This window comes from Promicromonospora sp. NPDC059942 (assembly GCF_042731755.1).
In the GTDB taxonomy this organism is placed as follows: domain Bacteria; phylum Actinomycetota; class Actinomycetes; order Actinomycetales; family Cellulomonadaceae; genus Promicromonospora.
The window spans coordinates 1-43,093 of sequence record NZ_JBHWLR010000013.1; the positions used below are offsets into that span (position 1 = coordinate 1).

At 73.5% G+C, this 43,093-nt stretch carries 36 protein-coding genes and 1 pseudogene; 26 read left to right on the forward strand and 11 right to left on the reverse strand.

Features of this window, described 5'->3' with window-relative positions; translation table 11 throughout:
* Nucleotides 1-1,033: pseudogene (locus ACFV9Q_RS19930) on the forward strand (hypothetical protein); the annotation flags it as partial.
* 6 nt (nucleotides 1,034-1,039) lie between these two features.
* On the opposite strand, the gene ACFV9Q_RS19935 reads toward ACFV9Q_RS19930, so the two are convergent.
* The 6 genes from ACFV9Q_RS19935 to ACFV9Q_RS19960 all read right to left on the reverse strand — a co-directional run bounded on the left by ACFV9Q_RS19935 (nucleotide 1,040) and on the right by ACFV9Q_RS19960 (nucleotide 8,163).
* A complete protein-coding gene (locus ACFV9Q_RS19935) occupies nucleotides 1,040-2,059 on the reverse strand; it encodes a LacI family DNA-binding transcriptional regulator (protein ID WP_377235843.1) in 1,020 nt (339 codons plus the stop codon).
* Between the two features lie 90 nt (nucleotides 2,060-2,149).
* Complete coding sequence (locus ACFV9Q_RS19940; RefSeq protein ID WP_377235844.1) at nucleotides 2,150-3,832, reverse strand: discoidin domain-containing protein; 1,683 nt, start codon at nucleotides 3,830-3,832, stop codon at nucleotides 2,150-2,152.
* A 135-nt stretch (nucleotides 3,833-3,967) separates the two neighbouring features.
* Entirely contained in the window at nucleotides 3,968-4,927 is a 960-nt protein-coding gene (locus ACFV9Q_RS19945; protein WP_377235845.1) for a zinc-binding dehydrogenase, read from the reverse strand.
* Between the two features lie 57 nt (nucleotides 4,928-4,984).
* Nucleotides 4,985-5,422, reverse strand: a complete 438-nt coding sequence (locus ACFV9Q_RS19950; protein WP_377232538.1) for a VOC family protein — start codon at nucleotides 5,420-5,422, stop codon at nucleotides 4,985-4,987.
* A 40-nt stretch (nucleotides 5,423-5,462) separates the two neighbouring features.
* On the reverse strand, nucleotides 5,463-6,749 hold the full coding sequence (locus tag ACFV9Q_RS19955; protein ID WP_377235846.1) for a homoserine O-acetyltransferase: 1,287 nt from the start codon (nucleotides 6,747-6,749) through the stop codon (nucleotides 5,463-5,465).
* Between the two features lie 76 nt (nucleotides 6,750-6,825).
* On the reverse strand, nucleotides 6,826-8,163 hold the full coding sequence (locus tag ACFV9Q_RS19960; RefSeq protein ID WP_377235847.1) for a bifunctional o-acetylhomoserine/o-acetylserine sulfhydrylase: 1,338 nt from the start codon (nucleotides 8,161-8,163) through the stop codon (nucleotides 6,826-6,828).
* Nucleotides 8,164-8,591: 428 nt separating this feature from the next.
* On the opposite strand from ACFV9Q_RS19960, the gene ACFV9Q_RS19965 reads away from it, so the two are divergent.
* Complete coding sequence (locus tag ACFV9Q_RS19965; RefSeq protein ID WP_377235848.1) at nucleotides 8,592-9,959, forward strand: NlpC/P60 family protein; 1,368 nt, start codon at nucleotides 8,592-8,594, stop codon at nucleotides 9,957-9,959.
* A gap of 64 nt (nucleotides 9,960-10,023) precedes the next feature.
* Here ACFV9Q_RS19965 and ACFV9Q_RS19970 read toward each other — a convergent pair whose 3' ends face one another.
* Nucleotides 10,024-10,524 (reverse strand): inorganic diphosphatase, encoded by a 501-nt coding sequence (locus ACFV9Q_RS19970; RefSeq protein ID WP_119141774.1) that lies wholly within the window; start codon nucleotides 10,522-10,524, stop codon nucleotides 10,024-10,026.
* A 257-nt stretch (nucleotides 10,525-10,781) separates the two neighbouring features.
* On the opposite strand from ACFV9Q_RS19970, the gene dacB reads away from it, so the two are divergent.
* From dacB to ACFV9Q_RS20045, 15 genes are all read left to right on the forward strand, one after another.
* Entirely contained in the window at nucleotides 10,782-12,233 is a 1,452-nt protein-coding gene (gene dacB / locus ACFV9Q_RS19975) for a D-alanyl-D-alanine carboxypeptidase/D-alanyl-D-alanine-endopeptidase (RefSeq protein ID WP_377235849.1), read from the forward strand.
* 33 nt (nucleotides 12,234-12,266) lie between these two features.
* A complete protein-coding gene (locus ACFV9Q_RS19980; RefSeq protein ID WP_377235850.1) occupies nucleotides 12,267-13,352 on the forward strand; it encodes a zinc-dependent metalloprotease in 1,086 nt (361 codons plus the stop codon).
* Between the two features lie 2 nt (nucleotides 13,353-13,354).
* Nucleotides 13,355-14,536, forward strand: a complete 1,182-nt coding sequence (gene tilS / locus ACFV9Q_RS19985) for a tRNA lysidine(34) synthetase TilS (protein ID WP_377235851.1) — start codon at nucleotides 13,355-13,357, stop codon at nucleotides 14,534-14,536.
* A 3-nt stretch (nucleotides 14,537-14,539) separates the two neighbouring features.
* A complete protein-coding gene (gene hpt, locus ACFV9Q_RS19990) occupies nucleotides 14,540-15,094 on the forward strand; it encodes a hypoxanthine phosphoribosyltransferase (RefSeq protein WP_377228300.1) in 555 nt (184 codons plus the stop codon).
* A 159-nt stretch (nucleotides 15,095-15,253) separates the two neighbouring features.
* Nucleotides 15,254-17,293, forward strand: a complete 2,040-nt coding sequence (ftsH, locus tag ACFV9Q_RS19995; RefSeq protein WP_377228301.1) for an ATP-dependent zinc metalloprotease FtsH — start codon at nucleotides 15,254-15,256, stop codon at nucleotides 17,291-17,293.
* Nucleotides 17,294-17,306: 13 nt separating this feature from the next.
* The gene (gene folE / locus ACFV9Q_RS20000; protein ID WP_377228302.1) at nucleotides 17,307-17,930 is read left to right on the forward strand and encodes a GTP cyclohydrolase I FolE; all 624 of its coding nucleotides are present in this window, start codon (nucleotides 17,307-17,309) and stop codon (nucleotides 17,928-17,930) included.
* Nucleotides 17,931-18,016: 86 nt separating this feature from the next.
* Nucleotides 18,017-18,976, forward strand: coding sequence for a dihydropteroate synthase (folP, locus tag ACFV9Q_RS20005; RefSeq protein ID WP_377228321.1), 960 nt, complete (start codon nucleotides 18,017-18,019; stop codon nucleotides 18,974-18,976).
* Entirely contained in the window at nucleotides 18,973-21,621 is a 2,649-nt protein-coding gene (gene folK / locus ACFV9Q_RS20010) for a 2-amino-4-hydroxy-6-hydroxymethyldihydropteridine diphosphokinase (protein ID WP_377235852.1), read from the forward strand. The genes folP and folK overlap by 4 nt, the downstream gene beginning before the upstream one ends.
* Before the next feature lies 1 nt (nucleotide 21,622).
* Nucleotides 21,623-22,108, forward strand: a complete 486-nt coding sequence (locus ACFV9Q_RS20015; protein ID WP_377235853.1) for a DUF3180 domain-containing protein — start codon at nucleotides 21,623-21,625, stop codon at nucleotides 22,106-22,108.
* Nucleotides 22,109-22,143: 35 nt separating this feature from the next.
* Nucleotides 22,144-22,635 carry a PH domain-containing protein gene (locus ACFV9Q_RS20020; RefSeq protein WP_377228305.1) on the forward strand — a complete coding sequence of 164 codons (492 nt, stop codon included), beginning with the start codon at nucleotides 22,144-22,146 and terminating at the stop codon, nucleotides 22,633-22,635.
* A 2-nt stretch (nucleotides 22,636-22,637) separates the two neighbouring features.
* Nucleotides 22,638-24,206 (forward strand): PH domain-containing protein, encoded by a 1,569-nt coding sequence (locus ACFV9Q_RS20025; protein ID WP_377235854.1) that lies wholly within the window; start codon nucleotides 22,638-22,640, stop codon nucleotides 24,204-24,206.
* A 3-nt stretch (nucleotides 24,207-24,209) separates the two neighbouring features.
* The gene (locus tag ACFV9Q_RS20030) at nucleotides 24,210-25,184 is read left to right on the forward strand and encodes a Rossmann-like and DUF2520 domain-containing protein (RefSeq protein ID WP_377235855.1); all 975 of its coding nucleotides are present in this window, start codon (nucleotides 24,210-24,212) and stop codon (nucleotides 25,182-25,184) included.
* On the forward strand, nucleotides 25,181-26,119 hold the full coding sequence (gene panC / locus ACFV9Q_RS20035; protein ID WP_377235856.1) for a pantoate--beta-alanine ligase: 939 nt from the start codon (nucleotides 25,181-25,183) through the stop codon (nucleotides 26,117-26,119). Before ACFV9Q_RS20030 ends, panC begins: the two co-directional genes overlap by 4 nt.
* 4 nt (nucleotides 26,120-26,123) lie before the next feature.
* Complete coding sequence (gene panD, locus ACFV9Q_RS20040; protein WP_020017944.1) at nucleotides 26,124-26,630, forward strand: aspartate 1-decarboxylase; 507 nt, start codon at nucleotides 26,124-26,126, stop codon at nucleotides 26,628-26,630.
* Nucleotides 26,627-28,324 (forward strand): L-aspartate oxidase, encoded by a 1,698-nt coding sequence (locus tag ACFV9Q_RS20045; RefSeq protein ID WP_377235857.1) that lies wholly within the window; start codon nucleotides 26,627-26,629, stop codon nucleotides 28,322-28,324. The genes panD and ACFV9Q_RS20045 overlap by 4 nt, the downstream gene beginning before the upstream one ends.
* Nucleotides 28,325-28,370: 46 nt before the next feature.
* On the opposite strand, the gene ACFV9Q_RS20050 is transcribed toward ACFV9Q_RS20045, so the two are convergent.
* Genes ACFV9Q_RS20050 through ACFV9Q_RS20065 form a run of 4 tightly spaced genes read right to left on the reverse strand, consistent with a single transcriptional unit; the run spans nucleotide 28,371 to nucleotide 33,911 of the window.
* Complete coding sequence (locus ACFV9Q_RS20050; RefSeq protein WP_377235858.1) at nucleotides 28,371-30,164, reverse strand: biotin carboxylase N-terminal domain-containing protein; 1,794 nt, start codon at nucleotides 30,162-30,164, stop codon at nucleotides 28,371-28,373.
* A complete protein-coding gene (locus ACFV9Q_RS20055; RefSeq protein WP_377235859.1) occupies nucleotides 30,161-31,807 on the reverse strand; it encodes a carboxyltransferase domain-containing protein in 1,647 nt (548 codons plus the stop codon). The genes ACFV9Q_RS20050 and ACFV9Q_RS20055 overlap by 4 nt, the downstream gene beginning before the upstream one ends.
* Nucleotides 31,807-32,592, reverse strand: a complete 786-nt coding sequence (locus tag ACFV9Q_RS20060; RefSeq protein WP_377235860.1) for a LamB/YcsF family protein — start codon at nucleotides 32,590-32,592, stop codon at nucleotides 31,807-31,809. The genes ACFV9Q_RS20055 and ACFV9Q_RS20060 overlap by 1 nt, the downstream gene beginning before the upstream one ends.
* A gap of 41 nt (nucleotides 32,593-32,633) precedes the next feature.
* The gene (locus tag ACFV9Q_RS20065) at nucleotides 32,634-33,911 is read right to left on the reverse strand and encodes an NRAMP family divalent metal transporter (protein WP_377235861.1); all 1,278 of its coding nucleotides are present in this window, start codon (nucleotides 33,909-33,911) and stop codon (nucleotides 32,634-32,636) included.
* Nucleotides 33,912-34,131: 220 nt separating this feature from the next.
* Between ACFV9Q_RS20065 and ACFV9Q_RS20070 the strand changes: the two genes are divergently transcribed.
* The 9 genes from ACFV9Q_RS20070 to ACFV9Q_RS20110 all read left to right on the forward strand — a co-directional run bounded on the left by ACFV9Q_RS20070 (nucleotide 34,132) and on the right by ACFV9Q_RS20110 (nucleotide 42,973).
* Nucleotides 34,132-35,652 carry a hypothetical protein gene (locus ACFV9Q_RS20070; RefSeq protein ID WP_377235862.1) on the forward strand — a complete coding sequence of 507 codons (1,521 nt, stop codon included), beginning with the start codon at nucleotides 34,132-34,134 and terminating at the stop codon, nucleotides 35,650-35,652.
* Nucleotides 35,653-35,688: 36 nt separating this feature from the next.
* Entirely contained in the window at nucleotides 35,689-36,357 is a 669-nt protein-coding gene (locus ACFV9Q_RS20075; RefSeq protein ID WP_377235863.1) for a GntR family transcriptional regulator, read from the forward strand.
* Entirely contained in the window at nucleotides 36,354-37,283 is a 930-nt protein-coding gene (nadC, locus tag ACFV9Q_RS20080; RefSeq protein ID WP_377235864.1) for a carboxylating nicotinate-nucleotide diphosphorylase, read from the forward strand. The genes ACFV9Q_RS20075 and nadC overlap by 4 nt, the downstream gene beginning before the upstream one ends.
* 78 nt (nucleotides 37,284-37,361) lie before the next feature.
* Nucleotides 37,362-38,915, forward strand: coding sequence for a lysine--tRNA ligase (lysS, locus tag ACFV9Q_RS20085; protein ID WP_377235865.1), 1,554 nt, complete (start codon nucleotides 37,362-37,364; stop codon nucleotides 38,913-38,915).
* 39 nt (nucleotides 38,916-38,954) lie between these two features.
* On the forward strand, nucleotides 38,955-39,137 hold the full coding sequence (locus tag ACFV9Q_RS20090) for a hypothetical protein (protein WP_377228318.1): 183 nt from the start codon (nucleotides 38,955-38,957) through the stop codon (nucleotides 39,135-39,137).
* 175 nt (nucleotides 39,138-39,312) lie between these two features.
* The gene (locus ACFV9Q_RS20095) at nucleotides 39,313-39,642 is read left to right on the forward strand and encodes an Lsr2 family protein (RefSeq protein WP_285105368.1); all 330 of its coding nucleotides are present in this window, start codon (nucleotides 39,313-39,315) and stop codon (nucleotides 39,640-39,642) included.
* A gap of 112 nt (nucleotides 39,643-39,754) precedes the next feature.
* Nucleotides 39,755-40,825, forward strand: coding sequence for a lactonase family protein (locus ACFV9Q_RS20100; protein WP_377235866.1), 1,071 nt, complete (start codon nucleotides 39,755-39,757; stop codon nucleotides 40,823-40,825).
* A complete protein-coding gene (gene mshA / locus ACFV9Q_RS20105; protein WP_377235867.1) occupies nucleotides 40,825-42,177 on the forward strand; it encodes a D-inositol-3-phosphate glycosyltransferase in 1,353 nt (450 codons plus the stop codon). The genes ACFV9Q_RS20100 and mshA overlap by 1 nt, the downstream gene beginning before the upstream one ends.
* A 55-nt stretch (nucleotides 42,178-42,232) precedes the next feature.
* Nucleotides 42,233-42,973, forward strand: a complete 741-nt coding sequence (locus tag ACFV9Q_RS20110; RefSeq protein ID WP_020017958.1) for a phosphoglyceromutase — start codon at nucleotides 42,233-42,235, stop codon at nucleotides 42,971-42,973.
* Nucleotides 42,974-43,093 lie beyond the last annotated feature (120 nt).

Consider the following 43,093-nt stretch of genomic DNA (forward strand, 5'->3'; position numbering starts at 1 on the left):
CGCCCCGCCCGTACCGAGCGCCCCGGTCTCCCGGGTGCGCCCCGGTGCGGAGTCCCGTCCGACGCCGAGCACCCCGCCGCGGCTCGCCGCGAACCGGTCCTCACTGGGCGGGACGAGCACGCCGGCCCGCGCCGAGGCCCCCGCCGAGCCGGCACCCGCCCCGGCCCCGGCGCCCGCCCCGTCGGTGCGTCGTCGCTCGCGCACCGACCGGTTCGCGGCCTCCAGCCAGCCGGACGAGCCGGCACCGGGCTACCCGGCGTCCGGCCCGACGCCGTCCGCCGACGCGCCCTACGCGCCGCCGCCGCCCCCCGCGCCGCAGCCGGCCGAGGAGAACCTGTGGCAGCCCGCGCCGTACGACGAGGCGCCCGCCTACGCCGCCGCGCCCGAGCCGGAGACGCCCGACTTCGAGATCACCCGGCCCCGCTACGAGCGCGAGCCCGCCTACCAGTCCGAGTCGTCGTTCGCGCCCGCGGGCGCCGCACCCGCGTACGACTACTCCGCCGAGGCCTCCGGCTACGGTGACCAGGGCGGCTACGGTTACGGCGAGCAGCCCGGCTACCAGTCGCCCTACGCCGACGGCCCGGCGCCGGTCGTGGTGGAGCAGAGCCCGTGGGAGTCCGGCGGCTACCTGGCCGGACCCGACGACGGCTACGGGCAGACGTCGTTCGCCACCGACCCGTACCCGTCGAGCGCCCCCGAGGCGCCGGCCCGCCCGGTGCCGCCGGGCGAGAGCATCCGGGCCAGCACCCCGATGCTGTTCGAGGAGGAGGACGACCCCGACCTGGAGGCGCTGGCCCGCAGCATCGGCATGCCCACCCGGATCGTGTGGTCGCGCCCGCGGCGCAACCAGCACTTCGAGGCGATGCTCCTGCCGGACGGCGCCATCGAGCTGGCCAACGGCGCCCGGTACCGGCACCCGGACTCGGCCGCCACCGCGGCCTCGGGCTCGTACACCGCGGACGGCTGGAGCGTGTGGCGCATCGGCGACACCGGCCCCACCCTCGTGGAGGAGTTCTCCCGCCGGTTCGCCTGAGCCTGCTCAGCCCGAGGCGCGCACCACGAGCTCGGGCACGAAGGTCGCCGACCCGCCCGTGGTCCCGCCGTCGAGCTCGGCGAGGAGCAGCCGCGCCATCGCGTCGGCCATGTCCTCGACGGGCTGACGCACCGTGGTGAGCGGGGGATGGGCCTGCGCGGCGACGCTCGAGTCGTCGAACCCCACCACGGCGACGTCCCGGGGCACGTCCCGGCCGGCGGAGCGCAGGGCGGTGGAGACGCCGTCCGCCATCAGGTCGTTCGCGGCGAAGACCCCGTCGACGTCCGGCCGGGCGGCCAGCAGCGCCCGGGCCGCGGCCTCGCCGCCTGGGCGCGTGAAGTCGGCCGGGACCACCTCGGGCTCGCGCAGGCCCGCGGCGCGCACCCCGTCCAGGAACCCCTGCAGCCGCTCGTGCCCGAACGGCGCGTCGGCGGGCCCGGCGACCACCGCGAGCCGGGTGCGCCCGGACCGGGCGAGGTGCTCGGCGGCCAGCCGCCCGCCGGCGGCCTGGTCCAGGTCGACCCAGGCGACGTCCGGCACGGTGGTGCGGGTCGAGAGCACCAGCGGCACGGCGAGGCCGGCGAGCCGCGCGGGCAGCGGGTCGGCCGAGCTGGACGTGATGAGCAGGACGCCGTCGACGTGCCCCTGCCGCACGTACCGCACCACCTGGTCGTGGGCGGGCGGGTCGGCCGGGATGATCGCGAGGTGGATGTCGCGCGGCCGCAGCACCGCCTGCGCCCCCGCCGTCACGCGGCCCACGTACGGGTCGGTGAAGAGGCGTTCGAGGAACGGCAGCGGCGAACGCTGCTCGGGCGGCTCGGAGACGACGAGCGCGACCGAGCCCGTGCGGCGGGTCACGAGCGACCGGGCCGCGAGGTTCGGCACGTAGCCGGTCTCGTCGATCGCCCGGCGCACGACCTCGACGATCCCGGGATCGACGGTGGACACCCCGTTGATCACCCGCGACACGGTCGCCCGGGACACCCCGGCGACGGAGGCGACGACCTCCAGGGTAGGACGCTGCACCCGCCCTTTATACCCCTCGTCGAGTGCTGGGTATCTGCGGCCCGCAGGCTGCGAACTCGACAGATACCCAGCACTCAACGGGTGAGTGGGTTACTGGTAGACGCGGACGTAGTCGACGAGCATGCGGGACGGGAACGGGGTGCTCGCGTCCGGCGGACCCGGCCAGTCACCGCCCACCGCGAGGTTGAGGATCAGGTAGAACTCGTGGTCGTAGACCCACGGCCCGCGGGTGGACTCCACGGTGTCCTTGTCGGCGTAGAACACGTCGCGGCCGTCGAGCGAGAACTGGATGCCCTCGCTGTCCCACTCGGCGGCCCAGGTGTGGAAGCCGTCCGAGATCTTCGAGCCGTCGGGCAGGGTGTACGCCCCGCCGTAGCCGCCACCGCCGTTGTACGCCGGGGCGTGCAGGGTGGAGTGGGCCTGGGTCGGGTTCTGGCCGATGAACTCCATGATGTCGATCTCCCCGTTGTACGGCCACGGGCGGCCGTCCAGGAAGTCGGAGCCCATCATCCAGAACGCGGGCCACAGGCCGCGGCCCTCCGGCACCTTCACGCGCGCCTCGAACCGGCCGTACTGCGCGTGGAACTTGTTCGACGTGTTCATGCGGTGCGACGTGTACTGCCGCCCGTCCCGGTCCTCCCGTCGGGCCTCCAGCACGAAGTTGCCCTGGCCGTCCTGGAACCCGTTGCCGCTGGGGGTGTAGACCTGCTGCTCGTTGTTGGCGGGCAGGCCCGCGTCGATGGTCCACCTCGAGCCGTCCGCGGGGGTGCCGGCCGCGCCGTTGAACTCGTCGCTCCACACCAGGTCGAGGTCGTCGAAGTCGGGGTCGGCGGGCTCGGCCGGGGGCGCGGTGGGCGCCCCGCCTGTGCCGTAGACCTGGAACTCCCAGAGCGAGTAGCCGTAGGGGCCGCTCCGGTCGCGCAGGTGCACGCGCACGTGCCGGCCGTCGGCGTCGAGCGGGATGGTCTGCTTGAAGCCGGTGCCGTTCGTGGTGGTGTGCACGGTGCGCCACGTCGAGCCGTTGTCCGAGACCTCGATGTCGAACGCCGTCGCGAACGCCGGGTCCCACTGCAGCACGACGCTGCTGATGTGCGCGGCCGCCCCCAGGTCGACGGCGATCCAGCCCTCGTCGACCCAGCCCGTGTCGGGGCTGACGGCCCAGCGGCTGGCCGGGTCGAGGTCGAAGGCCTTGTCGGGGCCGCAGAGCCAGCAGGTGCCGTCGTTCTGCGAGCTGGAGGCGCTGCCCTGCTTGCCGTAGGAGAGCAGCGAGGTGTCGGTGGGCGTCCCGCCCCCGGTGCCGAACACCTGCAGCTCCCACAGCGAGACGCCCCACTGGGTGGCGCGCTGGGTGACCCACAGGCGCAGGTAGCGCCCGGTGCCGTCGACGTCGAGGTTCTGGTCCCCGCCGGCGCCGGTGGTGGTCGAGTAGATCGTGGACCACGCCGCACCGTCGGCGGACGTCTCGATCCGGAAGCCGGACGCGTACGCCGTCTCCCAGTCGAGGACGACCCGGTCGATCGCCTGGACGGAGCCCAGGTCGACGCGGATCCACTGGTTGTCGGCGGCGGCGCTGGACCAGCGGGTGCCGGGGTCGCCGTCGACGGCGGCGGCGCCGGTGCTCCAGTCGAACTCGGTGCTGGAGGTGGTGACCGCCCGGCCCTGGGAGAGCGGTTCGGCGGCGGCTGATGCGGTGGTGACCTGGGTGATCGCACCCAGGACGAGCAGGGCCGCGGCGGTGGTCGCCGCCGCGAGCGTGCGGACGTGTCTGCGCATGTGACGTGCTCCTTCGAACGTCGGTCTGGCACGTTGAGCCATCTGAGAGAGCGCTCTCTGAGATGGTCGCGGACATTCCGGACCCTGGTCAAGGCTTTCGACGAAGTTTGCTGACCGACCTGTAAGTGAAGGGGCCTAGGGCCGGACGACGACCTTGCCGAACTGTCCGCCCTCGTCCAGCCGCGCCAGGCCCTCGGCGGCCTTCGCGAGCGGCACCTCGGCGTCGATCACCGGGCGCACGCCCGTCCGCGCGCAGAACCGGGCGAGCGCGCCCAGGTCCTCCCGCGAGCCCATGGTGACGCCCTGGACCCGGATCTCCTGGAAGAAGATGCGGGTCAGCTCGGCCGGGGGAGCGTCGCCCGACGTCGCGCCGCAGACCAGCACCGAGCCGCCCGGCCGCACCGAGCGGATCGAGTGCGCCCACGTGGCCTGACCCACCGACTCGAGCACCGCGTCGACCCGAGCCGGCAGCCGGGCCCCGGTCTCGACGGCGCCCGCCGCGCCCAGCGCGACGGCCCGCTCCCGCTTCTCGGCGGAGCGCGACGTCACCCAGACCTCCAGGCCGGCCGCCGCGCCCAGCACGACCGCCGCCGTCGCGAGCCCGCCGCCCGCGCCCTGCACCAGGACGCGGTCGCCCGGCGTCAGGCCGCCCTGCGTGAACAGCATGGTGTACGCGGTGAGCCACGCCGTCGGCAGGCACGCGGCCTCCTCGAACGACAGCTCGGCGGGCTTCGGCACCAGGTTCGCGGTGGGCACCGCGACCCGCTCGGCGAGGGTCCCGGGGTAGCGCTCCGAGAGGAGCGAGCGGGGTTCCTTCGGCCCGACGCCGTGGCCGTCGGCCCCGATCACGCCGTGCACGATCACCTCGGACCCGTCCGGGGCCACCCCTGCGGCGTCGGTGCCCAGGATCATCGGGAGCTGCTGCTCCCGCAGGCCCACGCCGCGCAGAGACCACAGGTCGTGATGGTTCAGGGACGCCGCCCGGATGTCCACGGTGGTCCAGTGCTCGGGGGTCTCCGGCTCGGGTCGCTCGCCCACCTCCAGGCCGTCGAGCGGGCTGTCGGGCGAGAAGCGGGTCACGTAGGCGGCAAGCATCCGTTCAACCTACCTGGCCCGCCGCGGCGGGCCAGGTAGGCGGGGACGAACGGAAGATCACCCGGCGGACTGCTCCGTCCCGATGTCGAACATCCAGGAGATCCCGAACTTGTCGGTGAGCGCCCCGTAGTAGTCGCCCCAGGGCGCGAGCTCGAGCGGCTGGCCCGGGGTCGCGCCGTCGGACAGCTTCTCGTAGGCGCCCTTGATGTAGTCGTGGTCGTCCGGGCCGCCGGTCAGGGAGACGGTGACACCGCTGGTGGGCGCCACATACTCCATGAACGACGGCGTGTCGGCCGCCATGATCGTGAGGTTGCCCGGGGCGTCGAGCTGCCCGTGCATGACGAGGGCCTTGTCCTCGTCGGGGGTCGGCATACCCTCCATGGGGTTCTCGCCGAAGGTGCTGACGGTGAGCTCGCCGCCGAGCACGGACCGGTAGAAGTCCAGGGCATCCTTGGCCTCGGACTTGAAGCTGAGGTACGGATTGAGCTTTGCCATACGGCCACGCTAAGCCTGTGTCCGACGGCGCGCGCGACGGTTACCCGAGGAACTCGCTCACCATGGGGCCGATCTGGTCCGCCTCGACCAGGAACCCGTCGTGCCCCACGTCGCTCGTCACGATCCGCAGCGACTCCGCCTGCGGGATCCAGCGGGCCAGCCGCGCGGACTGGGCGGGCGGGAACAGCCGGTCGCTGTCCACCGCCACCACCAGGGTGCGCGCGGTGATCTGGCTCAGCGCATTCTCGACGCCGCCGCGGTCGCGGCCCAGGTCGTGCGACAGCATCGACTCGGTGAGCACCAGGTAGGAGTTGGCGTCGAACCGGCGCGCGAGCTTGTCGCCGTGGTGCTCCAGGTAGGACTGCACGGCGAACCGCCCGCCCGCGAACGGGTCCTCGCCGCCCTGCGGCAGGCGCCCGAAGCGCTGGTCGAGCTCGTAGCCCGTGCGGTACGTCGTGTGCGCGATCTGGCGGGCGATGCCCAGGCCGGTGTGCGGGCCGTCGTCGTCGGCCGCGTCGTAGTAGTCGCCGTCGCGGAAGCGCGGGTCCACGCGGATCGCGGCGAGCTGCGGGTGCGCCCACGCGATCTGGTCCCCGCCGGTCTGCGCGGTGGTCGCGATCGCGGCGAGGTTGCGCACGGGGACACCGGACTCGGGCCCCAGCAGCGCCCACTCCAGCACGCGGAGCCCGCCCATCGAGGCGCCGATCACGAGGTCCCACGACCGGATCCCGAGCTCCCGGGTCAGCGCGATCTCCACGGCCACCTGGTCGCGGGTCGTGATGTAGGGGAAGCGGCCGCCCCAGGGGCGCCCGTCGTCCGCCGTCGACGACGGCCCGGTCGTGCCCTGACAGCCCCCGAGCGCGTTGGGCGCCACCACGAAGTACCGGTCCGTGTCGATGGGCCGGCCGGGGCCGACCATCTGGCTCCACCACCCGGGGGTCACGTGCCCGGTCCCGGCCTCGCCGGTGACGTGCGAGTCGCCCGTGAGGGCGTGCAGCACGAGCACGGCGTTCGAGCCGTCGGCGTTCAGCGTGCCCCAGGTCTCGTAGGCCACGCGGACGGCGGGCAGGCGGCCGCCGGCCTCCAGCTCGAACGCGCCGACGTCGGCGAACTGCCGGCGCCCGGGGTCGTCACCCTCGCGCCACGCGCCGCTCGGCGGTACGGGCGGCTTGCTCCGGGCGCGCGAGGTCTCGACGGGTCCGGCCGGGCCGGGCGTGGCGACGTCGCCCCCGCCGTGCGTGTCCTCCCGCACGGAGAACGGGACGCTCGTGGTGCGGATGCTCGGGTCAAGGGCACCGTGAGCGGCCTTCGGGGTGGTGACGGCCATGGCTCCTCCTGCGGCTCGGGGTGGTGGGCGGGCACCGGAGGGTTCTCCGGTGCCCGCCCCGGGTACTGCGGGTGGATCAGTCCGTCTCGCCGCCCAGGAGGTTCTTGGCGGCGGTGAAGCCGAGCTCCAGGTCGGCCAGGATGTCCTCCACGTTCTCCAGGCCCACCGCGAGGCGGACCAGGCCGGGCGTCACGCCCGAGAGCGCCTGCTCGTCCGGCGTGAGCTGGGAGTGGGTGGTGGACGCGGGGTGGATCACGAGCGAGCGGACGTCGCCGATGTTCGCCACGTTGGAGTGCAGCTGCAGGGCGGAGACGAAGGCCTGGCCGGCCTCGGTGCCGCCGTCGAGCTCGAAGGCGAGCACCGCGCCGGCGCCCTGCGGCGCGTACTTCTGGGCGTTGCCGTACCAGGGCGAGCTCTCCAGGCCCGCGTAGTGGACGCCGCGGACGTCGTCCCGGGCCTCCAGCCACTGAGCGACGTGCTGCGCGTTGGCGACGTGCCGCTCGACCCGCAGCGAGAGCGTCTCCAGGCCCTGGGCGAGCAGGAACGCGTTGAACGGGGAGATCGCCGCGCCGAGGTCGCGCAGGAGCTGCACCCGCGCCTTGAGCACGAACGCGAGGTTGGCGCCCAGCGCGCCGTCGACGCCGAGGTCGCGGGCGAACACCAGGCCGTTGTAGCTCGGGTCCGGCGTGTTGAAGCCGGGGAACCGCTCGGGGTCGGCCGCGAAGTCGAACCGGCCGCCGTCGACGATCACGCCGCCGATCGCGCTGCCGTGGCCGCCCAGGTACTTGGTCGCCGAGTGCACCACGATGTCGGCGCCGTGCTCGAAGGGGCGGATGAGGTACGGCGTGGCGACGGTGTTGTCCACGATCAGCGGGACGCCGGTCTCGTGGGCCACCGCGGCGACGCCCTCGATGTCGAGCACGTCGGAGCGCGGGTTCGGGATGGTCTCGCCGAAGAACGCCTTGGTGTCGGGGCGTGCCGCGGCGCGCCACGCGTCGAGGTCGTGCGGGTCGTCCACGAACGTGGTCTCGATGCCGAACTTGGGCAGCGTGTGGTGCAGCAGGTTGTAGGTGCCGCCGTACAGGCTCGCGGACGCCACGATGTGGTCGCCCGCCTGCGCCAGGTTGAGGATCGCGAGGGACTCGGCCGCCTGGCCGGACGCGACCAGCAGGGCGCCGACGCCGCCCTCCAGGCTGGCGATCCGGTCCTCGACGACCTGCTGCGTCGGGTTGCCGATGCGGGTGTAGATCGGGCCGAGGTCCTTCAGCGCGAACCGGTCCGCGGCGACCCCGGCGTCGGGGAACACGAACGACGTGGTCTGGTAGATCGGCAGGGCGCGGGCGCCCGTGGTGGGGTCCGGCTCCTGGCCGGCGTGGATCTGACGGGTCTCGAACGACCACTGGGGCTGAGTCATGGCTCTCCCTGCTTCCTCTGCGGTGTGGCGTGCTTCTGGCTGAACTGACCGAGCGGTGCCGCGGCGTGCCCCGGAGGGCCTGCGCATCAGGGGATGGGTCCGCGGCGGGTTCGAGGGCGCGCACGCGGAGGTCGGCCGAGCGGCCGAGGGCAGGCGAACGTGCGCTGGATCAGCAACAACACATTCGACGAGTCATGGTGTGACCGTAGACGCACCAAGGCGAGGTCGAAAGACGTGTCTTGAATCGTGAGATGCAGAAATGAGACACGCCGTGGGCGACTCCGGACCCGTGTCGTCCTATGCGCCGTTTTGCCTTCCGGATGCGCACTTCGGATGCTCGGGGCACATTTGGACCGGTAACAACGAAGTGATTCACAGGATCCGCGCAAGGCGACACGCCGAAGGGGTGCGGATCGGAAGGGGGGATCATGCGACGGATCCACGGCGTGCTGGCACTCCGGGCCCTCGGGGCCGCGGTCCTCGCCCTCGGGCTGGTGTTCCCGTGGGGCCCCAGCGCGCAGGCGGACCCGCCCGCCGACCCGCCCTCCGCACAGGACGCGCAGGCCGCCCGGGACGCGGTCGCCGCCGGCACGCTCGACGTCGAGCAGGCCGAGGCAGCGCTCGCGACGCTGCGCTCCGAGCTCGAGGCGGCACAGGTCCGCGTGCAGGTCGCGGCTGCCGACTACGCCGAGGCACAGCAGGCCGTGGAGCAGGCGGAGCAGGCGGTGGCGGAGGCCCGGTCCGCGGCCGCGAAGGCGCACAAGGGCGAGGTGACGGCGCGGGGGAGCCTCGCCGAGGTGTACCGGGCGTCGTCGCGCGACGACGGCCTGGGCTCGCTCGGCGTCGCGCTCCGGGCCGACTCGGTGACCGACATGGTGGGCCGCAGCGCGGCCGAGCGGGCGGTGCAGCGCAAGGTCGGCGGGGCCCTGGCCGAGTACCAGGACGCGCGGGCGGTGTCGGAGTCCGCCGACGCGCGCTGGACGGCCGCGAAGAAGGAGCTCGACGCGGCGGCCGAGCAGGCCGAGTCCGCGTTCGACGCCGCCCAGGCCGCGGCGGCGGACCTCGAGACGCGCACCCGGGCGGCCGAGGTGGAGCGGCAGGCGCTGGTGCAGCGGCTCGCTGAGCTGCGGCAGACCAGCGTGCGGATCGAGCGCGAGCGGGAGGCCGCCCGGGCGGCCGCCGCGGAGGCCGCGCGCGAGGCGGCGGCACGGGCGGAGCTCGAACGGCAGCAGCAGGCCCGGGACGCTGCCCGTGCGGAGGCGCGGGCCCAGGAGGCGGGGCCCGCGGAGGCGCCGGGCGGTGCGGGCGGCTCCGGGGGTTCCGGCTCGGGTGGTGGCGGCGGCGGTGGCGGCGGTGGCACGACGTCGGACGCACCGCCGGCGGCCGCGCCCGCCGTCCCGCCCACCTCGGGTGTCTCGGCCGGCTCGGCGGGCCGCGGGCTCGGCGCCGTGACCTGGGCCCGGACCAAGCTGGGCGCGCCGTACCTGCTCGGCGCCGCGGGACCGACGTCGTACGACTGCTCGGGCCTGACGATGATGTCGTGGGCCAGCCAGGGCGTGAACATCACGCGGACGTCGCGCTCGCAGTACCTGGCGGTCGGCAAGGTGGGCTACGGAGCCCTGCGGCCCGGCGACCTCATCTTCTACGGGTCGGACCCGAGCGACCCGTCGTCGATCTACCACGTCGCCATGTACACGGGCGGCGGCATGATGATCGAGGCGACGCTGCCCGGGCATCCGCTGTCCGAGAACCCGCTGCGCCTGTCGAGCGCGATGCCCTACGCGGGCCGGCCCTAGACGAGTCAGACGCCCAGGTCACCGGAGTGACCTGGACGTCTGACACGTACGGGGTGCGGGCCGTTCAGTGCTTGTCGTAGTAGCCCGTGTCCTTGGCGCGCTGGATCGAGCGGACGATCTCCGCCTCGGCGTCGGCGCGGCCCACCCAGTGGGCGCCCTCGACGGACTTGCCGGGCTCCAGGTCCTTGTAGACCTCGAAGAAGTGCTGGATCTCCAGGCGGTGGAAGTCCGAGACGTCGTCGATGTCCTGGCGCCACGCCGCGCGCTGGTCACCGGTCGGCACGCACAGCACCTTGTCGTCGCCGCCGGCCTCGTCGCGCATGCGGAACATGCCGAGGGCGCGGCACTTGATCAGGCAGCCGGGGAACGTGGGCTCCTCCAGCAGCACGAGCGCGTCCAGGGGGTCGCCGTCCTCGCCGAGGGTGCCCTCGATGAAGCCGTAGTCGTCCGGGTAGCGCGTCGAGGTGAAGAGCATGCGGTCGAGGCGGATGCGTCCGGTCTCGTGATCCACCTCGTACTTGTTCCGCTGACCCTTGGGGATCTCGATCGTGACGTCGAACTCCACGCCGATGTGCTCCAGTTCTCGATGATGGTCGCCGAAGTGTCTTACCGCGGCGGCGGTCTTGCGCCTGTCCAGTGTGCCATGCGCCGTGTATCCCGACCGTGACCTGTGGTCAGAACCACTGTCCGTGTTCGGCATAATTCGCAGCGTGCGCGACGCGCGCGGGAACTGACGGCAGGTGTGGGTGAAATTTCCCGTGAATCGCCGCTGTCGTACACGCCGCGTGGTTTGCCGCGACTAGAGTTGGCGATGGCTTTCACGTGACGATCGAGAGGATGCCCATGGAGTGGGGGTTGCGCTCCGGCGCTGCCGTCGCCGCGGTCGTCGCACTGTTCGGTGGGTACCTGGTGGCGGACGCGTACGACATGGTCCCCGGCATGCTCACGACCGCCGCGCCCTGGCCCGAGCCGAGTCCCTTCCCGTCCGCCCCCGGGGCGGTTGACGGGCCCGCGCCCGTCGCGCTCCTGGAGGACCTCCCGGACGACGCCCCGGTGCCGGACAGCGTGGAGATGCAGCGCCTGGTCAGCGACCTGGCCAAGGACAAGCGGCTCGGCTCGCGCGTGGGCGTCGTGGTGGCGGACGGCGCGACCGGCCAGGTGCTCGGCTCGTCGAGCCCGGACAAGCTCATGACCCCCGCGTCCACGCAGAAGCTGTTCACCGGCGTCGCCGCGCTCACGTCGTCCATGGCGAACAGCACGCTGGACACCAAGGCCGTGCTCGTCGACGACAACACGGTGGTGCTGGTCGGCGGCGGCGACATGATGCTGTCCGAGGGCAAGGGCGACCCAAACGCGGTTAACGGCCGGGCCGGGCTGGCGGATCTCGCCCAGCAGGTCGCCGCCAAGATCAAGGTCACAGGCGACACCGAGGTGCGCGTCGCGCTCGACGACACGCTCTTCACCGGTGACGAGATCGCGCCGACCGTCGCCAGCCCCGACATCGCGGCCGGCTACATCGCGCCCGTCTCGTCCGTCGGGATCAACGTGGGCCTGCTGTCCGACGGCTACACCGACAACGGTCCCCGCGCGTCCGACCCGGGCAAGTACGCCGCCGAGGCGTTCTCCGCGGCCCTGGAGGACCAGGGGCTCAAGACCGCCGGGGCCGTGGTGGACGAGAACGCCCCGGACGACGCGCGGGTGCTCGGCGAGGTCAGCTCGGCCCCGCTCGCGGAGGTCGTCGGCTTCGCCATGCAGTACTCGGACAACACGATCACCGAGGTGCTCGGGCGGCTCGTCGCGGTGGACGCCGGACTGCCGGGCTCCAACGACGGCGCCACGCAGGCCGTGATCGCCGCCGCGAAGGACCTCGGCGTCGACATGACCGGCGCGCGCCTGCGGGACTGCTCCGGGCTCGGGGACGGCTCCTACCTGAGCGGGCAGCAGCTCGTCGACCTGCTCGGGGTCATGGTCGACCCGGCGAACCCGCAGCTGCGCAGCGAGGCCGCCGGCATGCCCATCGCGGGCCTGACGGGGACGCTCGCGGCCAGCCACGGCCGGTTCACGGGTGACAACCCCGCCCAGGGGCTCGCCCGGGCCAAGACCGGGAGCCTGCCCAAGGTGCGTGCGCTCGCCGGGACGGTGATCACCGCCGACGACCGGATGCTCGTCTTCTCCGTGCTCGCCGACTCGATCCCCGCCAAGCAGACGGCGGGCGCCACGTCCATCTACGACGACTTCGTCGGGGACCTCGCGGCGTACTCCGTCCAGGGCTGACGCGCGACCGCTCCTGGCCGTTACCGTGGTCCGGTGACCCAGGCCTCCGCAACCCCTCAGATCGTCGACTGGTCGGCGGCCGCCCAGATCGCGGCACGCCTCGCCGCGCCCGGGCCCCGCGCCGACCGCGACGAGCTCGACTCCCTGGTGAGCGGCCTGCGGACGGCGGCCGGCGACGCCGTCGGGCACGTGCTGGAGACCACGCGCATGACGCCGGCCGCCCAGGCCGCCGGCGGCGCGGCGCTGAGCCCGGTCGCGGTGGTGGACCGGGCGACCTGGGCGCGCGCGAACACCCAGTCGATGGCCGTCATGACGGACGGGATCGGGTCCGTCGTCGCCGAGGTCTCCAAGGGCGCCACCTCGGCCGGCGCCCAGATGGCCGGCGCCGCCGAGATCGGGGCGGTGCTCGCCCTGCTCAGCGGGCGGGTGCTCGGCCAGTTCGACCCCTACTCCGGACCCGGCCGCCTGCTCCTCGTCGCCCCCAACGTGCTCCAGGCCGAGCGCGCCCTGGAGGTCCCGGTGCGGGACTTCCGCCTGTGGGTGTGCCTGCACGAGCAGACGCACGCCCTCCAGTTCGCCGCGGCCCCCTGGCTGTCGGGGCACCTGAGCGGCCGCACGCGGGGCCTGGTCACGGGCATGGCCCGGACCTCGGCCGAGCTGGCCAAGGCCCGGTTCGACCGGAAGATCGCCGTGATCGGGCGGAGCGTGCTCGACGCCCTGCGCGGCGAGGGCGGCACCATCATGGACGGCGTGCTGACGCACGACCAGAAGGCCGAGCTCGCCGACATCACCGCCGTCATGGCCCTCCTGGAGGGGCACGCCGACGTGATGATGGACGCCGTCGGGCCGCGGGTGGTGCCGTCCGTGCGGCGCATCCGGGCCAAGTTCGAGCGGCGGCGCGACGGCGAGGGGCGCAGCACGTTCGACGTCGTCGTGCAGAAGCTGCTCGGCATGGAGGCCAAGCTCGCCCAGTACCGCGACGGGGCCGCGTTCGTGCGGTCCGTGGAGCGGGCCGTGGGGCGCGAGGGGCTCAACGCCGTCTGGGCCGGGCCCGAGAACCTGCCGACCGCCCGGGAGATCGCCGACGCCCGCGCGTGGGTGCGCCGGGTGCACGGCTGACCGTGGCCAGGGTTGACCCCGCCGTCGCCGCGGCCCGCACCGCGGTCCGGGCGGCGCTGTCCGGCCTGGGCCCGGACGACCTCGTGCTGGTCGCCTGCTCCGGCGGGGCCGACAGCCTCGCCCTCGCCGCGGCGGTGGCCTTCGAGGCCCGCCGGGTCGGACGGTCGGTGCGCTCGCGCGGGCACGCCGTCCGGGCGGGCGCGGTGGTCGTGGACCACGGGCTGCAGGCGGGGTCGGCCGACGTCGCCGCCCGGGCCGCAGAGCAGTGCCGCGCCCTGGGCCTGGACCCGGTGCTGGTGCGGCGCCCCGACCGGCCGGGCGGCGCGGACTCCGCCGGACCCGAGGCCGCCGCCCGTGCGATGCGGTACCGCGCGTTCGAGGAGGCGGCCGCCGAGACCGGCGCCCACCGCGTGCTGCTCGGGCACACCCTCGACGACCAGGCGGAACAGGTGCTGCTCGGCCTCGCGCGCGGCGCCGGCGCCCGCTCGCTCGCCGGGATGCCGCGCGAGCGGGGCGTCTTCCGACGGCCGTTCCTCGGGCTGCGCCGCGCGCAGACCGAGGCCGTGTGCGCGGCGTCGGGCCTCGACTTCTGGACCGACCCCACCAACCTGCTGCCCGACGCCGGGCCGGGCGCGACGCCCACCGACGGACGAGGCGGCGCCGGCGGGTTCACGCCCCTGCGCTCGCAGGTGCGCGGGCGCGTGCTGCCGGTGCTCGAGGCGACGCTCGGGCCGGGTGTCGCCGAGGCCCTCGCGCGCACGGCGGACCAGGCCCGGGACGACGCCGACCTGCTGGACTCCCTCGCGGCCGACCTCCTCGCGCGGGCGGGGGCGGCGGCGTCGGGCACGGCGGCGGGACAGGACGCTCCGGCACAGGACGGCGCGGCCGAACCCGGCGAGCACGCCCTCGACGTCGGCGTCCTCGCGGCGGCCCACCCGGCCCTGCGCCGCCGGGCCCTGCGGCTCGCGGCGCTCGCGGCCGGCTGCCGGCCCACGGACACCACCACGCGGCACGTCGACGCGCTCGACGCGTTCGTCGTGTCCTGGAGCGGCCAGGGCCCGGCCGGGCTCCCGGGCGGCGCACGGGCGCGTCGTGCGTGTGGCAGGCTTTTCCTGCGCGCCGCGCCGACCGGGACCTCGGACGGCTGGACCGGCGTCAGACCCCCCACAACGACTCAGGAGTGACCCGTGGACAAGTCCGACGTCGGAACCGACCTCGCAGAGGTGCTGCTCACCGAGGAGCAGATCGGCAAGAAGCTCGACGAGATGGCCGCCCAGATCGACGCGGACTACGCGGGCAAGGACCTGCTCCTGGTCGGCGTGCTCAAGGGCGCGGTCATGGTGATGGCCGACCTGTCCCGCCGCCTGCACCACAAGGCGCAGATGGACTGGATGGCCGTGTCGTCCTACGGCTCGGGCACCAAGTCCTCCGGGGTGGTGCGCATCCTGATGGACCTCCGGTCCGACCTGACGGGCCGCAACGTGCTCATCGTCGAGGACGTCATCGACTCGGGTCTCACGCTGTCCTGGCTGGTGTCGAACCTGCGCTCGCGCGGCCCCGAGTCGGTCGAGATCGCCTCGATGCTCCGCAAGCCGGACGCCGCGCAGGCCGACGTCGACGTGAAGTACCTCGGCTACGACATCCCGAACGAGTTCGTGGTGGGCTACGGCCTCGACTACGCCGAGAACTATCGCAACCTGCCGTTCGTTGCCACCCTGGCACCGCACGTCTACGGCGGCTGAACGGTGCCCGTCCCGGACGGTTCGTCGCGTCCGGGCGAGTGTGGCCCAGGAGTCACATGCTCTGGGCGAACACTCGGGGCTCCTCTCAGGGAGACCATGTAGTTTCGACGGATACATACTGCGCGAGCGGAGGGAAACGGGGCCTAGTCCCCGTCGCCGATGAACATCAAGAAGCTTCTGAGTGGGCCCGTCATCTGGATCCTGGTCGCCTTGGTCGTGGTGACGCTGGCCATCTCAGCACTGAACCAGCCCAACGTCTCGCGAATCGAGACGTCACAGGGGATCGAGCTGCTCCAGGGCAGCACGGTGAAGCATGCCCTCATGGTCGAAGGCGAGCAGCGGGTCGAGCTCGAGCTCACCAAGGCGTACAAGTCGACCGAGGGTGACGGCGACGCCGCCGAGGAGGTCGACCACGGCAAGACGGTCGAGTTCTTCTACACGGTGCCGCAGGGCGAGCGGGTCGAGGACGCCATCGTGAAGTCCGACCCGGCCGACGGGTTCGACTCGGAGGTGCCGCAGCCCAGCTTCTGGTCCTCCATGCTGTCGGTACTGATCCCGTTCCTGCTGATCGGTGTCGTGTTCTGGTTCCTGCTGTCGCGGGCCCAGGGCGGCGGCAACCGGGTCATGGGCTTCGGCAAGTCCAAGGCCAAGCTCGTCAGCAAGGACACCCCGCAGGTGACCTTCGCCGACGTCGCCGGCGCGGACGAGGCCGTCGAGGAGCTCCAGGAGATCAAGGAGTTCCTCGCCGAGCCCGCCAAGTTCCAGGCCGTGGGCGCCAAGATCCCGAAGGGCGTGCTGCTGTACGGCCCGCCCGGTACCGGTAAGACGCTCATCGCGCGCGCCGTCGCGGGCGAGGCCGGCGTGCCGTTCTACTCGATCTCCGGCTCGGACTTCGTCGAGATGTTCGTGGGCGTCGGCGCCAGCCGCGTGCGCGACCTCTTCGAGCAGGCCAAGCAGAACTCGCCCGCGATCATCTTCGTCGACGAGATCGACGCCGTCGGGCGCCACCGCGGCGCCGGGATGGGCGGCGGGCACGACGAGCGCGAGCAGACGCTGAACCAGATGCTCGTCGAGATGGACGGCTTCGACGTCAAGACGAACGTCATCCTCATCGCCGCGACCAACCGCCCCGACATCCTGGACCCGGCCCTGCTGCGTCCGGGCCGCTTCGACCGCCAGGTCGCCGTGGAGGCCCCGGACCTCAAGGGCCGCGAGGCGATCCTCAACGTGCACGCGCAGGGCAAGCCGATGGTCCCCGAGGTGGACCTCGCGGCCGTCGCCCGCCGGACCCCCGGCTTCACGGGTGCCGACCTGGCGAACGTGCTGAACGAGGCCGCCCTGCTCACCGCGCGCAGCGGCGCCCAGCTCATCGACGACCGCGCGCTGGACGAGGCGATCGACCGCGTCGTGGCCGGACCGCAGAAGCGCACGCGCGTCATGCAGTCCAAGGAGCAGAAGATCACCGCCTACCACGAGGGCGGGCACGCCCTGGTGGCCGCGGCGATGCGCTACACGGACCCCGTCACCAAGGTGACGATCCTGCCGCGCGGCCGCGCCCTGGGCTACACCATGGTCATGCCGCTCGAGGACAAGTACTCGACCACGCGCAACGAGCTGCTCGACCAGCTCGCCTACGCGATGGGCGGGCGCGTGGCCGAGGAGATCGTGTTCCACGACCCCACCACGGGTGCCTCGAACGACATCGAGAAGGCCTCGGCCATCGCCCGCAAGATGGTCACCGAGTACGGCATGAGCGAGCGGGTCGGCGCCATCAAGCTCGGCACGAGCTCGGGCGAGCCGTTCCTGGGCCGTGACTACGGGCACGAGCGGGACTACTCCGAGGCCGTCGCCGGCACCATCGACAACGAGGTGCGCAAGCTCGTCGAGGCCGCGCACGACGAGGCGTGGGAGGTGCTGACCCAGTACCGCGACGTGCTCGACGAGCTGGTGCTGCGCCTGCTCGAGAAGGAGACGCTGAACCAGAAGGAGCTCGCGGACGTGTTCGCGCCCGTCGAGAAGCGCGCCGCCCGCGACGTCTGGCTCTCCAGCGAGCAGCGCACCGTGCACACGCGCGGCCCCGTGCTGACGCCGAAGGAGCTGGCGGCCCAGAACGGGCACGCCCCGGTGGTGCCGCAGGACGAGGCAGTGGTGGACGCGGCGACGCCGTCGGACAACGTGCCCACGGACCCGACGAACTGACCGGAGCACGACGATGACCGAAGGGTCCATCACACCCCTGTCCACGCCCGTGCGGCGCGCGGCGGACGTCCCGCCGTACGACGCCGCACGGGCCGAGGCGGCAGTGCGTGAGCTCCTCCTCGCCGTCGGCGAGGACCCCGAGCGCGAGGGCCTGCGCGAGACGCCGGCCCGCGTCGCCCGGGCGTACCGGGAGATCTTCGCGGGCCTGCGCCAGGAGCCCGAGGAGGTGCTGACCACCACCTTCGACCTCGGGCACGAGGAGATGGTGCTGGTCAAGGACATCGAGGTGTACTCCACCTGTGAGCACCACCTGGTGCCGTTCCACGGCGTCGCGCACGTGGGGTACATCCCGAACGTGGACGGGCGCATCACCGGGCTGAGCAAGCTGGCCCGCCTGGTCGAGGTCTACGCGCGCCGCCCGCAGGTGCAGGAGCGCATGACCACGCAGATCGCGGACTCCCTGGTGGAGATCCTCGAACCGCGCGGCGTGCTCGTGGTGGTCCAGTGCGAGCACCTGTGCATGTCGATGCGCGGCGTGCGCAAGCCCGGCTCGCGCACGATCACCTCCGCGGTGCGCGGCGTCATGCGGGACGGTGCGACGCGAGCCGAGGCGATGAGCCTCATCCTCGGGAAGTGACGGTGTCCGCCGCCGTCCGGTACCCCGCCCGGGACGCCCGGGTGCAGGGCCTGCCGGAGCTGTCCGGGACGGGCCGCACCCTGGTGATGGGTGTGGTCAACGTCACCCCGGACTCGTTCTCGGACGGCGGCGAGTGGTTCGAGCCGTCCGCCGCCGTCGCGCACGGGCTGGAGCTGCTCGGCGAGGGCGCGGACATCCTCGACGTGGGCGGCGAGTCCACCCGGCCGGGGTCCGTGCGGGTGCCGCAGGACCAGGAGCTGGCACGGGTGCTGCCCGTGATCGAGCGGCTCGCCGCGCGCGGCGCCGTCGTGAGCGTGGACACCACGCGTGCGGCCGTCGCCGAGCGGGCGGTGGCTGCGGGCGCCCGCATCGTGAACGACGTCTCGGGCGGCCTCGCGGACCCCGAGATGGGCCGCGCGGTCGCCGAGACCGGCGCCGCGTACGTGGCGATGCACTGGCGCGGGCACGCCGACGTCATGGACGACCTCGAGGTGTACGACGACGTCGTGGCCGACGTCCGCGACGAGCTCGCGGCACGCATGGCCGCGCTGTACGACGACGGGGTCCGGCCCGAGCAGCTGATCCTCGACCCGGGGCTCGGCTTCGCCAAGGCCGGCGTGCTCAACTGGCCGCTGCTGGCCCACCTCGACGCGCTCCACGAGCTCGGCCGCCCGGTGCTCGTCGGCGCGTCCCGCAAACGGTTCCTGGGCCACCTGCTCGCCGACCCGGCGGGGCGCCCGGCGCCGCCGCGGGCGCGCGACGACGCGACGGCCGCGATCTCGGCGCTGTCGGCCGCCGCGGGCGCCTGGTGCGTGCGCGTGCACACCGTCCGGGCGAGCGCCGACGCCGTCAAGGTCGCCGCCGCGTGGACCGCCGCGGACGGCGCGGCCCGGGTAGGGTCACCGGGTACTTCTTCCCCTTCCGCACCGGAGGCATTGACTTCCACCGTGGCCTTGACCACAGAATCGTGGACGGCCGGGGGACAAGACATGCCAACCTGGCAGGATTCCGGTGCACGCAAAGACGATGGGGGAGGACCACGGTGACCACAGCGTTCGGAACGGGCGTCACAGGCCCGGACGGCCGCGCGCTGGACCAGATCCAGCTGAGCGGCGTGAGCGCGCGGGGGTACCACGGTGTGCTGCCGTCGGAACGGCAGACGGGCCAGGAGTTCCGGGCCGACGTCGTGCTGTACATGGACACGCGCCCGGCGGCCGCCGGTGACGACCTGGCACAGACCGTGAGCTACGCGGACGTCGCGGCGGACGTCCACGACATCCTGAAGGGCGACCCCGCCGACCTGATCGAGACGGTCGCGGAGCGCATCGCCGCAGCGGTGCTGGCCCGCCCGCAGATCGAGGCGGTGGACGTGCGGGTGCACAAGCCGCACGCGCCGATCCCGGTGCCGTTCGCCGACGTCGAGGTGGCCATCCGCCGCGACCGCACGCGCATGCCCGTCGTGGCGGTGCCGGCGGCGCTGCTCGCCGCCGGCGCGGCGCCCGAGCCCGCGGCCGAGCCGGCCCCGGCCGAGACGCCCGAGCCGCAGGACTTCGAGCCCGTGGCCCGGCCCGTCGCCGAGGAGCCGGAGCAGTTCCGGCCCGAGCCGTACGAGCCCTACCAGCCGGCCGAGCCCTACCAGGCGCCCGAGCCGTACCAGGCCCCCGAGCCCTATCAGGCCGAGGCGTACCAGGCTGCCGAGCAGTACCCGGCCGCCGAGCAGTTCCAGGCCCCCGAGTCCTACCAGCCGGCCGAGCCGGCGCAGTTCGCCGCCGAGCCGTTCGAGGCGGAGCCGCTCGTGGACCGGGTGCCGGCCGTGGCGCCCGCCCCGCCGCTCGCGGAGGAGCCCGAACCGCTCCCGCAGCCCGAGCTCATCGCACCCGAGCCGCTCCAGGTCATCCCGGCGCCGTGGGAGCTGCAGGCCGAGGCCCCGGCGCAGGCCGAGCAGCGGGACGTCCCCGGCAAGGAGCCGGTGTTCCAGCAGCCCGAGCCTTTCCAGCCCGAGCAGGCGTTCCAGCCCGAGCCCGCGTTCGAGCCGATCCAGCAGTACGAGTCCGTCCAGGGGCTCGACCAGCGGCCCGGGATCGACCAGCACAACAGCTTCGACCAGCAGCTGCAGCAGTTCGAGCAGCCGTCTTACGACCAGGCCCAGCAGGGCTTCGAGCCGCAGGCGTACGAGCAGCCGCGGCGCGACGCCCAGCCGAACCAGTACGACCAGATGTTCGAGCCGCAGTACGACCAGGGCGACATGGAGGCGACCCGGGTCTCGGCGGCCGTCCCCGACTCCGCCGTCGGGCAGCCCGAGCCGGCGTTCGCGCAGGAGCAGTACGCCCAGGAGCAGCCGTACCAGGCCGAGCCCCGCGACCGGTTCGACGAGGTGCCCGCCGGGTACGTGGACGTGGTTATCGCGATCGGCGCGAACCTCGGCGACCCGCAGGCGACCATGCGGTCGGCCGTCGCCGAGCTGGACCGCGTGCCCGGCGTGCAGATCACCGACGTGTCGCCGCTGGCCCGCACGGCCGCCGTCGGCGGTCCGGAGGACCAGCCCGACTACCTCAACGCCGTGCTGCTGGCCCGCACCACTCTCGCGGCGCGGGGGCTGCTGCAGGCCTGCCAGGAGGTCGAGAACCTGCACGGCCGCACCCGCGAGGAGCGCTGGGGCGCCCGCACGCTCGACGTCGACCTGATCACCTACGGCACCCTGACCGACTCCGCCGAGGACATCGAGATCCCGCACCCCCGCGCGCACGAGCGCGCCTTCGTGCTGGAGCCCTGGTCGCAGATCGCGCCGGACGCGGTGCTGCCCGGCCTGGGCGGCGGACCCGTGGCCCAGCTCGCGGCGACGGCACCCGACCGGACCGGCATCCGCTGGCTCGCCCTCGACTGGCTGACCGACCCCGAGCCCGAGCAGGGCGGCGGGGTCACCGGCTCCGGCCACCCCGCGGTGCCGGACGACGGCGGGCAGGACGCGCACGTCGCCGAGATGCCGCCGGCCCTTCCGCCGTCGCTCCCGCCGAGCGGGCGCCCGCAGGCCTCACCCGGCGGTCCCGTGGTCGAGGTGCCGGGCGGCGGCCAGCCGCAGGCGCACCACAGCGGCCCGGTCGACCTGGACCCCGGCCACCCGCAGGGCTACCCCAGCGGACAGGTGCCGGGTCCCGGCGGTTCCGTGCCCATCCCGCACCAGGCGCAGCAGGTGGCTCCCGCGGCCCCGCGTCCGGCCGCGCCGATCGGCGTGCCCGGCAGCGGGTCCGTCGTGCCGCCGCCCGAGGAGGCGCTCGTCCCGGCCCCGCCGGTGCCGATCGCGCCCCGCGCGGTCCGGGACACGGCCCACGAGGACCCGGAGCGCGAACAGCTGCCCCCGGCGTCGTCGGCGCCGGCCAAGCCGGTCTTCGCCCCGGTCAACCCGTCGCGGCAGCAGAGCGGGGTGTTCCCGCCCATGGGCGGCGCGCCGCAGGAGCCGGCCGCGCCGGTGTTCGCCCCGGTCGGCACGCCGCAGAACGGTGCGCCGGAGCCGGCCCAGAACGGCCACTCCGCCGGCCACTCCAACGGGATCCGGGACACCTACGACAACGACCACACCGTGATCCGGGTGCCGGGCTACGCGACCGAGCAGTCGCTCCCGGCGTCGGACGGCCCGATCGACTCCGTGCCCTCGTGGGTGCCGGTCCGGGACGAGCGGGGGCGCGACGCCTGACATGCGCAGAACCCCGGTCAGATCCCTGATCGCAGTCCTGGTCGCGGTCGCGGTCGTCGGTTGGCTCGTGCTGCGTGCCCTCGAGGCGCGCGCCGTGTACCTCCCGGTGGTGCCGTGGCTCGTCGACGTCGCGATCCTGGCGCTGGCCGGGGCGATCTTCTGGCTGGGGTGGGGCGTGCGGGCCTACCAGAGGGGCAAGCGGCCCAACCTCGACGGCATCCGGGCCGCCCGGACGCTCGTCCTGGCGAAGGCCGCCGCCCTGACCGGGTCCCTGCTGGGCGGCTGGTACCTGGCGCAGGTGCTGGTGGTGCTGGGCGACCTCGCGATCGAGCCGCGCCGGGACCGCGCGGTGGCTGCCGGGGTCGCCGTGCTGTGCTCGGTGGCGCTCGCCGTGGTCGGCCTGGTCGTGGAGAAGTTCTGCGAGCTGCCCCCGTCCGACAAGGACCGGAGCGGCTCCGAGGAGGGCGAGTCCCCGGCGCCTGCCTGACGCCTCGCTACCCACCGGCACGGGTCTGCGGAACAATGGCCAACATGACCAGCCCATTCGAACCGCACGACGTGACCTGGAACCGCGTGTCCCCGCGGCTCGTGACGGCCCGCCTCGTCCCGGGCACCATCAGCCTCGGGATCCCGCTGGTCGTGGGCGTGGTGCTCGCGGTCACCGTGAGCCCCTGGTTCTGGATCCTCGCCGGGGTGCCGGCCGTCTTCCTGCTGTGGTCGTTCCTCCTGGTCCCGCGCCAGGTCCGGGCGATCGGGTACGCCGAGCGCGACGACGACCTGCTCATCCGCAAGGGCGTCATGTTCCGCTCGATGGTCGTGGTGCCCTACGGCCGCATGCAGTACGTGGACGTCGAGGCGGGGCCGCTCGACCGCAGGCTGGGCCTGGCCAAGGTGCAGCTCCACACGGCGTCCGTCGGCACGGACGCCCAGATCCCGGGCCTGCCCCCGGACGAGGCGGCACGCCTGCGCGACCGCCTGGCGTCCCGTGGCGAGGCCCGGCTGGCGGGGCTGTGAGCATGCCCGAGCACGACGTCGACCCGGCGCGCTCCGCCTTCGACGGCCTCGGACCGGACTCGCCCGAGACGCTGGAGTGGCGCCGCGTGCACCCGATCACCCCGCTGGTGCGGGGCTGGGCGGTGGTCGGCGCGGCCGTCGTGATCCTGGGGCAGCAGAGCCTCGAGGGCGGGCCGCGCGGCGGCCTCCTCGCCCTGGTGTCCAGCGAGTACTGGTGGACGCTGCTGGCCGCCCTGGCGGCCGTGGCCCTCGTGGGCTGGGGCTACTCGGCGCTGGCCTGGCGCATGACGACGTTCGCCGTCGGCGAGCAGACCGTGCACCTGCGGCGCGGCATCCTGTTCCGGCAGCAGCGGCACGCGCGGCTCGACCGCCTGCAGTCGGTGGACATCCGGCAGCCGCTCGTGGCCCGGTTCTTCGGGCTGTGCGAGCTCACGCTCGAGACGGCGGGCGGCACGGACTCCGGCGTGGCCATCGGGTTCCTCAAGGGCGCCGACGCCGACGAGCTGCGCGCCGAGCTCCTCGCCCGCGCGGCGGGTCTCAAGGTGGGCGGCACGCGGCACGTGGCCGACGCCGCCCCGGCTCCGTCCGACGTGGTGACCGCTCCCGTTCCGGAAGGGACGGAGCTGGACGCAGCACCGCAGGACGCCGGGCAGCCGGCGCAGCCCCTGCCCGCCGCCAGCCTCGAGGCGCCCCAGGTGCCCGTCCTGACCGTGCCCCTGGGCCGGCTCATCGCCTCGGTGGTGCGCTCGGGGGCGATGATCACGCTGCTCCTGTGGGCGCTCGGCGTGGTGGTGGTCATGATCGTCACGGGCGAGTTCGCCGTCATCTCCGCCTCGCTGCCCGCCGTGCTGGGCGCGGGCGGGTACCTGTTCAACCGGCTGACCGGCGAGTTCGACTTCCGGGTGGCCATCTCGCCCGACGGCGTCCGGCTGCGGCACGGCATGCTCGAGACCCGGTCCCAGACCATCCCGCCCGGCCGCGTGCAGGCCGTCCGCCTGGTGCAGAGCCTGCTGTGGCGGGACCGCGACTGGTGGCGCGTGCAGGTGAACGTGGCCGGCTACGGCGGCGAGAGCGAGGAGAAGAACAGCGTGCTGCTCCCGGTCGGCACCCGCGAGGAGGCGCTGACCGTGCTCTCCCTCGTGCTGCCCGACCTCGGCGTCGACGAGCCGCGCCGCGTCCTGGACGCGGGCCTGGACGGCGACTCCCGCACGGAGAGCGCCTACGTCACGGCGCCCCGGCGGACCCGCATACTGGACCCGGTGGCGTGGCGCCGCAACGGGTTCACCGTGACCGGCCGCGCGCTGCTGCTGCGCCGGGGCCGCGTGGTGAAGGTGCTGGACGTCGTGCCGCACGAGCGGACGCAGTCCCTGGCCGTGAGCCAGGGGCCGTGGCAGCGCCGGCTGGGCGTGGCGTCGTTCCAGGTGCACTCCACGGAGGGCCCGGTGCACCCCGAGGTGCCGCATCTCGAGGCCGCCGACGCGGCGCTGCTGATGACCGAGCAGGCCCGGCGTGCGCGCACCGCGCGTGCGGCGGCGGGCCCCGAACGATGGATGGAACGACAGGGGGAGTGACCGTTGAGTGACCCCGACGAGGCGGGCCGCCGGCCCGGCAGGCTGGGCGTCGGTGTGGTGGGCGCGGGGCGCGTGGGCGCGGTGCTCGCCAACGCGCTGCGGGCCGCGGGACACGCCGTGGTCGGCGCGAGCGGCATCTCGGAGGACTCCCGGGAGCGCATCGAGACGCTCCTGCCCGGCGTCCCCAACCTCGAGGTGCCCGACGTCGTGGAGCGGGCCGAGCTGGTCCTGCTCGCCGTCCCCGACGACGCCCTGGGCCCCCTGGTCTCCGGCCTTGCCGACACCGGGGCCTGGCAGCCGGGCCAGCTCGCGATCCACACGTCGGGCCGCTACGGGACCGCCGTCCTGGAGCCCGCCCGGCTGGGCGGCGCGATCCCGCTCGCGATCCACCCCGCCATGACGTTCACCGGGACCAGCCTGGACCTGGCGCGCCTGGAGGGCTGCACGTTCGCGGTGACCGCGCCCGCGCCCGTGCTGCCCATCGGGCAGGCGCTCGTGGTCGAGATCGGCGGCGAGCCCGTGGTCGTGGACGAGCAGGCGCGCCCGCTGTACCACGCGGCCCTCGCGCACGGTGCGAACCACCTCGTGGTGCTCGTCGCGCAGGCCGCGCAGGCGCTGGAGGCGGCCGGCGTCGAGCTGCCGGGGCGGGTGCTCGCGCCGCTGCTGTCGGCGGCCCTGGAGCAGGCCACGCGGTCGGCGGACGCGCGCGACGGCGTCGGGCCGGGCGCCATCTCCGCGCTCACCGGACCGGTCTCCCGGGGCGACGTCGGCACCGTGCGCAGCCACCTGACCGAGCTGAGCGCGCTGGCCGCCGCCAGCGGCGCCACCGACATCCCCGACAGCTACACCGAGCTCGCCCGCGGGGCCACGCGCCGCGCGCTGGCGAGCCACCGCATCGGCGACACCGCCGCACAGGCCCTGCTGGACGCGCTCGACGGCGCCAGCGGGGAGTCGCACGCCGGAAGGAAGACATCATGACCACGACCCCGTCCGGTGCGGAGACCACGCAGCGCACCCCGCTCGTGGTCCGCACCCGCCCCGAGCTGCAGGACGCGCAGATGCGCTGGGCCCTCACCGGATCCGTGGAGGGTGCCGACGCCGGGCCGGGGCAGCGCGCCGTCGTCATGACCATGGGCGCGCTGCACGAGGGCCACCTGGAGCTCGTGCGCCGGGCGCGCACGGAGGCCGGGCCGAACGGCCAGGTGGTCGTCACCATCTTCGTCAACCCGCTCCAGTTCGGGGCGGGCGAGGACCTGGAGAAGTACCCGCGCGACCTGGACGGCGACGTCGCGAAGCTGGCCGGCGTCGGGGCCGACGTCGTCTTCGCGCCCACGCCCGACGTCGTCTACCCGGACGGCGACCCCGTGGTGCGGGTCTCCGCCGGACGGATCGGGGAGGTGCTGGAGGGCGCGTCCCGCCCCGGGCACCTGGACGGCGTGCTCACCGTGGTGCTCAAGCTGATGCACCTGGTGCGGCCCGACGTCGCGCTGTTCGGCGAGAAGGACGCCCAGCAGCTCCTGGCCGTCCGCCGGATGGTGCGCGACCTGGAGGTGCCGGTCGAGGTGGTGGGCGTGCCGACGGTGCGCGAGGGCGACGGCCTGGCCCTGTCCTCGCGCAACGCCTACCTCTCGCCGGGGGAGCGCGAACAGGCCCTGGCGCTGTCGCGCGCGCTGCGGGCGGGGGCGGCGGCCGCGGACCGCGGGGCCCCGGGTGTGATCAACGACGCGCGCGAAGTGCTGGACGGCGCCGACGGCGTCGTGGTCGACTACCTGGCGCTCGTCGATCCGGTGACCGTGGACGCGGTCACCGACGACTTCTCCGGCCCCGCGCTGCTGCTCGTGGCCGCACGGGTGGGTTCCACCCGACTGATCGACAACCAGGCCGTCGAGGTCTCGCCCGAGGTCCAGAGGTAACACCATGAGCACCACCGAGCACCGTCCGCCCGTCGGCCGCCCCGCCTCGCTGCAGCGGCCGATGATGATCTCCAAGATCCACCGCGCCACCGTGACGCAGGCGGACCTGCACTACGTCGGTTCCATCACCGTGGACGCCGACCTGCTCGACGCCGCCGACCTCGTGCCCGGCCAGCAGGTCGACGTGGTCGACGTGACCAACGGCGCCCGGCTGACCACCTACGTGATCCCCGGCGAGCCCGGCTCCGGCCAGATCTGCATCAACGGCGCGGCGGCCCACCTGGTCAGCCCGGGCGACGTCGTCATCCTCATCGGCTACGGCATGCTCTCGGACCACGACGCGCGCACGTTCCTGCCGCACGTCGTGTTCGTCGACGGGGACAACCGCATCGTCGAGATCAACGACGAGCCCGGGCACGTGCCCGACGGCTACGGGCTGGAGGAGAGCGGCCTGCCGATCGAGCCGTTCCAGCACGCGGGCCTGGTGCGCACGGCGTCGGGCCGGGCGTGAGCACCACGCCCGGACCGGGGCCGCGCCTCGCGCGGTCCCTCGCGGCTCCCGCGCCCGGCTGGACCGTCGAGGCCGACGCCATCGTCGTCGGCTCGGGGATCGCGGGCCTGACGGCGGCGCTGGAGCTGCGCACGCGCGTGCCGCGTGTGGTGCTCGTGACCAAGGGCGAGCTGTCCTCGGGCTCGACGGTGTGGGCGCAGGGCGGCATCGCCGCCGCGCTCGACCCGTCCGACTCGCCCGAGGCGCACCTGGCCGACACGCTCGCCGCCGGCGGCGGCCTGTCCGACCCGGCCGCCGTGCAGGTGCTGGTCACCGAGGGCCCCGAGCGGGTCCGCGAGCTCGTGGCGCGCGGCGCCGTCTTCGACAAGTCGGCCGACGGCGACATCGCGCTCGGCCGTGAGGGCGGCCACCACGCCGACCGCATCGCGCACGCCGGCGGCGACGCCACGGGCGCGGAGATCTCCCGCGCGCTGGTCGCGCAGATCGAGGCCGTGCGGCACGACCCGGGCATCGAGGTGGTCGAGAACGCGCTCGTGCTGGACGTGCTGACCACGGCGGGCGGGCGCGCCTGCGGCGTGACCCTGCACGTGCGCGGCACGGGCTCGCGCGACGGCGTCGGCGCCGTCCTGGCCCCCACCGTCGTGCTGGCGACCGGCGGGATCGGGCAGGTGTTCCGGTCCTCCACCAACCCGGCGGGCGCGACCGGCGACGGCATCGCCGCCGCCCTGCGGGCGGGCGCGGTGCTGGGCGACCTGGAGTTCGTGCAGTTCCACCCGACCGTCCTGTGGCTCGGCTCGGGCGCCAAGGGGCAGCTCCCGCTCATCTCGGAGGCCGTGCGCGGCGAGGGCGCGCTGCTGCTCGACGTCAACGGGCACCGTTTCATGCCGGGCGTGCACGAGATGGCCGAGCTGGCGCCGCGGGACGTCGTCGCGCACGCGATCGTGCGGCAGATGGCCGCCACCGGCGCCGACAACGTGCTGCTCGACGCGCGCCACCTCGGCCGGGAGTTCCTGCGCACGCGGTTCCCGACGATCAACGCGCGGCTGCTACAGGCCGGCATCGACTGGTCGGAGGAGCCGGTGCCCGTGGCGCCCGCCCAGCACTACCACTCGGGCGGCGTGGTGACCGACCTCGACGGGCGGTCCTCGGTGGACGGGCTGTACGCGGTCGGCGAGGTCGCGTGCACCGGCGTGCACGGGGCCAACCGGCTCGCGTCGAACTCGCTGCTGGAGGGCATCGTGTTCGCCTCGCGCGCGGCGCGGGACATCGTGGCGCGGTCCGACGCGGGCGAGCTGAAGCAGGACGAGCCGCTCGAACGGCCGGGCGGGTCGGCGCTCGTCGCGGCCGCGGCCCGGTCCCGGATCCAGAAGGTCGCCTCCGCCGGGGCGGGCGTGATCCGGTCGGCCCGGTCCCTGGCCGAGGTCGACGAGCGGCTCGGCGCCGTGCGCGCCGACGCGCATCGCGCGGCCGACGTCGTGGCCGAGCCCCAGGCCGCGGAGTGGGAGACCACCAACGTGCACATGGTCGCCCGCGCCCTGACCCGGGCGGCGTGGCTGCGCGAGGAGACCCGCGGCGGCCACTACCGCACGGACTTCCCGCGCCCGGACGACGCCTGGCGGCGCCGGGTGCGGGTGCGGCTGGACGACGACGGGGTGCTGACTGCGTCCCCCTCGCAGCTTCCCAGCAGGGACTGACTTTTGTTCAGCAGGCCGCACCCGACCGTTTCCGCCCGGGTAATGGTCAGCTGTGGCCTGCTGAACTCAGGTCAGTGCTGATGTGAGCTATCGGGGTTGTCGGCGTGATCTGCGTGCCCTCCGTGGCCTCCTGGTGCAGCACCCCCGCGGCCTCGGCCACGAGCTGGGACTCCATCTTCATGGCCTCGACGACGGCGACCGGTTGGCCGTCCTCGACGGTCTCGCCGTCGGCCACCAGCCAGCGCAGGAGGGTGCCGCTCATCGCCGCGAACAGCGGCTTGCGCCCGTCGTCCGGGGCGCTGTCGTCCGCGCCGCCGGCACCCGCCGTGCCGCCGCTGTCCGCAGTTCCGCCCGCGCCCTGTCCCGGTAGCACGAGACCCGCTCCGCCCGGGGTCCTTACCCGGTGCCGCCGGCCGTCGATCTCGACCCAGGTCTCGACGACCCCCGGCTCGGCGACGGGTGCGGCGAGCGACTGCGGGCCGATCGACGAGAGCAGCTCCGTCTCTATCCACTGGGTGTGGACGGCGAAGCCACGCTCTCCTGCCCCGGTGAACGCGGGGTCCGTCAGCACCGCGCGGTGGAACGGAAGCACGGTCGGCACCCCCTCCACCACGGTCTCGGACACGGCTCGGCGAGCCCGGGCGAGCGCCGCCTCACGGGTCGGCCCCCACACGATCACCTTGGCGAACAACGAGTCGAACTCGCCGGGGATCACCGACCCCGATCCGACTCCGGCGTCCACCCGGACACCGGGGCCGGCCGGTGCGACGAAATGTTCGACGCGCCCCGGGCTGGGCAGGAAGCCGCGCGCCGGGTCCTCGGCATTGAGCCGCAGCTCGATCGCGTGTCCGCTCGGTGTTGGGTCCTCGGTCACGGAGAGAGGGAGGCCGCTCGCGACGCGGAGCTGCTCGGCCACGAGGTCCAGCCCCGTGGTCTCCTCGGTCACCGGGTGCTCCACCTGGAGCCGGGTGTTCACCTCCAGGAACGAGAGCGTGCCATCCGCCCCGAGCAGGAACTCCACCGTCCCGGCGCTCCGGTACCCGGCGGCGGCGCAGAGGTCGCGCGCCGACTCGTGCACCCGTGTGCGCACGGCGTCGTCCAGGTACGGCGCGGGTGCCTCCTCCACCAGCTTCTGGTTGCGGCGCTGCAGGGAGCAGTCACGGGTGCCCGCCACCACCACGTGCCCATGGTCGTCCGCGATGACCTGGGCCTCCACGTGCCGGGGGCGGTCCAGGAACCGTTCGACGAAGCACTCGCCGCGCCCGAACGCCGCCTCGGCCTCACGCCGCGCTGCCTCGAACAGCTCGGGCACCTCCTCCAGGGTGCGGGCGACCCGCATGCCCCGCCCGCCGCCGCCGTGCGCCGCCTTGATCGCCAGCGGCAGCCCGTGCTCCTCGGCGAACGCCAGCGCGGACGCGGCGTCGACCACCGGGCCGTCCGAGCCCGGGACGAGCGGTGCGCCGACCTTCCGGGCGAGGTCGCGGGCCGCGATCTTGTCGCCGAGCAGCTCGATGGTGCCCGAGGACGGCCCCACCCAGACCAGCCCCGCCTCCTCGACCGCCCGGGCCGCGGCCGCCCGCTCGGACAGGAACCCGTACCCGGGGTGGACGGCATCCGCGCCGGAGCGGCGTGCGACGTCGAGCAGCTTGTCCACGGCCAGGTACGTCTCGGCGGCGGTGCGCCCGTCCAGGGCCCATGCCTCGTCGGCGAGACGTACGTGCACGGCGTCCGCGTCTCCGTCGGCGTAGACGGCCACGGACCGGATGCCCAGGTCGGCGCAGGCGCGGATCACCCGGACCGCGATCTCGCCTCGGTTGGCGACGAGGACGGTGCGGATCATGAGGTGCCTCCTGGCTGGTTCCGGATCGCGAAGCGCACACGAGCGCCCGCAGGTAGCTGCCCGGCGAGCGGGACGTGGTCGGCGGTGACGGCCCCGACCACGGGATATCCGCCGGTCAGTGGGTGGTCGGCCAGGAAGAGGACGGGTAGACCGTCCGGCGGCACCTGGATCGCGCCGGTGACGCAGCCTTCGCTCGGCAGCTCGGTGTCCCGCCGCTCCGGGAGCCGGGTGAGCGGCTCGCCGGCCAGGCGCAGCCCGATCCGGTTGGAGCGGGGTGTCACGAGCCAGTCCTGTCCGGTCAGCAGGTCGATCGCCGCGGTGTCGAACCAGTCGTCCCGGGGGCCGAGCACGATGGTCAGCACCGTGGTCTCACCAGGTGCCGGTAGATCGTCCGCCGTTCCCGTCCCGCCCGGTACTCGCAGGAGCGGTGGCGCGGCAGCGGGCAGGCCACGGTCCGGCGCACCCACCGGCAGCACGTCACCCGCGCCGAGCGGATCGGGACCCAGTCCGGCGAGCACGTCGGTGGCCCGGCTGCCGAGCACCGGCGGCACGTCGATCCCGCCGCGCACGGCGACGTAGGCTCGCACGCCGCGGGCGGGCGCGGTGAGCCGGAGCTCGTCGCCGTCGTCCAGGGCGAACGGCTCGCCGCGTCGGGGCCGGCGACCTGCTGACCCGGGGCTCACCGGCAGCACCAGGACGTCACCCACCGCGCCGGTCACCGCGAGCACCTGCGGGCCGTGGGCACGCAGCCGCAGCCCGCCCACCGACTCGACGACGGCGGCGTCCGCGGGGTTGCCGACGGCTCGATTGGCAGCACGCAGGCTCGGCCGGTCCAGCGCGCCCGACGCCGAGACCCCGGCCCCCTCGGACCCGGCCCGCCCGAGATCCTGCACGACTGCTTGTACCCCGGGGCTCACGACATCGAGCCCGCGGTGGTGACCACAGCGGTTGCTGCCGGCAGTCGGGCCGCTGTGGCAGCAACTGCTGTGGTCAACACCGGTCGTAGTCGGAGATGCGGCCTGGACGGACAAGGTGTCGGTCGGTGTGAAGCGGACCGCGTCGCCCGGGAGCATCAGCGCCGGGCGCTCGCGGGTCACGTCCCAGACCGGTGCGTCGGTGCGGCCCAGCAGCTGCCAGCCCCCCGGGCTTTGACGCGGGTAGACGCCGCTGTACGGGCCGGCGAGGGCCACCGACCCTGCGGGCACCTGGGTGCGCGGAGTCGTCCGTCGCGGGACCACCAGCTCAGGGTCGTCGCTGGTCAGGTAGGCGAACCCCGGCGCGAAGCCGACGAAGCCCACGGTCCAGGCCGCCGCCGAGTGCCGCCGGACCAGCTCGTCGGTGCTCCAGCCGAGCAGCGCGGCGGCCTCGGCGAGATCCGCGCCGTCGTACAGCACGGGGATCTCGACCGTGCGGGCCGCACTCCGGGTGCCGCGCTCCAACGGCCGCGTCCGCAGCTCGGCGGCCAGGTCCCGTGCCGTGATCGCCGACGGGCGGAACGGCACCAGCAGGGTCCGCGCACCCGGCACGGGTGTCCCGACGCCGCGAACCGGGTCGGCCAGCAGTGACTCGTACAGCGCGACTGCCTGGTCCAGGTCGTCGAGCTCGATCAGGAGTGCGTCGTCCCGGGCGGTCAGCACGCGCATCATGCCGGTGTGCCGGTGCCCGCCGACGGGGCGAAGGCGGCTAGCTCGATTCCTTCGGCGTCGAACACCTCGCGGATCCGGCGGGCCATCGCGACCGCACCGGGAGAGTCGCCGTGCACGCATACCGAGTCCGCGCGGACCACGACGTCGGAGCCGTCGACGGCGGTCACCACGCCCTCCGTGACGAGGCGGAGCATCCGGCGCGCCACGTCGTCGGCGTCGTGCAGCACCGCGCCGGGCTCGCGCCGGGAGACCAGGCGGCCCTCCGGGGTGTACGCGCGGTCGGCGAAGGCCTCCGTGGCGGTGGTGAGCCCTGCGGCCTCGCCCGCCGCGAGGGCCACGCTCCCGGGCAGGCCCAGCAGCACGAGCCGGGGGTCGACGGCGGCGACGGCTGCGGCGACGGCCCGGGCGACCCGTTCGTCCACCGCCGCTGTGTTGTAGAGCGCGCCGTGCGGCTTCACGTAGGTGACGACGGCGCCCTCGGCGTCGGCCAGGCCACGCAGCGCACCGATCTGGTAGACGATGTCGGCCTCCAGCTCGTCGTCGGGCACGTCCATGTTCCGGCGTCCGAATCCGGCCAGGTCGCGGTAGCCCACGTGCGCGCCGACAGCGACGCCATGGGCCACGGCAGACCGTACGGTGCTCCGGATCGACGCCGGGTCACCGGCGTGGAACCCGCAGGCGATGTTGGCGCTGGAGACGATGCCGAGCATCTGTTCGTCGTCGCCGAGGCTCCAGCGGCCGAATCCCTCGCCGAGGTCGCTGTTCAGGTCGACGGCGCTCATGGTGCGTTCCTTTCGTGGGGCGGGCGGCCCGGGCCGGAGGCTCAGGCGGACAGCAGGTCGAAGATCGGGCCCACCGCGTTGACCGCCATGTACCAGGTGACCACGGTGGCCAGGGTGCCGACCACCAGGAGCCAGCGCGGGTACCGGGCCTTGCCGAGGAGCGAGCCGCGGAACCAGCCGATGTACATGAACAGGGTCAGCCCGATGGGCAGGATGAGGCCGTTCACACCGCCCACGAACACGAGCAGGGTGGCCGGCGCCGTACCCACCAGCAGGTAGACCGCGAGCGAGACGACGATGAAGCCCACCGTCCACAGGTCGGCGACCCGCCCGGTGATCCTGGCGGAGAACACGGGCAGGAACGAGACGGACGTGTAGGCCGACCCGATGACGCTCGTGATGGCGGCGATCCAGAACACGGCGCCGAAGATCCGCAGACCGGTCTCGCCCGCGGCGGCGGAGAACGCGTCGGCGGCGGGGTTGCCGGCCACGTCGAGCACGACGCCGGAGGCGACGACGCCGAGGATGGCCAGGAACAGCACGTACCGCATGACCCCGGTCACGAGGATTCCGCTGACGGCGGCGCGGTTGACCTCGGCGATGTGCTCGGGGCCGGTGGTGCCGGAGTCGAGCAGCTTGTGTGCGCCTGCGTAGGTGATGTAGCCGCCCACGGTGCCACCCACGATCGTCGTGATCGTGGCGAAGTCGATGGTGTCGGGCAGCACCGTCTGGCGCAGGGCGTCGCCCACGGGCGGCTTCGAGAGGATCGCGACGATCACGGTGAGCACGATCATGACGAGTCCGGCGACGACGACCACCCGGTCGACGACGGCCCCCGCGCGCTTGGCCAGGAAGATCGCGATCGCGATGACGGCGCTGATCGCCCCGCCGATCCGCGGGTCCAGGCCGAACAGCGCGTTCAGGCCGAGTCCGGCACCGGCGGTGTTGCCGATGTTGAAGATGAGGCCGCCGAAGACGATGAGGACGGCGAGGAGGTAGCCGCTGCCCGGCAGCGCCTCGTTGGCGAGCACGCTCGCGCGCTTGCCCGTCAGCGTGATCATGCGCCAGACGTTCATCTGGACGGCCAGGTCCAGCAGGATCGAGGCCAGGATCCCGAACGCGAACGCCGCGCCGAGCTGTTGGGTGAACGTGGCGGTCTGGGTGATGAAGCCCGGTCCGATGGCCGAGGTCGCCATGAGGAACAGCGCACCCAGCAGGGAGCGACGTCGGGCCGAGGCGAACTGCCGGACGTCCACGGGCGTATCGCCCGACGAGGTTCGGTCCGATGTGGTCGTGGGCTCGTGGCTCGTGTCGGACATGACGTCCTCCTGGTTGTTGTGATGAGCCGGATTGTTCAACAGTCAGGATGGTCTCGGTCGGTTGTTTCACCCGTATTGCGAGATCTTGTCGATCATGACACGGCTCCAAACCTGGGGCCTGGCCGAGGACGCGAGAAGTTTACGGGCGCAGCCCTGTCGAATTGTTCAACGAACCTCTAGCGTCGGTGGCGACCACTTCCCAGGGGAGAAGGGATCCACCATGCCGAGACCACGTACCAGGGTGCGAGCGGGCGCTGCCGCCCTCGCGCTCTGCGCCACCACCGCACTGGCCGGACCGGCCGTCGCACAGGAGGGCCCGGCCGCCGCACCGCCGGCCGCCGGCTGCCTCGACCCGACCATCCCGCTGTCGGCCGAGGAGAGCCGCCTCGCCGCCTACCTGCCCGACGACGCCGACCCCACCATCGCCGCCGGCGCGACCTACGCCCGCACGATCATCGAGGGCGGCGGGTTCGGCGGGTACACCGCGTCGCTCACCGAGGCCCTGTGCCGCACCCGCACGCTCGACGCCGCGACGCGGCTCGCCCAGCGCTCGGGCCAGGCCCTCTGGGACGCCGCCGTCCGCAGGGCCCAGGGCCACGGCGCCGTGCGCGGCGACCTGCCCGCGAGCGACGACCGCCCGCTGTACTGGACCCGGGTCGAGGGCATGGCCGCCCTCCGCCAGTGGGACCCCCGCGGCGGCCTCACCGACGAGGAGCGCACCGGGCTCGTCGAGACGTTCGAGAAGGCCGCCCGCGGCATGGACGACATCGACCTCCCGCGCGGCCGGGACAAGGTGCGCGTCCTCGTCAGCGGGTTCGACGTCTACACGCTCGACGGCGGCACCACCGGGTCCGCGCCGGGCACGGTCGGCAACAACATCCGCCACGGCAACCCGTCCGGCGCCACGGCGCTCGCCCTGGACGGCACCACCTATCGCACCGAGGACGGCCGGACCGCCTACATCGAGGCCTACACCCTGCCTGTGAGCTATCCCGAGTTCGAGCGGGGCTACCTGGAGGACACCGTCGGCCCGTTCATGGAGCCCGGACCCCGGCAGGTGGACGCGTCCATCACCGTGAGCCAGGCCGGCGGCGCGCAGTTCAACCTGGAGCAGTGGAACAGCAGGTACCACGGCGTCTCACTGGGCAACGACCGCACCGCGCCGTGCCCCACCCTGGGCGGCGTGCCGCAGCTCGCGATCGACAACCCCGGCTGCAACATCCAGGTCGTCGAACGCTGGGGCGGCGGGGACGGGCTCACCGACCCGCCGCAGTGGACCACGGCGACCCTGCCGGTCGCCGAGATGATCGCGGCCGACACCGGTGCCGACGTGCCGCGGCCGCCCGGCGACACGTGGCCCGACGAGTCCGAGGCGTTCGGCGTCGTCTGGCACACCAACTACACCCAGTTCCCCGACTGCGCCTCGCCCACGCGCGAGACCTTCAACAACCCGCCGCCGGTGACCTACCCGCCCGCGACGCCGCCCGTGCCGCCGGCCGAGGGCTCCTGCTCCTACAGCGGGGGTGGCGGCAACTACCTCTCGAACGAGAGCGCCTACCGCAACACGCTCCTGCGCGACCGGGCCGGACTCGACATCCCGGCCGGACACATCCACACCCCGGACATGCAGCACTTCGAGACCGACTTCGCCGTGACCGACCCGACGTTCGACGCCTGGCGCACCGCGATCGTCGCCCAGGGGGCCAACCTGGTGCACGCGGTCGCCGACACGGTCGACTGACCCGGCCCGGCTTCACGGGTTACATAGACTGGACCCGTGAAGCCGGACCGCGCCGAACGGAGCGCAGACGCCATCCGCGAGCTCATCGTCACCGGCCGGCTGACCCCCGGTCAGCGGCTCTCGGAGCAGTCGGTCAGCGAGTCGCTCGACGTATCGCGCAACACCCTGCGCGAGGCCTTCCGGATCCTGGTCCACGAGGGCCTGCTGGTCCGTCGGCCGAATGCCGGTGTCGCGGTCGCGCGACCTGCTCTGGCCGACATCGTCGACATCTACCGGGTCCGGCGGCTCATCGAGGTGCCGGCGCTCGCCGCGGGCGATCCGGCGCACCCGGGGGCCCGTGCCATGCGCGACGCCGTCGACGCCGCCCTCGCCGCCCGGCTCGGCGGGGACTGGCGGGACATCGCCGCCGCGAACATGCGGTTCCACGCAGGAATCGTCGAGCTCGCGGGCAGCCCGCGTCTCGACCGGCTGCACGCGAACCTCTCGGCGGAGCTGCGCCTGTCGTTCGGACTGCTGGGCGACGACGGTGCGTTCTTCGACGGTTTCGTAGACCGCAACGTCGGCCTGCTGCGCCGGTTCGCAGGTGGTGATCCGGAAGGTGCGGCAGCCGACCTGGACCGGTACCTCACCGACTCCCAGCGGGCGCTCCAGTCGCTCGTCGATGCGGACGGCAGCGGCCACCCGCCGGATACGGTGACCCCGTGAGCACCCTCCCCATCTTCGCCGCCGCCTCCACGGTCACCCCCGGCCTCGACCCCGCCTGGGTCGCCCGCACGGTCGAGGTCGCCCTCGACGAGGACCTGGGCCCCGCCCCGGGCCGGGACGTGACCTCGCAGGCGACCATCCCGCCGTCGGCCACAGGCGTGGCCGACCTCGTGGCGCGCGAGGACGGCGTGGTCGCCGGCCTCGTGGTCGTGGCGGAGGTGCTCGGCCAGGTCGCGGAACGTCTGGCGCTCCCGGCCCCGGAGGTCGTCCTCCACGCGCAGGACGGCGACGCCGTGACCGCGGGCCAAGTGCTGGCGAGCCTGGCGGGCCGCACCCAGGTGCTGCTCGTGGCCGAGCGCACCCTGCTCAACCTGGCCAGCCGTGCCTCCGGCGTCGCGACCGCCACGCGTGCGTTCGCCCGGGAGCTGGAGGGCACGGGCGCCCAGGTGCTCGACACCCGCAAGACGACGCCGGGCCTGCGCGCCCTGCAGAAGTACGCCGTGCGCGCGGGCGGCGGCACCAACAAGCGCATGGGCCTGTACGACGTCGCCATGGTCAAGGACAACCACGTGGTCGCGGCCGGCTCGGTCGCCGCGGCGATCCGCGCGGTCCGCGAGATGTTCCCCGACGTCCAGATCCAGGTCGAGGCCGACACGACGGCCCAGGCGCTGGAGGCCCTGGCCTCGGGCGCGGACTTCCTGCTGCTCGACAACATGGAGCCGGCACGGCTCGCGGAGACGGTCGCCGCCGTCCGCGAGCGGGAGGGGAAGGACGGCGTCCCGGCGCACGTCGAGCTCGAGGCGACGGGCAACCTGACGCTCGACAAGGCGCGGGACGTCGCCGCCACGGGCGTGGACTTCCTGTCGGTGGGCGCGCTGACGCACAGCGCGCCCATCCTGGACCTGGCCCTGGACCTGCGCGCCTGATCCTTTTTCTCCGGGATTCCTGGATATCCGCCCGGTCCGGTGTGTCCAACCGGGCGGATAAAGAGAACTCGGTGGGTGATGCGCACCGATAGAATCGCCTCCGTGACGACCGAGAACCCCGCTGCCGAGAACGCCGCGACCCCGCCGACCGACGACCTGCCCGAGCAGCTGCGGATCCGGCGCGAGAAGCGTGAGCGCCTCCTGGCGCAGGGCACCGAGGCCTACCCGGTCAGCGTTCCGGTCACCGACACGATCGCGGAGGTCCGCGAGAAGTACGGGCACCTCGAGGCGGGCCAGGAGACGGACGACGTCGTCGGCGTGGCCGGCCGTGTCGTGTTCATCCGCATCGGCGGCAAGCTGTGCTTCGTCACGCTGCAGGACGGCGAGGGCAACCGCCTCCAGGGCATGCTGAGCCTGGCCGTCCTCGGCGAGGAGGCGCTGGCCGCCTTCAAGTCCGACGTCGACCTGGGCGACCACCTCTTCCTGCACGGCCGCGTCGGCGCGTCGCGCCGGGGCGAGCTGAGCATCTTCGCCGACGAGTGGCGCATGGCGGCCAAGTCCCTGCGGCCGCTCCCGGTGCTGCACAAGGACCTGTCCGAGGAGGCGCGGGTCCGCCAGCGGTACGTGGACCTCATCGCGCGGCCCGCGGCCCGCGACATGGTGCGCCTGCGTTCCGGCGTGGTGCGTTCCCTGCGGGAGAACTTCTATCGGCGCAGCTTTCTCGAGGTCGAGACGCCGATGCTGCAGACCATTGCCTCCGGCGCCACGGCGCGCCCTTTCTCGACGCACATGAATGCGTACGACCTGGAGCTCTTCCTGCGGATCGCGCCGGAGATCTTCCTGAAGAAGGCGGTCGTCGGCGGCGTCGAGAAGGTTTTCGAGATCAACCGCAACTTCCGTAACGAGGGCGCGGACTCGTCGCACTCGCCGGAGTTCGCGATGCTGGAGGCGTACGAGGCCTACGGCGATTACAACACCATCGGCGCGCTCACCCAGGATCTGGTGCAGACGGCGGCGCAGGACGTTCTCGGTACCACGCTGGTGACTCTTCCCGACGGCTCGGAGTACGACCTGGGCGGGGAATGGGCAAATCTGCGGATGTACGACACGCTCTCCGAAAGCCTGGGCGAGGAGATCACCGCCGACACCTCCGTCGAGGAGCTCGAGAAGATCGCCGAGCGGCTCGATGTCGAGGTCGGCAACAAGAAGATCCTGAATCACGGAAAGCTCGTCGAGACGCTCTGGGAGCACCGGGTGGGCGACCACCTGACGGCACCGACGTTCGTACGGGATTTCCCGGTCGAGACGTCGCCGCTCACGCGCGACCACCGCTCGGAAAAGGGCCAGGTCGAGAAGTGGGACCTGTACGTGCGCGGCTTCGAGCTGGCCACGGGCTATTCCGAGCTGGTCGACCCCGTGGTCCAGCGTCAGCGCTTCGAGGCGCAGGCCAGGATGGCCGCGGCGGGCGATGACGAGGCCATGCTGCTCGACGAGGATTTCCTGACTGCGATGGAATTCGCGATGCCCCCTTCGGGCGGAATGGGCATGGGCATCGACCGTCTGCTCATGGCCCTGACGGGCCAGGGTATCCGGGAGACCATCCTTTTCCCGCTGGTGAAGCCGCAGGCCTGAGGATTTCGGCCACGCAGACGAGTATGTGAGGATCTTGTGATGGATACGACGCTTGCGGTGCTCGCGGGGCTGACGCCCTCGGTCGGGGTCGGCCTGTTGTTCTGGTTTGCGATGCGAAAGATCCTCCGGGCGGACCGTCACGAGCGTGAGGCTCTCGAGCGAATGGATCGCGAGGGCATGACGGCGACGACGGAAAACACCAGGAATTCCGCTTCGCACTGATCCGCGCGGGCGAGGTTATCCGCACGGGCCTTCGCGGATCAAATCCGCGCACTTCACGAACCAGGGTGAAGTTTTCGTGATCGGTGTCACATGCTCATTATTGACATGTCAATATTGAGTGCGGCATGCTCGCGAACTAACCCCGGAATTTGTGGCGCGGAAGGGAAGTACCCGTATGGTTCAGAAGGTTCAGCTTGTTCTCGAAGACGACATCGATGGCGGTGCCGCCGACGAGACCGTGAACTTCGGCCTCGACGGCGTCTCCTACGAGATCGACCTCAATGCCGAGCACGCGGCACAGCTGCGTGATTCGCTCGCTTCGTGGGTCGGCCACGCTCGCAAGGTGAAGTCCGCTGTTGCGCGGACCGCCACCACGCGCCGGTCCCGTTCCGGAAGCGACACCGCAGCGGTGCGTGAATGGGCCAAGGCCAACGGCTACACGGTCAGCGACCGTGGGCGCATCTCGGCCGAGGTGCAGGACGCCTACGCGAAGGCGAACGGCTGACGCCGACGTACTCACGACGGCACATCGCGCCCCGGCGCCCCTCGACGAGGGGCGGCCGGGGCGCCGTGCTTTCCCGGCCGGAGCACCCGTCGGACGTCATTAGGCTGCTCGCATGAGCAACCCCACCACCGCCCTGTGGATCGGCACCTATCCGAAGGCCGGGGCCGAGCCGGGTACCGGTGAGGGCGTCTGGCGCGCCGAGATCGACACGGCCGGACGGTTCGCGGGCGCCGGGCTCGCCGCCCCGGTCGCGTCGCCCTCGTTCCTCGCGCTCGACCCGTCGGGGCGCACGCTCCTGGCGGTCGGCGAGACCGAGCCGGGCCTGCTCACGTCGTTCCACGTGTCCGACGGCGGCTCGCTCGCCCTCGCGGGCACGGCCGTCTCGGGCGGTGCGAGCCCGTGCCACGTCGTCGCCACCGGTTCCGCGGCCTGGGTCGCCAACTACGGCGACGGCGTCGCCGCCGTGGTGCCCCTGACCGACTCCGGTGTCCCGGGGGAGGCCCGCGCCTTCCCGCACGAGGGGACGGGTCCGGTGACGGACCGGCAGGAGGGTTCGCACGCCCACTTCGTGCACCTGTGGGGCGACCGCGTGCTCGTGGCCGACCTCGGCACCGACGAGCTGCGCACCTACCCGCTGGACGGTTCCGGCCCGGCGGCCGGCGAGATCGCCGCCGTCCTGCCGCCCGGTACGGGACCCCGCCACCTCGTCGAGCTGCCCGACGGCACGATCCTGCTCGCCGGCGAGCTGGACTGCCGCCTGCACGTGCTGGTCCCCGCGGGCCCGGGCCGCCTGGAGCACGTCGGCTCGGTGGCGATCACCGCCCGCACCCTGCCCGACGGCGCCCCCGGGTACCCCTCGCACATCACCGTCGCCGGGGACCTCGTGCACGTGGGCGTCCGGGGCCCGGACGTCCTGGCGGTGCTCCGGGTGCGCGCGGCGGACGACGCAGACGGGCAGTCCGGCCGGGCCGGCCACCTGACGATCGAGAACGTCGCCGACGTCGACCTCGGCGCCGGCGCCTGGCCGCGCCACCACGCGGTCCTGGCCGACGGCGAGGTCGTGGTCGTGGCCGCGCAGAACACGGACGAGCTCGTGGCGGTCCGGCTCGACCGCGCGTCGGGCCAGGGCGAGATCACCGACCGGCTGGAGCTGCCCGTGCCCGCGTGCGTCCTGGAGGCGTGATGCGCGACAGCCTGCCGCCCGGTCTCGTGGAGCCGGACGCCCCTCGTCCGCTCCGGATCGCGATGGTCTCCGTGCACACGTCACCGCTGGAGCAGCCCGGCACGGGCGACGCCGGCGGCATGAACGTGTACGTGCTGGAGCTGTCGAAGGCGCTGGCCCGCCGGGGCGCGCAGGTGGAGATCTACACCCGGGCGACGACGTCGGCCCAGCCCAAGGTGACCGACGCCGAACCCGGCGTCCGCGTGGTGCACGTGGCCGCCGGGCCGTACGAAGGGCTGGACAAGAACGACCTGCCGGGGCAGCTGTGCGCCTTCGCCGCGGGCGTGCTGCGCGCCGAGGCGCACCGCCCCGAGGGCTGGTACGACGTGCTGCACACGCACTACTGGCTCTCCGGCCAGGTGGGCTGGATCGCGGCGGAGCGCTGGGACGTGCCGCTGGTGCACACCATGCACACCATGGCGCGCGTGAAGAACGCCTCCCTCGCGCCGGGGGACGCCCCCGAGCCGCAGGGCCGGATCATCGGCGAGGAGCAGGTGGTCGCCGAGTCCGACGCGCTGGTCGCGAACACGGAGCAGGAGGCTGCTGACCTGGTGCGTGACTACCAGGCCGATCCCGCTCTGGTGCGCGTGGTGCAGCCGGGCGTGGACCTCGGGGTGTTCGCCCCGCCGCACGACGCCGACGACCCCGTCGTGTGCGCCCGGCAGCGGGCCGAGCTGCGCGAGCGGCTCGCGCTGCCGACGGACCGCAAGATCGTGCTGTTCGCGGGCCGGGTGCAGCTGCTCAAGGGGCCGGACGTGCTGGTCCGGGCGCTGGGGGAGCGGGTCTGGTCGGAGGGTGACGGGCAGCCGCCGCTGCTCGTGGTGCTGGGCGGCGCGTCCGGGCGGCCCACGGCCGTCCGCGAGCTCGAGGCGCTCGCCTATCAGGAGGGCGTGGCCGCGCACGTGCGGGTGCGGCCTCCGGTGCCGCAGGAGACGCTCGCCGACTACTTCCGCGCCGCCGACCTGGTGGCCGTGCCGTCGCACAGCGAGTCGTTCGGGCTGGTCGCGGCCGAGGCCCAGGCGTCGGGCACGCCGGTGGTCGCGGCGGCCGTGGGCGGCCTGCGCACGGTGGTCCAGGACGGCGTCTCCGGCGTGCTCGTGCCCGACCACGAGCCAGAGACCTGGGCCCTGGTGCTCAAGAGCCTCCTGGACGACGACGAGCTGCGCGCGCGGCTGGCCGTCGGCGCCCGCAACTCGGCGACCCGGTTCGGCTGGGACCGCGCGGCCGACGAGATGCTGGACGTCTACGAGCGGGCCCGCAAGCACCACGTCGAGGCCCGCCGCGCCTGCGGCCGGGGTCCGTCCACGCTCTGAGACCGCGGGAGGGGCGGCATCATCGGCCCCGGAAAAGTGCGGCAGGATGGAGCCCATGACCTACACCCTCGTGCTGCTCCGCCACGGCGAGAGCGAGTGGAACGCCAAGAACCTGTTCACCGGCTGGGTGGATGTCGCCCTCTCCGAGAAGGGCGTCGAGGAGGCCAAGCGCGGTGGCGCGCTCCTCAAGGAGGCCGGGGTGAACCCGGACGTCCTGCACACGTCGCTGCTGCGCCGCGCCATCATGACGGCGAACCTGGCGCTCGACGTCGCCGACCGCCACTGGATCCCGGTGAAGCGCAGCTGGCGCCTCAACGAGCGCCACTACGGCGCGCTGCAGGGCAAGGACAAGAAGCAGACGCTCGAGGAGTTCGGCGAGGAGCAGTTCATGCTCTGGCGCCGTTCGTACGACGTCCCGCCGCCGGAGATCGAGCTGGGCTCGGAGTTCAGCCAGGACGCGGACCCGCGCTACGCGGACGCCCCCGTCGTCCGCACGGAGGCCCTCAAGCTCGTGCTCGACCGCGCCCTGCCGTACTGGGAGAGCGAGATCGTCCCCGACCTCAAGGCCGGCAAGACCGTGCTGGTCGCCGCGCACGGCAACTCGCTGCGGGCCCTGGTCAAGCACCTCGACGGCGTCTCGGACGAGGCCATCGCCGGGCTGAACATCCCGACGGGCATCCCGCTGGTCTACGAGCTGGACGAGGAGACCCTCGCGCCGGTGAAGCCGGGCGGCACGTACCTGGACCCGGAGGCCGCGAAGGACGCGATCGCCGCGGTAGCCAACCAGGGCCGCTGACCCACCCGTAAAAAACCCGTTGAGTGCTGGGTGGTTTTGTCTTTTCGGGGGGTCGGAGAGGGAACAAGCAGAAACCCAACGGGTGGGAGGGGGGGGGGGGTGTACCCCCCCAGAAGACGC

Coding starts and splice junctions, on each gene's coding strand:
- ACFV9Q_RS19940 (WP_377235844.1), bottom strand. CDS start 3,832: ATGCGCAGACACGTCCGCACGCTCGCGGCGGCGACCACCGCCGCGGCC.
- ACFV9Q_RS19945 (WP_377235845.1), bottom strand. CDS start 4,927: ATGCTTGCCGCCTACGTGACCCGCTTCTCGCCCGACAGCCCGCTCGAC.
- ACFV9Q_RS19950 (WP_377232538.1), bottom strand. CDS start 5,422: ATGGCAAAGCTCAATCCGTACCTCAGCTTCAAGTCCGAGGCCAAGGAT.
- ACFV9Q_RS19955 (WP_377235846.1), bottom strand. CDS start 6,749: ATGGCCGTCACCACCCCGAAGGCCGCTCACGGTGCCCTTGACCCGAGC.
- ACFV9Q_RS19960 (WP_377235847.1), bottom strand. CDS start 8,163: ATGACTCAGCCCCAGTGGTCGTTCGAGACCCGTCAGATCCACGCCGGC.
- ACFV9Q_RS19965 (WP_377235848.1), top strand. CDS start 8,592: ATGCGACGGATCCACGGCGTGCTGGCACTCCGGGCCCTCGGGGCCGCG.
- ftsH (WP_377228301.1), top strand. CDS start 15,254: ATGAACATCAAGAAGCTTCTGAGTGGGCCCGTCATCTGGATCCTGGTC.
- folE (WP_377228302.1), top strand. CDS start 17,307: ATGACCGAAGGGTCCATCACACCCCTGTCCACGCCCGTGCGGCGCGCG.
- folP (WP_377228321.1), top strand. CDS start 18,017: ATGGGTGTGGTCAACGTCACCCCGGACTCGTTCTCGGACGGCGGCGAG.
- ACFV9Q_RS20015 (WP_377235853.1), top strand. CDS start 21,623: ATGCGCAGAACCCCGGTCAGATCCCTGATCGCAGTCCTGGTCGCGGTC.
- ACFV9Q_RS20020 (WP_377228305.1), top strand. CDS start 22,144: ATGGCCAACATGACCAGCCCATTCGAACCGCACGACGTGACCTGGAAC.
- ACFV9Q_RS20025 (WP_377235854.1), top strand. CDS start 22,638: ATGCCCGAGCACGACGTCGACCCGGCGCGCTCCGCCTTCGACGGCCTC.
- panC (WP_377235856.1), top strand. CDS start 25,181: ATGACCACGACCCCGTCCGGTGCGGAGACCACGCAGCGCACCCCGCTC.
- panD (WP_020017944.1), top strand. CDS start 26,124: ATGAGCACCACCGAGCACCGTCCGCCCGTCGGCCGCCCCGCCTCGCTG.
- ACFV9Q_RS20050 (WP_377235858.1), bottom strand. CDS start 30,164: ATGATCCGCACCGTCCTCGTCGCCAACCGAGGCGAGATCGCGGTCCGG.
- ACFV9Q_RS20055 (WP_377235859.1), bottom strand. CDS start 31,807: ATGCGCGTGCTGACCGCCCGGGACGACGCACTCCTGATCGAGCTCGAC.
- ACFV9Q_RS20060 (WP_377235860.1), bottom strand. CDS start 32,592: ATGAGCGCCGTCGACCTGAACAGCGACCTCGGCGAGGGATTCGGCCGC.
- ACFV9Q_RS20065 (WP_377235861.1), bottom strand. CDS start 33,911: ATGTCCGACACGAGCCACGAGCCCACGACCACATCGGACCGAACCTCG.
- ACFV9Q_RS20070 (WP_377235862.1), top strand. CDS start 34,132: ATGCCGAGACCACGTACCAGGGTGCGAGCGGGCGCTGCCGCCCTCGCG.
- lysS (WP_377235865.1), top strand. CDS start 37,362: ATGCGCACCGATAGAATCGCCTCCGTGACGACCGAGAACCCCGCTGCC.
- ACFV9Q_RS20090 (WP_377228318.1), top strand. CDS start 38,955: ATGGATACGACGCTTGCGGTGCTCGCGGGGCTGACGCCCTCGGTCGGG.
- ACFV9Q_RS20095 (WP_285105368.1), top strand. CDS start 39,313: ATGGTTCAGAAGGTTCAGCTTGTTCTCGAAGACGACATCGATGGCGGT.
- ACFV9Q_RS20100 (WP_377235866.1), top strand. CDS start 39,755: ATGAGCAACCCCACCACCGCCCTGTGGATCGGCACCTATCCGAAGGCC.
- mshA (WP_377235867.1), top strand. CDS start 40,825: ATGCGCGACAGCCTGCCGCCCGGTCTCGTGGAGCCGGACGCCCCTCGT.
- ACFV9Q_RS20110 (WP_020017958.1), top strand. CDS start 42,233: ATGACCTACACCCTCGTGCTGCTCCGCCACGGCGAGAGCGAGTGGAAC.